Origin of the sequence: Rhodococcus sp. 15-2388-1-1a (assembly GCF_002259145.1) — a bacterium.
Taxonomy (GTDB): Bacteria; Actinomycetota; Actinomycetes; order Mycobacteriales; family Mycobacteriaceae; genus Rhodococcoides.
In genome coordinates this window covers 1-56,130 of sequence record NZ_NPFP01000040.1, presented here as the reverse complement: position 1 = coordinate 56,130, position 56,130 = coordinate 1, and the positions used below count along the sequence as shown (strand labels likewise).

At 64.6% G+C, this 56,130-nt stretch carries 59 protein-coding genes and 1 tRNA gene (1 of these 60 only partly in view); 27 read left to right on the top strand and 33 right to left on the bottom strand.

Translation table 11 applies throughout. The features are described 5' to 3' along the window. The 9 genes from paaE to CH302_RS22650 form a co-directional block, all read right to left on the bottom strand. On the bottom strand, positions 1-658 hold the 5' portion of the coding sequence (gene paaE, locus CH302_RS22690; RefSeq protein ID WP_037187541.1) for a 1,2-phenylacetyl-CoA epoxidase subunit PaaE. It extends 437 nt beyond the left edge of the window; 658 of the gene's 1,095 nt are visible here — the first part of the coding sequence; it begins with the start codon at positions 656-658; its stop codon lies beyond the left edge, outside the window. Next, on the bottom strand, positions 658-1,119 hold the full coding sequence (gene paaD, locus CH302_RS22685; RefSeq protein WP_052047417.1) for a 1,2-phenylacetyl-CoA epoxidase subunit PaaD: 462 nt from the start codon (positions 1,117-1,119) through the stop codon (positions 658-660). Before paaD ends, paaE begins: the two co-directional genes overlap by 1 nt. A gap of 56 nt (positions 1,120-1,175) precedes the next feature. Beyond that, positions 1,176-2,093: a 1,2-phenylacetyl-CoA epoxidase subunit PaaC gene (gene paaC, locus CH302_RS22680; protein ID WP_037187545.1), complete on the bottom strand. Its 918-nt coding sequence runs from the start codon at positions 2,091-2,093 to the stop codon at positions 1,176-1,178. Between the two features lie 28 nt (positions 2,094-2,121). Further along, positions 2,122-2,484, bottom strand: coding sequence for a 1,2-phenylacetyl-CoA epoxidase subunit PaaB (gene paaB, locus CH302_RS22675; protein WP_032404451.1), 363 nt, complete (start codon positions 2,482-2,484; stop codon positions 2,122-2,124). Next, positions 2,481-3,428 (bottom strand): 1,2-phenylacetyl-CoA epoxidase subunit PaaA, encoded by a 948-nt coding sequence (paaA, locus tag CH302_RS22670; protein WP_037187547.1) that lies wholly within the window; start codon positions 3,426-3,428, stop codon positions 2,481-2,483. The genes paaB and paaA overlap by 4 nt, the downstream gene beginning before the upstream one ends. Positions 3,429-3,549: 121 nt before the next feature. Then, positions 3,550-4,320 carry an enoyl-CoA hydratase/isomerase family protein gene (locus CH302_RS22665; protein ID WP_037187549.1) on the bottom strand — a complete coding sequence of 257 codons (771 nt, stop codon included), beginning with the start codon at positions 4,318-4,320 and terminating at the stop codon, positions 3,550-3,552. Further along, complete coding sequence (locus tag CH302_RS22660) at positions 4,317-5,168, bottom strand: 3-hydroxyacyl-CoA dehydrogenase family protein (protein WP_037187552.1); 852 nt, start codon at positions 5,166-5,168, stop codon at positions 4,317-4,319. Before CH302_RS22660 ends, CH302_RS22665 begins: the two co-directional genes overlap by 4 nt. Next, positions 5,165-5,887, bottom strand: coding sequence for an enoyl-CoA hydratase/isomerase family protein (locus CH302_RS22655; RefSeq protein WP_037187554.1), 723 nt, complete (start codon positions 5,885-5,887; stop codon positions 5,165-5,167). Before CH302_RS22655 ends, CH302_RS22660 begins: the two co-directional genes overlap by 4 nt. Next, the gene (locus CH302_RS22650; protein WP_037187558.1) at positions 5,884-7,083 is read right to left on the bottom strand and encodes a thiolase family protein; all 1,200 of its coding nucleotides are present in this window, start codon (positions 7,081-7,083) and stop codon (positions 5,884-5,886) included. The genes CH302_RS22655 and CH302_RS22650 overlap by 4 nt, the downstream gene beginning before the upstream one ends. Before the next feature lie 111 nt (positions 7,084-7,194). On the opposite strand from CH302_RS22650, the gene CH302_RS22645 reads away from it, so the two are divergent. From CH302_RS22645 to CH302_RS22625, 5 genes are all read left to right on the top strand, one after another. Continuing rightward, positions 7,195-7,806 (top strand): TetR/AcrR family transcriptional regulator, encoded by a 612-nt coding sequence (locus tag CH302_RS22645; RefSeq protein ID WP_032380646.1) that lies wholly within the window; start codon positions 7,195-7,197, stop codon positions 7,804-7,806. A gap of 76 nt (positions 7,807-7,882) precedes the next feature. Then, positions 7,883-9,910 carry a phenylacetic acid degradation bifunctional protein PaaZ gene (gene paaZ / locus CH302_RS22640; RefSeq protein ID WP_037187561.1) on the top strand — a complete coding sequence of 676 codons (2,028 nt, stop codon included), beginning with the start codon at positions 7,883-7,885 and terminating at the stop codon, positions 9,908-9,910. Then, positions 9,907-10,224 carry an EthD family reductase gene (locus CH302_RS22635; RefSeq protein ID WP_037187563.1) on the top strand — a complete coding sequence of 106 codons (318 nt, stop codon included), beginning with the start codon at positions 9,907-9,909 and terminating at the stop codon, positions 10,222-10,224. The genes paaZ and CH302_RS22635 overlap by 4 nt, the downstream gene beginning before the upstream one ends. Positions 10,225-10,247: 23 nt before the next feature. Continuing rightward, the gene (gene paaI / locus CH302_RS22630) at positions 10,248-10,616 is read left to right on the top strand and encodes a hydroxyphenylacetyl-CoA thioesterase PaaI (protein ID WP_052047418.1); all 369 of its coding nucleotides are present in this window, start codon (positions 10,248-10,250) and stop codon (positions 10,614-10,616) included. A gap of 30 nt (positions 10,617-10,646) precedes the next feature. Further along, the gene (locus tag CH302_RS22625; RefSeq protein ID WP_037187569.1) at positions 10,647-11,759 is read left to right on the top strand and encodes a helix-turn-helix domain-containing protein; all 1,113 of its coding nucleotides are present in this window, start codon (positions 10,647-10,649) and stop codon (positions 11,757-11,759) included. Here the strand turns inward: CH302_RS22625 and CH302_RS22620 are convergent. Beyond that, entirely contained in the window at positions 11,743-13,152 is a 1,410-nt protein-coding gene (locus tag CH302_RS22620) for an FAD-binding oxidoreductase (protein ID WP_052047419.1), read from the bottom strand. The two genes, CH302_RS22625 and CH302_RS22620, sit on opposite strands and share 17 nt — an antisense overlap. A gap of 295 nt (positions 13,153-13,447) precedes the next feature. On the opposite strand from CH302_RS22620, the gene CH302_RS22615 reads away from it, so the two are divergent. Continuing rightward, a complete protein-coding gene (locus tag CH302_RS22615; protein WP_037187572.1) occupies positions 13,448-14,749 on the top strand; it encodes an MFS transporter in 1,302 nt (433 codons plus the stop codon). Positions 14,750-14,904: 155 nt separating this feature from the next. Here CH302_RS22615 and CH302_RS22610 read toward each other — a convergent pair whose 3' ends face one another. Continuing rightward, a complete protein-coding gene (locus CH302_RS22610; protein WP_141216706.1) occupies positions 14,905-15,759 on the bottom strand; it encodes a LysR family transcriptional regulator in 855 nt (284 codons plus the stop codon). A gap of 125 nt (positions 15,760-15,884) precedes the next feature. Between CH302_RS22610 and CH302_RS22605 the strand changes: the two genes are divergently transcribed. Then, positions 15,885-16,769 (top strand): aspartyl/asparaginyl beta-hydroxylase domain-containing protein, encoded by an 885-nt coding sequence (locus CH302_RS22605; RefSeq protein ID WP_037188826.1) that lies wholly within the window; start codon positions 15,885-15,887, stop codon positions 16,767-16,769. Continuing rightward, positions 16,766-17,683: a DMT family transporter gene (locus tag CH302_RS22600; protein ID WP_052047323.1), complete on the top strand. Its 918-nt coding sequence runs from the start codon at positions 16,766-16,768 to the stop codon at positions 17,681-17,683. Before CH302_RS22605 ends, CH302_RS22600 begins: the two co-directional genes overlap by 4 nt. Positions 17,684-17,864: 181 nt before the next feature. Here CH302_RS22600 and lpdA read toward each other — a convergent pair whose 3' ends face one another. The 4 genes from lpdA to pdhA are packed head-to-tail and all read right to left on the bottom strand — an operon-like array spanning position 17,865 to position 22,655. Then, positions 17,865-19,232 carry a dihydrolipoyl dehydrogenase gene (gene lpdA / locus CH302_RS22595; RefSeq protein ID WP_037187577.1) on the bottom strand — a complete coding sequence of 456 codons (1,368 nt, stop codon included), beginning with the start codon at positions 19,230-19,232 and terminating at the stop codon, positions 17,865-17,867. Beyond that, positions 19,229-20,542, bottom strand: a complete 1,314-nt coding sequence (locus CH302_RS22590; RefSeq protein ID WP_037187579.1) for a dihydrolipoamide acetyltransferase family protein — start codon at positions 20,540-20,542, stop codon at positions 19,229-19,231. The genes lpdA and CH302_RS22590 overlap by 4 nt, the downstream gene beginning before the upstream one ends. Continuing rightward, positions 20,539-21,543, bottom strand: a complete 1,005-nt coding sequence (locus CH302_RS22585; protein WP_037187581.1) for an alpha-ketoacid dehydrogenase subunit beta — start codon at positions 21,541-21,543, stop codon at positions 20,539-20,541. The genes CH302_RS22590 and CH302_RS22585 overlap by 4 nt, the downstream gene beginning before the upstream one ends. Then, positions 21,540-22,655 carry a pyruvate dehydrogenase (acetyl-transferring) E1 component subunit alpha gene (gene pdhA, locus CH302_RS22580; protein WP_037187584.1) on the bottom strand — a complete coding sequence of 372 codons (1,116 nt, stop codon included), beginning with the start codon at positions 22,653-22,655 and terminating at the stop codon, positions 21,540-21,542. The genes CH302_RS22585 and pdhA overlap by 4 nt, the downstream gene beginning before the upstream one ends. A 158-nt stretch (positions 22,656-22,813) precedes the next feature. Here pdhA and CH302_RS22575 point away from each other — a divergent pair, with 158 nt between their 5' ends. After that, positions 22,814-23,299: an Lrp/AsnC family transcriptional regulator gene (locus CH302_RS22575; protein WP_037187587.1), complete on the top strand. Its 486-nt coding sequence runs from the start codon at positions 22,814-22,816 to the stop codon at positions 23,297-23,299. 28 nt (positions 23,300-23,327) lie between these two features. On the opposite strand, the gene hppD is transcribed toward CH302_RS22575, so the two are convergent. Beyond that, entirely contained in the window at positions 23,328-24,533 is a 1,206-nt protein-coding gene (hppD, locus tag CH302_RS22570) for a 4-hydroxyphenylpyruvate dioxygenase (protein ID WP_037187590.1), read from the bottom strand. Positions 24,534-24,693: 160 nt separating this feature from the next. Here hppD and CH302_RS22565 point away from each other — a divergent pair, with 160 nt between their 5' ends. Beyond that, a complete protein-coding gene (locus CH302_RS22565; protein WP_037187592.1) occupies positions 24,694-25,209 on the top strand; it encodes an Lrp/AsnC family transcriptional regulator in 516 nt (171 codons plus the stop codon). 32 nt (positions 25,210-25,241) lie between these two features. On the opposite strand, the gene CH302_RS22560 is transcribed toward CH302_RS22565, so the two are convergent. Beyond that, complete coding sequence (locus CH302_RS22560) at positions 25,242-25,925, bottom strand: ABC transporter ATP-binding protein (RefSeq protein ID WP_037187594.1); 684 nt, start codon at positions 25,923-25,925, stop codon at positions 25,242-25,244. Beyond that, positions 25,922-26,953, bottom strand: coding sequence for an ABC transporter permease (locus tag CH302_RS22555; RefSeq protein ID WP_217903129.1), 1,032 nt, complete (start codon positions 26,951-26,953; stop codon positions 25,922-25,924). The genes CH302_RS22560 and CH302_RS22555 overlap by 4 nt, the downstream gene beginning before the upstream one ends. A gap of 234 nt (positions 26,954-27,187) precedes the next feature. On the opposite strand from CH302_RS22555, the gene CH302_RS22550 reads away from it, so the two are divergent. From CH302_RS22550 to CH302_RS22535, 4 genes are read left to right on the top strand one after another with little or no spacing between them, the layout of a single operon-like run. After that, entirely contained in the window at positions 27,188-28,369 is a 1,182-nt protein-coding gene (locus CH302_RS22550) for a sensor histidine kinase (RefSeq protein ID WP_037187598.1), read from the top strand. After that, entirely contained in the window at positions 28,366-28,998 is a 633-nt protein-coding gene (locus CH302_RS22545) for a response regulator (protein ID WP_037187600.1), read from the top strand. The genes CH302_RS22550 and CH302_RS22545 overlap by 4 nt, the downstream gene beginning before the upstream one ends. Next, a complete protein-coding gene (locus tag CH302_RS22540) occupies positions 28,985-30,202 on the top strand; it encodes a sensor histidine kinase (protein WP_230596144.1) in 1,218 nt (405 codons plus the stop codon). Before CH302_RS22545 ends, CH302_RS22540 begins: the two co-directional genes overlap by 14 nt. Further along, positions 30,199-30,831: a response regulator gene (locus tag CH302_RS22535; RefSeq protein WP_037187602.1), complete on the top strand. Its 633-nt coding sequence runs from the start codon at positions 30,199-30,201 to the stop codon at positions 30,829-30,831. Before CH302_RS22540 ends, CH302_RS22535 begins: the two co-directional genes overlap by 4 nt. 30 nt (positions 30,832-30,861) lie before the next feature. On the opposite strand, the gene CH302_RS22530 is transcribed toward CH302_RS22535, so the two are convergent. The 5 genes from CH302_RS22530 to CH302_RS22510 form a co-directional block, all read right to left on the bottom strand. Beyond that, entirely contained in the window at positions 30,862-32,406 is a 1,545-nt protein-coding gene (locus tag CH302_RS22530; protein WP_037188833.1) for a multicopper oxidase family protein, read from the bottom strand. Between the two features lie 174 nt (positions 32,407-32,580). Next, the gene (gene fahA / locus CH302_RS22525) at positions 32,581-33,747 is read right to left on the bottom strand and encodes a fumarylacetoacetase (protein WP_037187605.1); all 1,167 of its coding nucleotides are present in this window, start codon (positions 33,745-33,747) and stop codon (positions 32,581-32,583) included. Between the two features lie 31 nt (positions 33,748-33,778). Then, complete coding sequence (locus CH302_RS22520; RefSeq protein ID WP_037187607.1) at positions 33,779-34,567, bottom strand: hypothetical protein; 789 nt, start codon at positions 34,565-34,567, stop codon at positions 33,779-33,781. Further along, complete coding sequence (locus CH302_RS22515) at positions 34,564-35,757, bottom strand: homogentisate 1,2-dioxygenase (RefSeq protein WP_037187609.1); 1,194 nt, start codon at positions 35,755-35,757, stop codon at positions 34,564-34,566. Before CH302_RS22515 ends, CH302_RS22520 begins: the two co-directional genes overlap by 4 nt. 72 nt (positions 35,758-35,829) lie before the next feature. Further along, positions 35,830-36,357: a MarR family winged helix-turn-helix transcriptional regulator gene (locus CH302_RS22510; RefSeq protein ID WP_037187611.1), complete on the bottom strand. Its 528-nt coding sequence runs from the start codon at positions 36,355-36,357 to the stop codon at positions 35,830-35,832. Positions 36,358-36,451: 94 nt separating this feature from the next. Between CH302_RS22510 and CH302_RS22505 the strand changes: the two genes are divergently transcribed. Further along, entirely contained in the window at positions 36,452-36,661 is a 210-nt protein-coding gene (locus tag CH302_RS22505; protein WP_037187613.1) for a hypothetical protein, read from the top strand. Here the strand turns inward: CH302_RS22505 and CH302_RS22500 are convergent. Continuing rightward, positions 36,633-37,034 (bottom strand): hypothetical protein, encoded by a 402-nt coding sequence (locus CH302_RS22500; protein WP_037187615.1) that lies wholly within the window; start codon positions 37,032-37,034, stop codon positions 36,633-36,635. The two genes, CH302_RS22505 and CH302_RS22500, sit on opposite strands and share 29 nt — an antisense overlap. Positions 37,035-37,341: 307 nt before the next feature. Between CH302_RS22500 and CH302_RS22495 the strand changes: the two genes are divergently transcribed. From CH302_RS22495 to CH302_RS22480, 4 genes are all read left to right on the top strand, one after another. Further along, positions 37,342-38,223, top strand: coding sequence for a dioxygenase family protein (locus CH302_RS22495; RefSeq protein ID WP_037187617.1), 882 nt, complete (start codon positions 37,342-37,344; stop codon positions 38,221-38,223). A 203-nt stretch (positions 38,224-38,426) separates the two neighbouring features. Beyond that, a complete protein-coding gene (locus tag CH302_RS22490; protein ID WP_441347079.1) occupies positions 38,427-39,839 on the top strand; it encodes a lipase family protein in 1,413 nt (470 codons plus the stop codon). Positions 39,840-39,893: 54 nt separating this feature from the next. Next, on the top strand, positions 39,894-40,535 hold the full coding sequence (locus CH302_RS22485) for a TetR/AcrR family transcriptional regulator (RefSeq protein WP_037187621.1): 642 nt from the start codon (positions 39,894-39,896) through the stop codon (positions 40,533-40,535). A 32-nt stretch (positions 40,536-40,567) separates the two neighbouring features. Next, positions 40,568-41,677 (top strand): CaiB/BaiF CoA transferase family protein, encoded by a 1,110-nt coding sequence (locus CH302_RS22480; protein ID WP_037187623.1) that lies wholly within the window; start codon positions 40,568-40,570, stop codon positions 41,675-41,677. A 113-nt stretch (positions 41,678-41,790) separates the two neighbouring features. On the opposite strand, the gene CH302_RS22475 is transcribed toward CH302_RS22480, so the two are convergent. Beyond that, positions 41,791-42,408: an SIMPL domain-containing protein gene (locus CH302_RS22475; RefSeq protein WP_082323533.1), complete on the bottom strand. Its 618-nt coding sequence runs from the start codon at positions 42,406-42,408 to the stop codon at positions 41,791-41,793. A 152-nt stretch (positions 42,409-42,560) separates the two neighbouring features. Further along, positions 42,561-43,112: a YceI family protein gene (locus tag CH302_RS22470; RefSeq protein WP_037187627.1), complete on the bottom strand. Its 552-nt coding sequence runs from the start codon at positions 43,110-43,112 to the stop codon at positions 42,561-42,563. 65 nt (positions 43,113-43,177) lie between these two features. Between CH302_RS22470 and CH302_RS22465 the strand changes: the two genes are divergently transcribed. Continuing rightward, complete coding sequence (locus tag CH302_RS22465) at positions 43,178-44,836, top strand: dihydroxyacetone kinase family protein (protein ID WP_037187629.1); 1,659 nt, start codon at positions 43,178-43,180, stop codon at positions 44,834-44,836. On the opposite strand, the gene CH302_RS22460 is transcribed toward CH302_RS22465, so the two are convergent. The 5 genes from CH302_RS22460 to CH302_RS22440 form a co-directional block, all read right to left on the bottom strand. Then, a complete protein-coding gene (locus CH302_RS22460) occupies positions 44,820-45,305 on the bottom strand; it encodes a GAF domain-containing protein (RefSeq protein ID WP_037187631.1) in 486 nt (161 codons plus the stop codon). The genes CH302_RS22465 and CH302_RS22460 overlap by 17 nt on opposite strands. Next, positions 45,281-45,970, bottom strand: a complete 690-nt coding sequence (locus CH302_RS22455) for a DUF998 domain-containing protein (protein WP_230596145.1) — start codon at positions 45,968-45,970, stop codon at positions 45,281-45,283. Before CH302_RS22455 ends, CH302_RS22460 begins: the two co-directional genes overlap by 25 nt. Before the next feature lie 9 nt (positions 45,971-45,979). Continuing rightward, positions 45,980-47,023 (bottom strand): hypothetical protein, encoded by a 1,044-nt coding sequence (locus CH302_RS22450; protein WP_141216705.1) that lies wholly within the window; start codon positions 47,021-47,023, stop codon positions 45,980-45,982. 83 nt (positions 47,024-47,106) lie between these two features. Further along, positions 47,107-47,523 (bottom strand): very short patch repair endonuclease, encoded by a 417-nt coding sequence (locus tag CH302_RS22445; protein WP_037187637.1) that lies wholly within the window; start codon positions 47,521-47,523, stop codon positions 47,107-47,109. Further along, positions 47,520-48,668 carry a DNA cytosine methyltransferase gene (locus CH302_RS22440; protein ID WP_037188835.1) on the bottom strand — a complete coding sequence of 383 codons (1,149 nt, stop codon included), beginning with the start codon at positions 48,666-48,668 and terminating at the stop codon, positions 47,520-47,522. The genes CH302_RS22445 and CH302_RS22440 overlap by 4 nt, the downstream gene beginning before the upstream one ends. 178 nt (positions 48,669-48,846) lie before the next feature. Between CH302_RS22440 and CH302_RS22435 the strand changes: the two genes are divergently transcribed. Continuing rightward, on the top strand, positions 48,847-50,640 hold the full coding sequence (locus CH302_RS22435) for an ABC transporter ATP-binding protein (RefSeq protein WP_037187639.1): 1,794 nt from the start codon (positions 48,847-48,849) through the stop codon (positions 50,638-50,640). After that, complete coding sequence (locus tag CH302_RS22430) at positions 50,633-52,456, top strand: ABC transporter ATP-binding protein (RefSeq protein WP_037187641.1); 1,824 nt, start codon at positions 50,633-50,635, stop codon at positions 52,454-52,456. The genes CH302_RS22435 and CH302_RS22430 overlap by 8 nt, the downstream gene beginning before the upstream one ends. Here CH302_RS22430 and CH302_RS22425 read toward each other — a convergent pair. Then, complete coding sequence (locus CH302_RS22425; protein ID WP_037188837.1) at positions 52,453-52,794, bottom strand: hypothetical protein; 342 nt, start codon at positions 52,792-52,794, stop codon at positions 52,453-52,455. The genes CH302_RS22430 and CH302_RS22425 overlap by 4 nt on opposite strands. A gap of 77 nt (positions 52,795-52,871) precedes the next feature. Between CH302_RS22425 and CH302_RS22420 the strand changes: the two genes are divergently transcribed. After that, positions 52,872-53,498, top strand: a complete 627-nt coding sequence (locus tag CH302_RS22420; protein WP_230596146.1) for a putative glycolipid-binding domain-containing protein — start codon at positions 52,872-52,874, stop codon at positions 53,496-53,498. Here CH302_RS22420 and CH302_RS22415 read toward each other — a convergent pair. Next, positions 53,471-54,442 (bottom strand): prephenate dehydrogenase, encoded by a 972-nt coding sequence (locus CH302_RS22415; RefSeq protein ID WP_037187645.1) that lies wholly within the window; start codon positions 54,440-54,442, stop codon positions 53,471-53,473. The genes CH302_RS22420 and CH302_RS22415 overlap by 28 nt on opposite strands. Before the next feature lie 63 nt (positions 54,443-54,505). On the opposite strand from CH302_RS22415, the gene CH302_RS22410 reads away from it, so the two are divergent. The 4 genes from CH302_RS22410 to CH302_RS22395 all read left to right on the top strand — a co-directional run bounded on the left by CH302_RS22410 (position 54,506) and on the right by CH302_RS22395 (position 55,991). After that, positions 54,506-55,045, top strand: coding sequence for a tRNA adenosine deaminase-associated protein (locus CH302_RS22410; protein ID WP_037187647.1), 540 nt, complete (start codon positions 54,506-54,508; stop codon positions 55,043-55,045). Positions 55,046-55,069: 24 nt separating this feature from the next. Beyond that, positions 55,070-55,504, top strand: coding sequence for a nucleoside deaminase (locus CH302_RS22405; RefSeq protein ID WP_037187650.1), 435 nt, complete (start codon positions 55,070-55,072; stop codon positions 55,502-55,504). Positions 55,505-55,611: 107 nt separating this feature from the next. Next, complete coding sequence (locus tag CH302_RS22400; protein ID WP_032395366.1) at positions 55,612-55,809, top strand: CsbD family protein; 198 nt, start codon at positions 55,612-55,614, stop codon at positions 55,807-55,809. Positions 55,810-55,900: 91 nt separating this feature from the next. Continuing rightward, positions 55,901-55,991: transfer RNA gene (locus CH302_RS22395), tRNA-Ser, on the top strand. Positions 55,992-56,130 lie beyond the last annotated feature (139 nt).

Sequence of the window (56,130 nt, the reverse complement as noted above, 5' to 3'; positions counted from 1 at the left end):
CGATATCCGGTGTGGCGACGACGGTGTCGAGTATCTCGCGCAGTCGTTCGGCGTCGAGTCTTCCGCTGAACAGTTCGACCTCGCGCGGCTCCCTGGAAAGGACGTGAATGACGTCGAACCGGCTGCCGTACTGGTCCTTCAGGTCCGCGATCTCCTCGGCGAACATCACCGTTCGCGTCCGCCGATTACCGTACAGCAGAACCACTTCGGCGTCGGGGTTGGTCAGGACCGAGGCTGCAATCGACAGCATCGGGGTGATGCCAGAGCCGGCCGCGATGAGAACGTGCCTGCCGGCCGTAGCCGGATCCGCGTGGAAATTGCCGGTGGGGCCCTGGACGTCGATACGGTCGCCGGCCTTGACCTCGTGGACGAGCCACGAGGAGAACAGGCCGTCGGAGACCTCGCGGACGCCGACGCGGGGACGCGCGCCGGCCGGGGCGCAGATCGAATAAGAGCGACGGTGCTCGATACCGTCGACGGTCCGGCTGAGCATCAGCGACTGACCCGGCTTGAAATCGAACTCCGCACGCAGCTCATCGGGCACATCGAACGTGACGGCGACGGCGTCGTCGCAGAGCGATTCGACGTCGGCGACGGTCAACGTGTGGAAGGGCTTGTTGCGTAGGTTCTTCAGTTCCGGCTCGGCAGTGACGGGCATCAGATTTCCTTCACGTGGTCGAAGGGTTCGAGGCAGTCGTCGCACCGGTACTGGGCTTTGCACAGCGTTGCGCCGAATTCGGATGTGAGGCGGGTGTTTGCGGAACCGCACCGAGGGCAGTCGATTCGGCGCGGCTTCACGGTCAGGGTCAACGGAACCGGGCCGGAGGTACGAGCAGGAGCCGGTCCCGGTGTGGAGTAACCGGTCTCGCGAAGTTTGCGCAGGCCCTCCTCGGAGATCCAGTCGGTGCTCCATGCGGGGGAGAGGCTGGTGACAATCTCGACATCCGCGTAGCCGTGATCCTGGAGCTTGTGGGCGATGTCGTCGCGCATCGTCGCCATCGCGGGGCAGCCGGAGTACGTCGGGGTGATCGTGACGAGCACACTTCCGTTCTCGCGTACTTCGACGTCGCGCAGGACGCCGAGATCGTCGAGAGTGAGCAGTGGCATCTCGGGATCCATGACGGTCGCGGCGATCTCGCGTGCGGTTGTCTTGAGTGTGGTTTTCTCGAGTGTGGTCACCAGACCCCCTCCGGATGCGCTCTCGCCACGACCTGCATCTCGGCGATCAGCGGCCCGAACGCCTCGGTGTGAATGCCGCGACGACCACCGCGGCCACCGATGGTGCCCACGGACTTGCCCTCGGGGGCGTCCAGCTCTGCGGCGTGAAGTACCTGCGCCAGAACGGAATCGAACTCCTCGCGCACGTCACGGGGATCGACGGCGACACCGACCCCAGCCAGCGCGATTTCCTCGTCCGTCGGGACGAACAGTTCGGAGACGTACGGCCAGATTCGCGTCACGGCCTCGCGGACACGTCGCTTCGATTCATCGGTTCCGCAACCCAGGGTGACGACCCAGCGAGCCGCGTAATCACGGTGGTAGGTCAGCTCTTTGACACCCTTGTTCGCAACCGCGGCGAGAACGGGATCCCGGGATTCCTGCAGGCGAGTGAAGACGGCGAGCCGCCACGTCGAGAACACCAGCAGGCGAACCTGGGATTTCGCGAAGTCTCCGTTGTCGAGCTCGGTGAGTCGCACGTTCCGGAAGTCGGCGTCGTCGCGGAAGAACGAGAGTGCATCCTCGGCCGGTGCGGGCGAGGTGTCCGAGATGAACGGCACGACCGTCGGGTCGGCTTTGGCGGCGCGGGCCAGCAGTAGCCGGGCCTGGCCGAGGAGATCGAGGCCGACGTTGGCCAGTGCCACTTCTTCTTCGAGTTCCGGTGCGCGGGTGCTCCACTCGGCGAGGCGTTGGGAGCTGATCAGCGCATCGTCGCCGAGCATGAGGCAGTACGCGGCAAGAGCTTTCAGGTCGACGTCGTCGGGAACGGTGGTGTCGACTCCGGCGAGCGGGTCGTCGAAGCTCGTCCCGAATGCCCACTGCCCGTGCGAGTCCTCGTCGACGAGGCCCTCGTAGGCGCTGTCGTGATCAGTCATGAGTGCTTGTCCTCTTGAAGTGTGGGTCTCACATGTGGGGAACGTTGTCGGGGATCTCGTAGAACGTCGGGTGGCGGTAGACCTTGTCGCCACTCGGTGCGAAGAACGGATCCTTCTCCGACGGCGACGATGCGACGATCGAGTTGGACGGAACGACCCAGATGCTGACGCCTTCGTTGCGTCGGGTGTAGACGTCGCGAGCATGCCGCAGCGCCATGTGGTCGTCGGCGGCGTGCAGCGATCCGACATGCACGTGGTTCAGGCCGCGCTTGCCGCGCAGGAACACCTCGTACAGCGGCCAATCTGCCTTGACGGCTTCCCTTTTCGGCTCGACCGGAACACCCTCGGTGGGCACCGCTCCGTGGCCGCCCTCGGCGGTGAATTCGGTCATGATGCTGCGTTCCTTTCGGCGAATGCGGTTGCGGCCTCACGGACCCAGGCTCCGCCGTCGTGAGCTGCGCGCCGGTTCGCGATGCGCTCGACGTTGGAGGCACCGTTGCCCTTGATCACCTGCATGAACTCGGACCAGTCGGGCTCGCCGAAATCGTGCGACTTGCGCTCCTCGTTCCACTTCAGGTCCGGGTCGGGGAACGTGACTCCGAGAGCCTTCGCCTGCGGGATGGACATGTCGACGAAGCGTTGGCGCAGTTCGTCGTTGGTGTGGCGCTTGATGCCCCACTTCATCGACTGCTCGGTGTTGGGGGACTCGTCGTCCGGCGGGCCGAACATCATCAGAGCCGGCCACCACCAGCGGTTGACCGATTCCTGAACCATGGCGCGCTGTTCGTCGGTGCCGCGCATCATCGTGGCGAGCAGTTCGTAGCCCTGGCGCTGGTGGAAGGATTCTTCCTTGCAGACCCGGATCATCGCGCGTGCGTACGGACCGAAGCTGCTGCGGCACAGGGGAACCTGGTTGCAGATCGCCGCACCGTCGACCAGCCAGCCGATGGTGCCCACGTCCGCGTACGTCAGGGTGGGGTAGTTGAAGATCGAGGAGTACTTCTGCTTGCCCTCGATGAGCTTGACCGTCAGGTCGGCGCGGTCCGCTCCGAGCGTTTCCGCGGCGGAGTAGAGGTAGAGACCGTGACCGGCCTCGTCCTGCACCTTGGCCATCAGGATCGCCTTGCGGCGCAGCGACGGCGCACGGGTGAGCCAGTTGCCCTCCGGCTGCATTCCGATGATCTCGGAGTGCGCGTGCTGAGCGATCTGGCGAATGAGCGACTTGCGGTAGCCGTCGGGCATCCAGTCACGAGGCTCGACGCGCTGCTCGTGGGCGATGGTCTCGTCGAACCCGTCCTGCAGCGTCTCGGCAGACAGGGTGTTTGACGTGGTCATAAGTCCTACTTTCATTACCGAATGATCGGTTGGTAACCAGTATGCCTCGAGTGCAGCTCCGCGCACAAGAGCGGCTGCGCCGAACGTGCGCGGAACCTCGTAGCAGGGGTCGAGTTTGCGTTCACATGCCGAGGAAGGAGGCTCTCGTCTTGTTCAGGAACGCGTCGACGGCGGCCTTGTGGTCCTGCGTCTGTCCCAGAGCCGTTTGTGCCTGTGCCTCGCGGTCCAAGGCGTCGGACAGTCCGGATCGAGCGATCAGAGACTTGACCTGCCGGTAGGCCTGCGTGGGCCCGGCAGCGAGGGAGGTCGCCAGCGTGCGCGCGGTCTCGAGTACGTCCCCGTCCTCGACGACGCGATGCACCAGACCCCAGTCGAGAGCCTGGGCGGCGGTGACTCTGTCGCCGAGCAGCATCAGGCCCGCGGCTCGGCTCGATCCCAGTGCCTCGACCAACGTGTAGCTCAATCCCGAGTCGCTGGCCAAGCCGATGCCGGTGAATGCCGTCGCGAACGACGACTTGGTGCCGGCCACTCGGATGTCACCGGCCAGTGCGATCCCGAGGCCTGCGCCGACGCATGCGCCTGGGATCGCGACGACGATCGGAACCTCGAGCGCAGCGAGCCCTCGGATCACCGGGTTGTAGTGCTCGCCGACGGTGTCCATCGCCGTGGCCGGATCGGCTTCGAGCGCGGTGACGTGCTCGCCGAGATCCTGGCCGACGCAGAAGTTCTTGCCCTCGGCGGTGATGAGCACGGCGCGCACCTCGGGTGCAGCGGCACTCTGAACGGCCTCCGCCAACGCGACCTTCGTCGCGACGTCGAGGGCGTTGTGCGCCTCGGGGCGAGCGAGGGTGATGGTCGCCAAGCCGTCGGCGACGTCGAACCGTACTGTCATGCGTTCGTCCAATCGTGAAAGCCGCGACCGGACTTGCGTCCGATGTCGCCGCGAGCAACCATGTCTCGCAACAACTGCGGGGGAGTGAACCTGTCGCCGAGGGTCGACGCCAGGTGTTCTGCGATCGCGAGCCGAACGTCCAACCCCACGAGGTCGGTCGATCGCAGCGGACCCATCGGGTGCTTGTAGCCGAGTTCCATGGCGCGATCGATGGATTCGGCGTCGGCGACGCCCTCCTCCAACATCCGAATGGCTTCGAGCCCGAGGCACACTCCGAGGCGCGAGGTAGCGAAGCCGGGGGAGTCGTTGACGAGCACCTCGGTCTTGCCCAGGAGCGACACCCACTGCTGTACTCGCTGCACCACGTCGGCGGAGGTGGCAGGCGCGCGCACGATCTCGACGAGAGTCGACGCCGGAACCGGGTTGAAGAAGTGCATCCCGATGAAGCGACTCGGATCACTGAGTGCTGCGGCGAGTTCGGCGATGGAGATCGAGCTCGTGTTCGACGCGATGACCGTCTTTTCGGATGCGACTTTGTCTATCAGAGCCAACACCTCGACCTTGAGCGACGGGATCTCGGGCACCGCTTCGACAATCAGGTCGAGGTCGGCCGGGAGTTCCGCGGGCCCGGCGACGGTGGAGACCCGGGCGAGAATCGCAGCGGGATCCTCGCTGAGTTTGCCGCGCTCGTGCGCCCGGTCGAGTCCGGTCGAGACTCGGCCGAGGGCTGCTTGTTGGTCGGCGGCTTCGGCGATGACGACGGTGGAACCGAGGGCCGCGAACACCTGCGCGATACCTGCACCCATGCGGCCACCACCGACTACACCTACTGCGCGAGGAGCTGTCATTTCTTCTTCTCCAGAAATGCCGTCATTCGGCGTTGTTTGTCTTCGGTCTCGAACAGAACGGCCTGCGCGATGTCGTCGGCCCACGGGTGCGAACCGGGCGCATCGAGAATCTTCTTGGTCAGCTTCAGTGCCAGCGGTGCTTGCTTGGCAATGCGATCCGCGAGGGAATGCGCTGCGGCCAAGGGCTCGTCGACGACGTCCAGCACCAGGCCGGAGCGGAGTGCCACCTCTGCGTCGAGCGTCCGGCCACCGAGGAGTACCTGCTTGGCGACGGACACTCCCACCAGTGTCGGCAACCGGTAGCTGGCCCCGGCGGCAGCCATGATGCCCAGGCCCGGTTCGGGATTGCCGAACACGGCCGTCGGCGACGCGATACGGATGTCGCAGGCGTAGGACAGCTCGGCTCCGCCCCCGAGGGCGTAGCCGCGCACCGCGGCGATGGTCGGCAGGGGCAGTGCGGCGATGCGGTCGAACAGGTTGCGGTTGATGCCGTGCAATGCGTCGTCGCGGGTGCGGGCCCGCAGCTGATTGATGTCGGCACCGCCGGCAAAATGCTCGCCCGCGCCGGTCAGGATGACGATTTTCGGATCCTGCTCCACGAGCCCGCACACCTCGTGCAGCTCGCCGATCATCTCGGAATCGATTGCGTTGCGCTGCTTCTCGCGATTCAGGGTGACGACAACGCGGTCAGTCAGCTCCTCCACGACAAGTGTGTTCACGGTGCCTCGATCAACATCGACACGCCTTGCCCGACGCCGACGCAGAGCGTCGCGAGCCCGCGGGACGCCTTCTCACGTTCCATGCGGCCCAACAGCGTCAACAGGATTCGGGCACCCGACGAGCCGAGGGGGTGGCCGAGTGCGATGGCCCCGCCGTCGGCATTGACGATGTCCTCGTTCAGTTTCAACTGGCGGATGACGCCGAGTGACTGCGCCGCGAAGGCCTCGTTGAGCTCGACGGCACCGAGGTCGTCGGCAGACCACCCGGCGCGAGCGAGTGCCTTCTGTGTGGATGGCACCGGCCCGAGTCCCATGATGTGCGGTGCGATGCCTGCGCTCGCACTGGTGACGATGCGGCCCCGTACCTCGAGGCCGTACTTGTTCACGGCCTCCTCGGAGGCCACCACCAGCGCCGACGCACCGTCGGTGAACGGTGAGGACGTTCCGGCGGTGACGATGCCGTTCTTGCGGAACACGGTCTTCAGCGTGCCGAGCTTCTCGAGTGTGGTTCCGCGTCGCGGTGTCTCGTCCTCGGTGACCTCGCCGTTCTTGGTCGTGACGGGCACGATCTCATCGGCGAAGCGTCCGGCATCCTGGGCGGCGACGGCACGCTGCTGACTGCGGAATGCGAAGGCATCGGACTCCTCACGGGTGATGCCCTCGCTGAGCGCGACCTCCTCGGCGGTTTCGCCCATCGACAGAGTGATCTTGGGATCGGTCCCCGCGTCGTGCGCGGCGAAGGTCGGATTGGTGAAGCGCCAGCCGAGGGAGGTATCGAAGATCTCGCCCGGCTTGGCCCACGCGGTTCCCGGCTTGGCCATGACCCAGGGTGCGCGGGTCATCGACTCGACACCACCGGCGACGATGATGTCGGCCTCGCCGCTACGAATGGTGCTCGCGGCGTTGGCCACTGCCGTCAGTCCGCTCGCGCACAGGCGATTGACGGTGTAACCCGGCACCGTGTTGGGGAGTCCTGCGAGCAGAACCGCCATTCTCGCTACGTCTCGATTGTCCTCGCCTGCCTGGTTCGCGGCGCCCAGAATCACTTCATCGATCCGGTCGACGGGCACACCCGCTCGCCGGACCGCCTCGGCGACGACCAGCCCGGCCAGGTCGTCGGGACGCACCGAGGCAAGGGCTCCGCCATAGCGTCCGTGCGGGGTGCGTGCGCCGGCAACGAGAAATACTTCGCCCACTGGAGATCTCCTTCGTACGGTTGCGTCATTAATAACCGAACATTCGGTCGTTTGGCAAGGTTTGCTGCCCACGGTGCTGTGGAATCGGGCGTCGACTGAGAAGATGTGGCAATGACAACCGCACGCGCGCCGCGCAAGACCGGACAGCCAGGGCGGCCGGGATACGACCTGGACTCGCTCTTGGCCGTGGCGGTCAAGGTCTTCAACGACCGTGGATACGACGGAACCAGCATGGAGGTTCTGGCGAAGCGGCTCGGCATCACCAAGTCCTCGATCTATCACCACGTGTCCGGCAAGTCCGAGTTGCTCGAACTTGCGCTGTCGCGGGCTCTCAATGCCCTGTTCGCCGTCACGACCGAGGATCGGGCCACGACCGGGCGATACATCGACCGCCTCGAATACCTGGTGCGACGCAGCGTGGACATCCTGTGCGCGGAACTGCCCTACGTGACGCTATTGCTCCGCGTGCGAGGCAACACCGACGTCGAGCGCCGGGCCCTCGCGCGTCGACGCGAATTCGACTCGTTCGTCACCGGGCTCGTGGTGGCCGCGGCCGAAGAAGGCGACCTGCGTCCCGGTGTCGACCCGGCGCTGGCGTCGAAGCTGGTGTTCGGCACGGTCAACTCGCTCATCGAGTGGTACCGCCCGCGCACCGGCGGATCCGTGGAGGAATTGGCCGACGCGGTGGTGGCGCTGACCTTCGACGGGTTGCGTCGCACGTAGCAGAACGAGTCTTGACATCTCGGCGTTCGACGGCGATGGTAATTACCGACCGAACGTACGGTGAGATGGAGGCGTTGTGAGCAGACTTCTGGAAAGCTATGCCCAGGGCACGTGGTATTCCGCAACCGATGAGGGAGCACCGCTGCTGAGCGCCGTCGACGGCAGCGAGATCGCCCGGGTGTCGTCCAGCGGTCTGGATGTCGCAGGCATGGTGGACTACGCCCGCACCGTCGGAGGGCCCGCGCTCGCGGCACTGACGTTCCACGAACGCGCTGCGCTGCTCAAGCAGTTGGGCCTGACACTGCTGGCCGGCAAGGAGGAGTTCTACCAACTCTCCCGGCACACCGGAGCCACCACCCGCGATTCCGGCGTCGACATCGACGGCGGTTTCGGAACCGTGCTGAGCTACGCGAGCAAGGCCCGACGCGAACTCCCCAACGAGACGGTCTATCTCGACGGTGCGATCGAGCAACTCGGTAAGAAGGGCACCTTCCTCGGTCAGCACATCTACACCTCCCGGCGCGGTGTCGCCGTGCAGATCAATGCGTTCAACTTCCCCGTCTGGGGCTTCCTCGAGAAGCTGGCCCCCGCGTTCATCGCGGGAGTGCCGTCGATCGTCAAGCCCGCCAGCCAAACTGCATATCTCACCGAGCTGGTGTTCAGACGGATCATCGAGTCGGGGTTGCTGCCCGAGGGTTCGGTGCAGCTGCTGTGTGGCAGCGCCCGAGGAGTGCTCGACCACCTCGGCGGCCAGGACTCGGTGGCCTTCACCGGATCCGCCGATACCGCTGCGACCCTGCGCTCACACCCCAACGTCGTCGGCGAGGGACTGCACTTCACGGCCGAGGCGGATTCTCTCAATGCGTCCATCTTGGGTTCGGATGTGGCACAGAGCGATCCAGAGTTCGATCTCTTCGTCAAGGGTGTCTTCACCGAGATGACGTCGAAGGCCGGTCAGAAGTGCACGGCGATCCGGCGTGTGCTGGTTCCGCAGGACTCGGTCGAGCCCGTCATCGAGGCGCTGAAGGCGAAGCTGGAGAAGGTCGTTGTCGGTGATCCGGCCGACGAGGGCGTCACCATGGGTGCGCTCGCCAGCATCGATCAGCGCGACGAGGTGCTCAAATCCATTCGTGGACTGACCAAGTCGGCAACGGTCGTCTTCGGTGATCCGGACGCCGTGGATTCGCGGCCCGGCGCGTTCATGGCACCGGTGCTGCTGAAGGCCGGCGACAAGACCGCATCCGAACCGCACGAGATCGAGGCGTTCGGTCCCGTCTCGACCGTCATCGGTTACGAGAGCACCGCAGACCTGCTTGATCTGGTCGCCCGCGGAAAGGGTTCTCTGGTCGCATCTCTGGTGACCAAGGACTCGGCCATCGCGCGCGAGATCGTGCTGGGCAGCGCGCCGTACCACGGACGCATCCTGGTCCTGAACTCCGAGGACGCCAAGGAATCGACCGGCCACGGCTCGCCGTTGCCGGTACTGGTGCACGGCGGACCCGGACGGGCCGGCGGCGGTGAAGAACTCGGCGGTATCCGCGGCGTGCTGCACCACATGCAGCGCACCGCAATTCAGGGAACACCGGACGTTCTGACTGCGGTGGGCAACAAGTGGGTGGCCGGTTCTGCGCGCATCACCGGCGATGTGCATCCGTTCCGCAAGAATCTGGGCGAGCTGAAGCTCGGTGACACCATCGTCGGTGGACCACGACAGGTCACGCGTGCGGACATCGATCATTTCGCCGAGTTCACCGGCGATACCTTCTATGCGCACACCGATCCCGAAGCGGCAGCGGCCAATCCGCTGTTCGGCGGCATCGTGGCGCACGGCTACCTGGTGGTCTCGCTTGCCGCAGGGCTGTTCGTCGACCCCGCACCGGGCCCCGTCCTGGCGAACTTCGGCGTCGACAGTCTGCGTTTCCTGACGCCCGTCAAGGCCGAGGATTCGTTGACGGTCACGTTGACGGCCAAGCTCATCACCCCGCGTCAGAGCGCCGACTACGGCGAGGTGCGATGGGACGCAGTGGTCGTCAACCAGGACGGTGACCCCGTCGCGACGTACGACGTACTCACTCTCGTCGCGAAGCCCGAGGCCGCGTCATGAGCGTGCGAGTAGCCGTCTGTTACGGAATGCCCGAGGATCCTGCCGCATTCGATCGTCACTACGCCGAGGTGCACGTGCCCCTTGCTCGGGCTGTCCCCGGTCTGATCGACTTCACCTGGGGCACGCTGGATTCGCTCGACGATGCGCCACCGCCGTACTACGCGATCGCCAGCCTGTACTTCGTGGACGAGGCATCGCTGAAGGCAGGATTGGCCTCGCCCGAGATGAAGGCCGCAGGCAAGGATCTGCGCAACTTCGCGACCGGAGGCGTCACGATGTTCACCCAGAACGAGCAGTCGGTGTTGCAGCCGTGACAGATTCGCCTATCGCCCGCGAGATGTTCGAGGTCGACGCCGCGTCGCGCAAGCTCGGCATCGAATTGATCGAGCTGTCACCCGGCCACGCGCGAATGTCCATGGTCGTGACCGAGGACATGGTCAACGGCTATGCCATCACCCACGGCGGCTACGTGTTCCTGTTGGCGGACACCACGTTCGCGATGGCCTGCAACTCGCACGAGGACTCGGCCGTCGCGGCCCGCTGTGACATCCGCTATCTCCGTCCGACGAAGACCGGCGACGTCCTGGTCGCAGACGCCGTCGAACGAGCGAGGTTCGGCCGCAACGGTCTGTACGACGTGTCGGTGACGTGCCGAGGTGAGCTGATCGCCGAATTCCGAGGTGACAGTCGCACCATAGCGCGCTGAGGGTGCAGCACATGAAAGTACTGTGAATCGGTGACCACTGCAGACCTCTCGGCACTGGCAGACGCAACTGCCACGGCAGTGGGCGGTGCAGTGTCGGTGATGGATCCGCAGGGCTACGTCGTTGCGTATTCATCCGTTCCAGGGCAGCCGATCGACGACGTGCGGCGCGACGGGATTCTGGGCAAGCAGGTCCCGGCCCGCTACATGGTGCACCACATCGATCCGCTCTTTCGGGGAAGTTCGACGGTCCATGTGGTCGACGTTCCTGGCGCGCTACCGCGACTGGCGGTGGCCGTCTCGGTGGACGGTGAGTACCTCGGCTCGATCTGGTGCATCGTCTCCACGGCTCCGTCCGGCCCACCCGATCGCGGCGCGGTCACCGCGTTGACTCGCGCAGCCGCTGCTGCGGTGCCACTGCTCCTCGCTCGACGTCGTCCGGCCGAGCCTGGTAACCCCAGGGCACGTGCGTTGTTGACCGATCCCACCGTCGTCACCTCGCCCGGTAGCCGCTTCGCGGTAGTGGCAGCGAAGGTGGACTCTGCGCAACCGGAGACCCTGCTCGTGCAGCTCGGGGGTCTGTTGGAACTCACGTTCGGCGGTGATACGGATTCCGGGTTCGTCGTCGACGATCACGTCGTGTTCTTCGTCGTGGCGAGGGACGACGACGGTGGTGTCGCCGAGGAAGCCGAGGGCGTCCGACGGCGGGCGGAGGTGGCATTCGGTGTGCCGGTGACATTCGCCGTCGGCGGGCCGCATGCTCGGCCTGCGGTGGCGCGTAGCCACGCGCACTGGGTCCTGGATGCGATCGAGAAGGGTTCGCACACCACGACATTCGAGCATAGCCGGATACCTGTCACCCTGAACAGGGCAACCGACGCGCTCACGGACGTGTCGCTCGCGATTCCTGCCGTCGAACGGATGCTCTCCTACGACGCTACCGAAGGTACCGACTACGGCGCAACGGTACTGGCGCTACTCGCACACGAATCCAATGTCGCCGCAGCGTCGGCATCGCTGTATCTGCACGCCAACACCTTTCGCTACCGTCTGCGGCGGACGAAGGAACTCTTCGATCTCGATCTCGATGATCCCGATACCCGATTGCTTGTGTGGATGTCGCTCCGGCTCAGGGCCGGGCGGTGAGGACCTTACCGGGGTTGAGTAGGTAGTGCGGGTCGAGCAATTCCTTGATGCCACGCTGCAGTTCGGCTGCGACAGGATCGAGTTCGGTCTCGAGTAGATCGCGCTTGAGCAGACCGACGCCGTGCTCACCGGTGATGGTTCCGCCGAGCGAGAGTGCGAAGGCCGCGATCTCGTCGAACGCGCGGTGTGCCTTGGCCAACGACGCTGGATCGATGGGGTCGACGATGACCGTCGGATGAATGTTGCCGTCACCGGCGTGGCCGACGACGCCGATGACGAGGCCGATGCGGTCGGCGACTCTTCCGACCTCATCGATCATTGCGGCCAGATGCGAAATAGGAACGGACACATCGTCGACCAACGGTGAACCGAGACGCTCGAGCGCCGGGTACGCCAGCCGACGTGCTTGAACCAGTTGCTCCGACTCGACCTCGTCCTCGGCGACGGCTACGTCCACCGCGCCGGATGCGGTGCACAGCGCGGCTATGGCCTCGAGCTCCTGCACTGCGCCGTCGCCGATGTCGGACTGCGCGATCAGCACCGCCGCGGCGTCGGTGCCGAAGTCCATCCGGGCGTAGGCGTCGATCGCGGCGATGGTGGTGCGGTCCAACAGCTCGAACAGGCTCGGGGTGATGCCCGCTGCACGAATCCGCGACACTGCCTCTCCTGCAGCGACAGTGGACGGGAAGGTCGCAGCCATCGTGAGTGGTGTAGCGCTGGGGAAGTCGAGGCCGACGGTGGCCTCGGTGATGATGCCGAGGGTTCCTTCCGATCCGACGAACAGATCCGCCAGAGCGAGCCCGGCCACGCCCTTGACGGTGCGTCGACCGACGAAGGTCGCCCTGCCGTCGGCGAGTACGACGCGCAGCCCACGGACGAATCGTGCTGTGACGCCGTACTTCACGCAGCACAGGCCGCCGGCATTGGTGGCGATGTTGCCGCCGATCGTCGACGCCTCCCAGCTGGACGGGTCGGGGAGGTACGTGAGTCCCTGCTGCAAGGCAGCATCTTTCAACTCTTTGTTGCTCACACCGGGTTGCACGACGGCCGTGCGGTTGACGACGTCCAACTCGACGATCTTGTTCATGCGTCGGGTGTTGAGGGCGATGGCTCCGACGCTGGCGTTCGCGGCTCCCGCCAGGCCGGTCAATGCTCCCTGCGGCACAACGGGAATACGGTGTGCCGACGCGATTTCCATGACGGCCTGCACGTCCGATTCCGTGGTCGGCAGTACCGCCACCAGCGGCAGGGTGGATTCGCACAGAGCTGCGGCGTCGTGCCGGTAACTGGCGAGAATGTCGGGGTCGGTCACCACGGCGTCGACACCGAGGGCGCGCGTCAGTTCGTCGATGACCGGAGAGTGCTGAGCGAGAGTCGACGTGGATGCAGCCATGAGTTCGAGTATGACCGGCGTCACTACCGATGTCTGCGTCGTTTCGGACGAAGCGCGAGGCTTCGATCGGTAGTTTCCGACGAAGTGCGTCCATCGCCTTGTTATGTACGCGAGCACCTTGACAAACTACGGTGGCGCCGGTCACAGTAATTACCGACCGAATGGACGGTGAGTTTTATCCGGTTCTGCGCTTGCGCATAGTTGCCGTCCTTCACCCATCGCAACCCCGCCCCACACCACTCCGAACTGCCGCTCGATGCCCGAGCGTCGGAGCCCGAACGAAACGAGATCGTCGATGACAACACAGGTCGAGACGCCCACCGGGGTGTCGCGTGAGCATCGCCGCGCCGCGATGGCCAGCATGGTCGGAACCACCGTCGAGTGGTACGACTTCTTCATCTACGCGCAGGCCGCGTCGCTGATCTTCGCTCAGCTGTTCTTCGCGCCCATGGGCTCGTCCGGACAGCTGGTCGCCTACGTGACCATCGGTATCAGCTTCGTCTTCCGTCCTCTCGGGGCCATCGTCGCCGGCTACTTCGGTGACAAGATCGGCCGAAAGAAGGTCCTCATCGCCACGCTCACCCTGATGGGTGCGGCCACCGTCGGTATGGGTCTGCTCCCCACCTACGCCACCATCGGTATCTGGGCTCCGATCATTCTGATCGTGCTGCGCATCCTGCAGGGATTCTCCACCGGCGGCGAGTGGGGCGGCGCTGCGCTGATGGCCGTCGAGCACGCTCCGAAGGGTAAGCGCGGAATCTACGGCGCAGCAACCCAGATGGGTGTTCCGCTCGGCATGCTCATCGCGGTCGGAACACTGGCACTGTGCACCGGTTTGCTCAGCGAAGAGCAGTTCGAGGCCTGGGGCTGGCGCATTCCGTTCCTCATCAGCTTCGTGCTCATTCTCGTCGGTTTCTACATCCGCCGCCGGGTCGAGGAGACTCCGGTGTTCAAGGAGCTCGCAGAACGCAAGGAGCGCAACCACACTCCGGTTCGTGCACTGTGGCGTACCAACAAGAAGCAGGTCATGCTGGCCGCGCTGTCGTTCATCGGCACCAACGGCAACGGCTACATCATCGTGGGCGGATTCATCGTTGCGTACTCGACGAGGGAACACGGACTCGCTCGCGTGGACGTGTTGGTGGCCAGCCTGTTCGCGGCCATCGTGTGGGGAATCTTCACCCTCCTCGGCGCGCATCTGTCCGATCGCTACGCCCGCACCACCATCATGAACCTCGGAAACGCGGCAATGGTGTTGTGCGCCATCCCGTTTTTCCTGCTCGTCGACACCGGTGAGTTGCACTGGATCTACGTGGCCCTCGGTCTCTTCGCCGTCGGACTCGGGTTGTCCTACGGACCGCAGCCGGCCCTGTACGCCGAGATGTTCCCGGCTGCAGTCCGATTCAGTGGTGCGTCCATCGGCTACGCAATCGGCACGGTGCTCGGTGGGGCCTTCGTCCCGACGATCTCCGAGGCACTGTTCAAGGGAACCGGCACCTCGATGTCCATCTCGATCTATCTGATGATCTTGGCCGCGATCTCCTTCGTTGCGACCTCACGAATCAAGAACCGTAGGGACGAGGATCTGAACGTCTGAGTTGTCTGTGACGAAAGCCCCGAAACCATAGTGGTTCCTGGGCTTTCGTCGTATGTGAACAAGACCGATAGCGACGGGTTCGGTGTGTTGGACGACATCGATCACAGCATGGATGGTCCAAGGCCGCATACTCCCCGACGAGGTCATGGGCGAAATCAGTTGCGGCCGGTCTGGTTGAGGGCGTGTTCGGCGAACGCGGCAACAGAGGCTGTGCGGTCGTCGAGCCAGATCAACGATGATGTCACGGGCGGTGCGCCGCGCAGCGTGAGGTAGGTCAGAGCGGGGTGTCGGTAGAAGTCGGCCGTCGACGATGGCGTTAGGCCGAATACTCCGGGTGTTGTGGCAATTGTGGTGACCCAGTCTTCGACGTCGGTCGTCGTTCTGTCACGGCGCCGGTTGCGGGAATGGCCCCACAGGTCATCCGGAGTGGTGCCGCTGTTGGTGTTCAGGACCAGACCGTATTCAGCGAGATCGGTGAAGGCGATAGCCGTCTCCGCGGCGAGCGGATCATCACTCGACACCGCGGCCACTCGGGGCTCCTCGTCGATGACAATGTGTCGATAGCCGGGCTGAGCCGTCCATTCACGAATGAGTGCGAGGTCTGCAGCCGAGGTGCTCAACGCGGACAACGGCGAACCGAAACGCACCAATTCCACACTGTGGCTGCGCGATTTGCCGTTCCAGGTGCGCAGAATACGTTCGACCGCAGGCGTGAGGGCGGCCCACGAGTACGCGATGCGGAGGGTCGGCGACTGGAACGGGGTGCTCATTGCGCTGTCGAAGTCGGCAACGATCCGACGTGCGGTTGTCGTGAACTGTCGACCGGCGGCGGTCGGGGTAGCTCGTCTGCCTGCCCGGTCGAGCAGTTCGGTGCCGAGCTGCTGTTCCAGTTCGCTCATCGCGCGCGTCACCGACGGTTGAGTAACACCTAGTTTTTCGGCGGCGCGGCTCATGCTTCCCGCGTCGACGACTGCGAGCAGGATGCGCAAATGTCGAATCTCAACGGGCACGCCTCGACTATACGTTCTGCGTATACCGCATGCGTAGAAGCCTGTTTCGCAAATCCTCCGCGGAGTGCACGCTGAAGGACGAACCACACGTTCTGTTGTTACGTTTCTGGGGAGGCCTCAACCGCATGCGCTCGCACATCATCGCCCGTATAGATCTCGATCAGCATCGACTCGGACCGGATCTGGATTACTTGGCGTCTGTTCCCCGGGTCGAGGAAGAATACGACGAATTCTCGTCGGGCTATTGGAAGAATCTGTCCCTGGCCAACGCCACCGGAGCCCGGGATGACACCGGATACCGCGACATCAACGGGTCGGCTCTGGTGACCGAGCACGGACAACGTGTGCCGTACCTCACCGAACTCGTCGATACCGTCTTCGACCGCGACAAGGTGAAGATGGTCCGCGCCCGAAACCTCGTCGACGCCATGGTCGTTCCGCACAGGGACTTCGTCGAGCTCGACCGCGACAACGACAGCTACTTTCGGACCTTCATGGTCCTCGAGGACAATCCGCAGGCACTGCACTCCGACGATGACACCGTCATCCGCATGCGGCCGGGTGAGCTCTGGTACCTCGACGCTGCGGCGGTCCACGCTGCGGTCAACTTCTCCACCGAATCACGCCAATCTCTTTGCGTGGACTTCGTTTTCGACGGCCCACGCGACGAAGCATCGATCTTCGCCGATCGATCGACCTACCGCGCCGACATCGAACCGGAAATACGCGATCGCGCGCCCTTCACCGAAGAACACCAGCAGCAGCTGCTGGCATTGTCCTCCATCGTCGATCGACGCAACTTCAAGGACATCTTGTTCCTGCTGTCCAAGGTCCACTACGAGTACGACGTCCCGGCCGAACGCACCTATACGTGGTTGTCGACGATCTGCCGAGACTCCGGCGACGAACTCCTGGCGGCTAAAGCCGACTTGGTGGCCGGATACATGATCGACGCCCGCGCCTTGTCAGAACGGTTCTCGATCAACGACTGGGCTACATCAGACCAGTGAGCACCAACACCGAGAAGCCGGCGGTCGCCGCCCGAAAGCGCGACACTCGGCACCGGACAGCACCGGCGACAATGATGCCGGTGCTGTTCGTGCTCGCGTGGTCCTCGGGTGCCATCGCGACTCCGTTCGGGCTCGCCGAAGTCTCACCCCAAGCCTTCCTGGCAGTGCGGGCGGCGGGATGCGCACTGATCGCCTGGACGATCTGGGGCGTCGTACGCGACGCACTCCCCACATCCAGGCGAGCCTGGGCGCGCATGGCCGGCGTCGGCCTACTGATGCAGGTGGCCTATCAGGGTGCCTTCTTCATCGCGCTCGACCGCGGAATCAGCCCTGGACTTCTCGCACTGATTGTCTCGGCCCAGCCACTGCTGACAGCAGCAGCAGTCGGCGCACGCAGTATTCGTACATGGGTGGCACTTGCCCTCGGCGTGGCAGGTGTCGCCCTGGCCGTCGGTGCCGACCTGCATGCTGGGTTCAACACCGCCGGAGGTGTCATCGCAGCGGTAGGTGCACTCGCAGCGATCACTGCAGGAACCATGGCGCAGTCACGGAGTAGCTCCTCCGCGGGACTATGGGCTGCACTGGCCATTCAATCCACACTCAGCGCAATCGTTTTCGCCCTGCTGTTGTCAATTTTCGGAGTGGGCCGCTGGGAGCCCGGTGCAGCCTTCGTCGGGTCGGCCGCCTGGATGATTGTCGTCGTCAGCATCGGTGCCACAGCACTGCTGTACCTCATGGTCCGGTCACGGAGCGAAATCGCGGTCACCAGCTTGTTCTTCACCGTTCCGGGCATCACAGCAATCTTCGACTACCTGATCAACGGAACCGCGATGACTGTGCCCGCTCTCATCGGCTTCGCGCTGACAATCAGCGCCCTGGTGATCATTACCCGTGCACCTCAGCGGGGCACGTAGGCGGCGCACCACCCGAGCCTCGCCTCGGCCACTGCCGGTTCGACTCCGGCTGCCCCGACAAGCCGAATGCACAGCATGAACATCGTCAATCACTACGACGCCTTCGCCGACCAACCCTGTGAAGGGAACCCTGCTGCAATCGTCGAATATGGACACCCTGTCTGCGGCGACGTCATCGTGATCAGCTGTGCGCGTGCAGCGGCTGCCCCGACAGCGCCATCATCGCTTCACCGAGTGCCTCGTTCTGCGTGGGGTGGGCATGCACGAAGCTACCGACCTCCGATGGCAGTGCTTCCCATGCCACCGCGAGTTGTGCCTCGCCGATCAGCTCGCCTACGCGGTCACCGACGAGGTGGACACCGACGACAGGACCGTCGTCGCGTGCACGAATCACCTTGACTCCACCTGCGGTGGCAAGGATTCGGCTCTTGCCGTTGCCGCCGAGGTCGTAGACCACCGAGGTCACGGTGCCGTACTTCTGCTCCGCGGCCTTCTCAGTGAGACCGACCGACGCGACTTCGGGATGTGAATAGGTCACGCGCGGAACGAGATCACCGTCGATGCGTGCCGGCGCGAGTCCGGCAATGTGCTCGGCGACGTACATGCCGTGCTGAAAACCGCGATGAGCCAACTGATACCCCGCCACGATGTCGCCGACGGCGTAGACACCGTCCGTGGTGGTGAGGAGGTTGTCGTCGACGGTGACGAAGCCACGTTCGGTGGCGATGCCCTGCTCGGCCAGGCCGAGACCGTCGGTGCGAGGTCCACGGCCGACGGACACCAGGACAAGATCGGCGGTGAGGGTGTCACCGGATGACAATGCCACCACGACGTCGTCGGGAGATTCGGTGACGGTCTCGACCTTGGTGCCGGTACGAATCTCGATGCCGCGCTTGCGTAATGCCTTGGTCAACTGCTTCGACGACCATTCGTCTTCGCCCGGAACGATACGATCGAGGGCCTCGACGACGGTGACCTGAGCACCGAAAGAGGCCCAGATGCTGGCGAATTCGATACCGATGACTCCGCCGCCCAGTACGACGACAGACTCGGGGATACGGTCGAGCGCCAATGCGTCGTCGCTGGTGAGAACGCGAGGTCCCAGTTCGATACCGGGGATGGTGCGCGAATACGATCCGGTCGCGAGAACCAGTGAGGCCCCGGTGATGCGTCGACCCTCCACCTCGACTGTGCGAGGACCGGCCACTTGTCCACGGCCGGACACGATCTCGATACCCGGTCGCTTCAACAGACCTTGCAGCCCGCTGTACAGGCCGGCGACCACGCTGCGCTGATAGTCCAGTGCCGCAGGCATGTCCACACCAGTGAACGATGCGGTGACGCCGACATGAGCAGCCCCGCGCACCGCATCGGCAACCTCGGCCGTGTGCAGCAGAGCCTTGGTGGGGATACATCCGCGGTGCAGGCAGGTGCCGCCGAGCTTGTCCTCCTCGATCAATGCCACGGACAGGCCGAGCTGTTCGGCCCGCAGGGCGCAGGAGTACCCGCCTGATCCACCACCGAGGATGAGAACGTCCACGTCACTCATCGGACGGATCCCAATGCTACGACGGGGTTCTCGACGAAATCGGCCACAGTGCGCAGGAACCCGCCTGCCACTCCGCCGTCGCACACACGGTGATCGAACGCCAACGACAACTGCGCGATCTTGCGGACGGCCAATTGGCCGTCGACCACCCACGGGCGGTCGATGATGCGTCCGATGCCCAAGATCGCGGCCTCGGGATGGTTGATGATCGCAGCCGAGCCGTCGACCCCGAACACGCCGTAGTTGTTGAGGGTGAACGTTCCGCCGCTCAGCCGGGCTGCGGGCAGGGAGCCGGTTCGCGCCAGCTCCGTCAGCTCGGCCAACCGCTCGGAGAGTTCCTTCAGATCGGCCTTGTCGGCCTGCGGCACAACAGGAACCATCAGTCCACGACCCGTCTGTGCGGCGATGCCGAGTCCGACGTTCTCGTACCGCAGGATCTCGCCGGCGGCGGTGTCGACCGTGCTGTTGAGCTCGGGGAACTTGGATAGCGCGATCATCGTCAGTTTGGCGAGGACCGCCAACAGCGTCACCTTCACGCCGTCGATGGAGGCGTCGAGGTCGCATCGGGCTTGCAGCAGAGCCGTCGCGTCGACGTCGACCCAGACGGTCGCCTCGGGTATTTCCGCACGACTGCGAGAGAGTTTGTCGGCGATGGTCTTACGAATCCCGGTGATCGGGATTCGCGTGACGCCCTCCGGCGAGGACGCAACGGTCGCACCGGCCAAGGCTCGCTCGACGTCCGCGCGGGTGATCACTCCGTGGCCGCCGGCGGTATCGATACTCGCCAGATCGAGTCCGCCCTGCAGCGCCATGCTCCGAACGATGGGGGAGAGCACCTTCGGTGCATGTGAGTGGCTCTGTTCGCTGGTCGCTCCGTAGGCTCCGCTCCTATGCGTAGCCTGGGTCGCGTTTCCGCTCATTTGCGGCGAAGCCGCACTCTGCCGCTGCGAAGCACGTTTGCGACGGCCGGTGGGACCGTGCCCCGTGCCGTAGCCGATCAGCACATTTCCCGAGCCGGCTTTCTCCTCTTCGCGGTAACGCTCATGGGCAGCGGACACATCGGCGACGGCACCGCCGTTGATGCTGATCAGCGGAGCGCCGACGGCGAGTGAGGTGCCCTCGGCCGCGTGCAGTTCACCGACAACGCCCTCGAAGGGGCAGGGCACCTCCACGGACGCCTTCGCTGTCTCCACTTCGACGACGACCTGATCGATGGTGACGGTGTCGCCGGGCTTGACCTTCCACTCGACAATCTCGGCCTCGGTCAGTCCTTCGCCGAGGTCGGGGAGCAGGAATACCTGCATGCTCATACCGTGACCGCCTTGCTGAGGTCGGGAGCATCGTTCCACTGCAGACGGTCCATGGCGTCGAGAACACGGTCGGCGGACGGGAGGTGGAAGTGCTCCAGTTTCGGTGCGGGGTAAGGGATGTCGAGACCGGTGACCCGCAGAACCGGAGCGTGCAGGTGATGGAAGCAACGCTCGGATACCCGCGACGCGATCTCCGCCGCGACGCCGGAGAAGCCCTGTGCTTCCTGAATCACGATGCACCGTCCGGTCTTACGTACCGAGACCGCGACGGTCTCGTCGTCGAACGGATTGAGCGAACGCAGATCGATGACCTCGACGCTTCGGCCGTCCTCCGCCGCAAAGTCCGCGGCCTGCATGGCCACGGACACAGTGGGTCCGTAGGCGAGAAGCGTGACGTCGGTACCGGCACGGCGCACGACGGCGGTGCCGATCGGCTCGGTCTTGGTCAGCTCGATGTCGTCCTTGGAGAAGTACAGCCGCTTCGGCTCGAGGAAGATCACCGGGTCCGGGTCCGCGATGGCGTCGCGCATCAGGGAGTAGGCGTCGGCGACGGTGGACGGGGAGACCACCTTCAGGCCCGGGGTGTGGGCGTAGTAGGCCTCGGACGAGTCGCAGTGATGCTCGACGCCGCCGATACCTCCCGCGAACGGGATGCGAATGACCATCGGCGCGGTGAGTGATCCGCGAGTTCTGTTGCGCAGCTTCGCAACATGCGACACGATCTGCTCGAAAGCCGGGTAGGCAAAGGCGTCGAACTGCATCTCGACGACGGGCTTGTAGCCCGACATCGCCATCCCGATCGCGAATCCGACAATGCCAGACTCCGCGAGCGGGGTGTCGAAGCAGCGATCGTCACCGAAGTCTCGGGTCAGTCCGTCGGTGACGCGAAAGACGCCGCCGAGCGTGCCGACGTCCTCGCCGAAGACGACGACCTTCTCGTCCTCGGTCAACGCGTCGCGCAGTGCGGCGTTGAGTGCTCCGGCCATGGTCATCGTGGTCATGACAGTTCTCCTGCTGCGATTTCGGCGGCGACCTGATTGCGTTGTTCGGTCAGGCCGGGGGTGGGGGAGGAGTAGACGAATCGGAACAGGTCCTCGGGGTCGACGTCCTGGTCGACGTTCATGCCTGCTCGAAGTGCCGCGGCGTCGGCGTCGGCCGATACCGTCATCTGCTCGCGCAGCTCGTCGGTGAGCAGACCCTGGGCTTCGAGGTAGGAATCGAGGCGCGAGAGTGGATCTCGGGCCAACCATCCCTCGACCTCGTCTGCCTTGCGGTAACGAGTGGCGTCGTCGGCGTTCGTGTGGGCATCCATGCGGTAGGTGTGCGCTTCGACGACCACCGGTCCCTTGCCTGCTCTGACGTACTTCACGGCCTCATCCATCACGGCCATCATGGCGATCGGGTCGTTGCCGTCCACCTGCTCGCTACCGATGCCGTAGCCGACTCCCTTGTGCGACAGCGACGGAGCCGCAGTCTGGCGAGCCAGGGGAACGCTTATCGCGAAGCCATTGTTCTGCACCAGAAAGATGACCGGGGCCCGGAACACCGCGGCGAAGTTGAGGGCCTCGTGGAAATCGCCCTCACTGGTGGCTCCGTCGCCGCAGAACGCGAGGGCGATGGTGTCTCGACCCTGCTTGGCCTCGGCGTATGCGAAGCCGGTCGCGTGCAGCAATTGTGTTGCCAGAGGAGTGCATTGGGGAGCGACCTTGTAGGCGGTCGGGTCGTAGCCGCAGTGCCAGTAGCCGGCGAGCATGCCGAGCAACTCCACCTGGTCGACGCCTCGCGCCGCGAGAGCCATCGAGTCACGGTACGTCGGGAACATCCAGTCCTGCTCACCCAGGCACAAGGCGGCGGCGATCTGACACGCCTCCTGTCCGCGCGAGGACGGATAGACTGCGAGCCGTCCCTGCTTGGTCAATGCCGTTGCCTGCTGGTCGAATCGGCGACCGTGGACCATCGAGCGGTACATCTCGAGCAGGCGCTCGTTCGACGGGTGTGCGTAGCGGGCGGCACTGTCCACGCCCGTCCCATCGGGTGCGAGATATTGCACGGGACGGTCGGCAGGCATGAACTGTTGGTAGGACGTTGCCGGAACCTTCTCGACGGTCGTCATGTCGCACTCTCCTGAAATCGGCTTGTGCGGCGATTCTGGCCGGTTCGGTGAGGAAGAAGTCTGATCGTCGTAGAATTGCAGACATATGGCTGCCGATTTCGGCTCAGACATGAAATGTGTCCGATCGGCTCAATGAACCACCAGGTAGGAGCGGACGAATGGACGACGTCTCGAGACGTGTGGAATTGGACGACACGGATCGTCGCATCCTCGCCGAGCTGACCTCGGATGGACGGGTCTCGATGCGGGTGCTGGCCGATCGGTTGAATCTCTCTCGTGCACATACCTATACGCGCGTCGACCGACTGAAGGATTCCGGTGTCATCGAGCGATTCACCGTTCAGGTCGATCACGGGGCGTCCGGGCTAGGGACCTCCGCGTTCATCGCGTTGTCCATCCGTCAGGATTCGTGGCGCAGTGTGTCCGAGGGTTTGCGGTCGATGGAGTTCGTAGACCACTTCAGTTTGCTCGGTGGCGATTTCGACGTGCTGGTACTCATCAGGACTCCCGACAACGAGAGTTTGCGGCAAGTGGTGCTGGAGGGCCTGCAGTCGCTCGACGGCGTCCGGGCGACGCGCACGTGGTTGATCTTCGACGAGGACCGAGGTGGTCTGGGACGAACTGCGCCGCCCACCGAACGCTGACAGTGGGCGGCGTCGAACAGATCTCGAGTCAGAAGTTGCCGCGAGCGTCCTGCTCACGTTCGATGGCCTCGAACAGTGCCTTGAAGTTGCCGATGCCGAAGCCGAGCGAGCCGTGGCGTTCGATGAGCTCGAAGAACACCGTCGGGCGATCGACCAGCGGCTTGGTGAAGATCTGCAGCAGGTAGCCGTCCTCGTCTCGGTCGACCAGAATCCCGCGCTTCTGCAACTCTTCGATCGGCACTCGGACGTTACCGATACGGGCTCGCAGTGCGGGATCCTCGTAGTACGAATCAGGAGTGGCGAGAAATTCGACGCCCGCCGCGCGGAGCGCATCGACCGAAGACAGAATGTCGTTGGTCGCCAGCGCCAGATGCTGTGCGCCCGGGCCGCGGTAGAAATCCAGGTACTCGTCGATCTGTGAGCGCTTCTTGGCGATGGCCGGCTCGTTCAGCGGGAACTTCACTCGGTGGTTGCCGTTGGAGACGACCTTGCTCATCAAGGCGGAGTAATCGGTGGCGATATCGGCCCCGACGAACTCGGCCATGTTCGTGAAACCCATGACGCGGTGGTAGAAGTCGACCCACTCGTCCATCTTGCCGAGCTCGACATTGCCGACCACGTGATCGAGAGCCTGGAAGATGCGCTTGGGAGCGCCTTCCGGTCGCTGCAACGTCGACGTCCGCGTTACGTAGCCGGGGAGGTAGGTGCCGGTGTAGCGGGAGCGGTCGACCAACGTGTGCCGGGTGTCGCCGTAGGTCGCGATGGCCGCGGTGCGGACTGTGCCGTGCTCGTCGGAGATGTCGGTCGGCTCTTGCAGTACTCGCGCGCCCTGGGCCCGCGCATGTTCGATGCATCGATCCACATCCGGTACGGCCAGCGAGATGTCGATGACGCCGTCGCCGTGGCGCGTATGGTGTGCCACCAGTTCGCTGTCGGGGTCGACGGCTCCCTTGATGACGAAGCGCACTGCGCCCGACTTGAGTACGTACGCGTGGTGGTCACGTTGGCCCGTTGTCGGGCCCGAGTAGGCAACGAGCTCCATGCCGAACGCGGACTGGAAGAAGTGCGCGGTCTGCGTCGCATTGCCGACGACCCACACGATGGCGTCCCAGCCACTGACCGGGAAGGGATCTCGCTTGTCGTCGTATTCCACGAGTCCGACGAGCTGTCGAAGCTGATCGGCGTCGAGATCGGCCAATCTTTCGTCGTCGTTGAGAATGCTGTCGAGGCTCATGAAGTCTCCCGTTGGATCCGAGTGAGGGCGAACTGTTCCGATCAGCCCAACATTGAGGTGTGGGGGTGTCAATCGACAGTCTTCCGCCTGTATGTGATGTACAGATAGAGCAGTTAAAGGGGGGAGTTGCTATACGATTCGTATAGCAAACGGGAGGTGCATGGTGGAATACGCTTTGGACGAGTTGGACCGAGCGATGCTCGCTGCGCTGTATGACAATTCGAGAATCGGCGTGCTCGAGCTGTCGCGAACGCTCGGTGTTGCACGTGCGACGGTGTCGGCCCGTCTGCAGCGCCTGGAGGACAGCGGCGTCATCACCGGTTATCAGCCGAGGATCGGTTTGGCCGCAGCAGGTTACGGGGTGCAGGCGTTCGTCACGTTGGAGATCGCCCAAGGCGCACTCGGCGACGTCATCGCAGTTCTGGAGCAGATACCCGGCGTGCTGGAGGCCTTCGCGACCACCGGTGCCGGTGATGTACTGTGCCGGGTCGCGGCTGCCTCACATGACGATCTGCAGCGAACTCTGATCGTACTCAACCAATCTCGCACGATTGCGCGGTCGACCAGTGTGGTCGTGCTGTCGGAACTGGTCGAGTTCCGAGCGATGCCGTTGCTGAACACGGCAGAACCCGATCGAACGCCGAAGGCCCCTGCCTACCGGCCCACTCGTGAGTGAGGTTGGCGGGCAGGGTCCTTCGGCTCGCCACTTCAATTGGACGGAGCGTCGGCGAGCAGCCGCCCATCCACGATTTCGACTACTTCGTCCATGTCGGACAGATGTGCGCGGTCATGGGTGACCACAACGGTCGCGGTGCCGTTGGTACGGGTCAAGGTGGCGATCAAATCGAGAATCGCTGCTCCTCGCTCGTGATCGAGTGCGCTTGTGGGCTCGTCGACCAGTAGTACTGCAGGGTTGCTCATCAAGGCTCGGGCGATATTGACCCGCTGTCGTTGCCCACCGGAGAGTTGATGCGGCCTCTTGTGCGCGTGCTCGCCGAGGCCGACAGCGTCGAGGAGCGTGAGTGCGGATATTTCGGCACCGCGGGGGGAGTGACCACCGAGGTGGGCGATGACCTGGAGTTGCTCCACGGCGGTCAACGACGGCAAGAGATTAGGCTGTTGAAATACAGTCCCGATCTTGTTGCGCCGCAAAGTCGTCAACTCTTTACGGGTCATGTCGGCAGTGGGTGTTCCGTCGATCACGACGCGACCGCTGTCAGGGGTGATCAGTGTGGCCGCCACAGCGAGCAAGCTGGACTTGCCGGAGCCGGACGGGCCGATGACGGCGGTCATCGTGCCTTTCTCGACGTGCAGATCGACGCCGTCCAACGCAGTGAGCCGGGCGTCGCCGTCGGGGTAGGTGAGAGTGATACCGGTCAGATGCAGGCTCATCGTGCGCTCCCGAGTGCAGTGAGGGGGTCAACGGAGGTAATTCGATTGATGGACAGAGCCGCGCCGACTGCGCCGAGGGCGACGATGATCAGCGCGGGTAGCACCACGGTGCCGGGGTCCAGGACGAACGGCACAGTGCCGCCGACGAGTGCGCCCACTCCTGCGGCCAGACCCGTCCCGACGACGGTGCCGGCGGTCAGCAGCACGACGGCCTGACCGAGGGCATCTCGGAGCAGGTATGCGGTAGATGCTCCGAGAGCCTTGAGAACTGCGATGTCCCCACTGCGTTGGATGGTCCACACGGTGAAGAACGCCCCGATGACAAGTGCGGAGATCGCGAACAGGAACGCGCGCATCAGTTGCAGCGAACCGTTTTCCGAGCTGTAGGAGCCGACGGCGGACTTGGCGTCCGCGGTGGGCACCGTGTGTGTTCCGATCCGTTCGTCGGCCGCAGCGAGGTCGACATCGGTGTCGGTACTCAATCCGACCACGGTCGCGCGCAGTGGGCCTGCGGGGGCTCCACCGGACAATGTCTGCCAGGCCCCCAAATCCATGAAGATCACCGGGGTGTGGCTGTAGGAGGCGTCGCCGTCGAGAGCAGCGACCGTCAGCCGCTGTCCACCGAGCACGAAGTCCTCGCCGATTCCGACGTCCAGTTCCTCTGCGGCCGACGTGGACAGCACTGCGCTGCCGGTGCGGATCAGGTCCGATTTCGGTGCCAGAGTCGAGCCCGGCTGCACGCCGAACGCAGAGATCGAGGCGCTGCGTGAGCCGGCCTCGGCTTTGGTGGTCGTGATGCCGAGCGGTTCCGCTCGCTGCACCCCATCCACTGCTGCCCACTGCTGCCAGGTGGATTCGGTGACGGTGCTGTCGGTGAACGACACCGAGTTGCGTTCCGTCGGTGCCGAGAACGTCAGATGGTCAGCCGGCAGATCGGTGACCGCCGATGTGCTTTCTCTGCCCAAGCCCGCAGTGAGTCCGGACAACAGACCGACCAACATCGTGATCAGGACGATGACGGTTCCCATCAGGGCGAACCGCCCCGTGGCGAATCGTAGGTCTCTCCAGGCGACGAACACGTTTTCTGCCTTTCTCTGCGGACGACCGAATCAGGTATCCGGCAACTGTGTTCAACTCTCGCCCCAGCCTGGGCTCGCTTGCATCGACCGGGAGAGTGCAGTTCGCGAGTCGGAAGGATCACCGTCCGCTACACCTTTTGGCCGATGTCGGTCGGGTGCGAACCGCATAACCTGGACGTCGTTATGGATCCGTCGTCGCTCACCCCTGTCATGCGCATCCTCCGCGGGTGCTTACATCTGATGCTGGCGGCACTGCTCACGCTGTCGGTAGTACGTGCGGTCCAGGAGCGCGTACCGCACCTGACTGCGGTCATCGTGCTCGCGATCGCCCTGGGCGTGGTGTACGCGGTGGGGGCTACCTGGCCGAGAGTGCGTCACTCCGGTGCAACTGCCGCGGGATGGCTACTGGCGGTCGGGATGGTGTGGACGGCATTGCTCGTGGTGAGCCCCGAAGCCGTCTACCTCGCGTTCCCGTTGTTCTTTCTTCAGCTCCATCTCCTGCCGACGACGTGGGGCCTGACGGCGGTTGTGTGGACCACCCTCACGGCGATCGCTGGATTCTGCTGGCATCGAGGAGGTTTCGAGGTCGGGGCAGTAGTCGGGCCCTCGCTCGGTGCCGCAGTCGCGATCGCGGTCGTTCTCGGCTACGAAGCGCTCTACCGCGAGAGCGAACAGCGGCGCACGCTCATCGAGGAGCTGACCGCCGCGCGCGGAGAGCTGGCAGCAGCGGAGCACGAAGCCGGGGTTCTCGCCGAACGTGAACGGCTGGCCCGTGAAATCCACGACACCCTGGCTCAGGGGCTGTCGAGTATCCACTTGCTGCTCCGCGCGGCCGAACGTCTACTCCCCGAACGGCCGGACGAGGCGAACAGGCATGTTGTACACGCCCGAGAAACGGCGTCGAGCAACCTCGAGGAGGCTCGACGCTTCGTTCGTGCGCTGACCCCGCCGGATCTCGAGAACGGCTCGCTGCCTTCGGCGTTGGAACGATTGTGTGCTGGCACCTCTGCAGCTGCAGGGCTACCGGTCGACTGGCAGTTGTCGGGTGTTCCGGTATCCCTCCACACAGCACATGAGGTCGCGCTGCTGCGCATCGCTCAGTCTGCTCTGGCGAACGCCACGCAGCACGCCGACGCGACCCGGGTGACAGTAACTCTGAGCTTCATGGACACCGAGGTGGCGCTCGATGTCGTCGACGACGGTGTCGGCTTCGATCCCGACACCATCAGCGCTGGGGATCGCGGATTCGGACTATCGGGGATGAGGTCACGTGCTCGCTCGCTGCAGGGCACCCTGGTGGTGGAGTCGAGACCGGGCCAGGGCACTGCCGTCGCCGTCACTGTGCCGTTGGAGGTGCGAACATGATCCGTCTACTGATGGCCGACGACCATCCGATAGTGCGCGCAGGGTTGCGTGCGGTGCTCGAGACCGAGTCGGACTTCGTGATCATCGCCGAGGCGACGACGGCCGAGCAGGCGATCGAACTCTCCGCCGAACTCGAGATCGACGTGGTTCTGATGGACCTGCAGTTCGGGCCCGGTATGCACGGCGTCGACGCTATTGCCGCCATTGCCGCCTCTCCCGGCGCACCGCACGTACTGGTACTGACGACTTACGACACCGACGCCGACATCCTCGCCGCTATCGAAGCCGGCGCGGTGGGCTACTTGCTCAAAGACGCACCGCCTGATGATCTTTGTGCAGCTGTGCGCACTGCAGCAGCGGGAGGGTCGGCGCTCGCGCCCGCGGTCGCATCTCGACTGATGGACCGGATGCGGACACCCGGCAGCACATTGACATTGCGTGAGATCGAAGTACTGCAATTGGTGGCAGACGGCCACTCGAACGTGCAGGTCAGTCAAAGGCTGTTCCTGAGCCAGGCGACCGTCAAGTCCCATCTGGCCCATATCTACACGAAGCTGGGCGTGGATTCACGAACCTCTGCCGTGGCAGCTGCAGCGTCCAAGGGGTTGATCCGGCATGGGCAACATTGAGTTCGGCTCGTCCTCGCCGACCGAAGGGGTGATCGAGATGTCCCCGCGCCGCAACTTGCTGCCGTTCGTGCGCTGGGTGCCGTTGGCGTTGGTGCCGTTGCTGCTGCTGGCCAGCAACTTTCCTGACCAGTACCAGGTGCCGCTCTGGTACTGGTCAGCGGCGCTGGCCGCTGCGGTCGTCTTTCTGTTGGGCGGCCGGTGGCCGCTACCGGTCTCGCTCGCGCTGTCAGCGCTGGCGGTGCCGATGTTTCTCGCTCACGCGTGGGGATTGTCGGAGCTGGTTCCCTATCTCGGCGCGGCCGGTCTGGCCGAGGTGGCGATGCGTTCGACACGATCCGCGCCGGTGGTCGTGGCCAGCGTGTGGTGGACGGTCGCGGTTCTGTCGGGGATTGCCGCAGGTGAGTCCTCGACCTTCTGGCGTCCTGCCACTGCGGTCGAAACTCTTGCCGTTGTCGGCTTGCCGTTGTTGTTCGGGCTGTATTTGCGGGCTCAGCGCCGCTTGGCCGCCACGTATCGGGCGCGAGCCGCCGACGCCGACATGCGAAGGCTGGAGGATTCGGCGCGGGCCCGCCTGGCCGAGCGCGCCGCGTTGGCCCGGGAGTTGCACGATCTGGTGGCCCATCACATGGCATCGATCGTGTTGCGGATCGGTGTCGCACAGCATGTTGTGGCCGAGGCCGACCCGCGCGTTCGAAGTGTGCTCGACGACGTCCACGCCACCGCGTCGGGTGCGCTGGACGACATCCGCAGACTTCTCGTAGCGCTTCGGGATCCCTCGCCCGGAGAGGTCGCGTCGGTGGAGGCCGATGCTGTATCCACCGAGATCGCTGCAGCAATCGAGCGCACCCGCGCCACGGGGATCACCGTCGACGCCGAGGTGGATACAGACCTCGGCGAGCTGGACACGATCGGAAGGCTCACCCTGCTCCGGGTCGTCCAGGAGTCGTTGACCAATGTCATGAAGCACGCGGATCCTGATCAACCCGTGACTGTCTCGGTCGTCCGCGAGCACGATGGCGTGATCGCGTCCGTAGTCAGCCGTCTCGACGACCCTGCCGGGGCCGTCGACCCTGCCGGGCACGGATTGACCGGCATGGCCGAGCGTGTCGCGCTCGCCGGGGGCACGCTCGCGGTCGGTGCCGAGGACGGGAGCTGGTCCGTCCGTGCCACGCTCACCTTCTCCGATGCGGAGCGTGGACGATGATCCGCCTACTCATCGTCGACGACCAGCGCCTGGTCCGGGCCGGGCTGCGGATGCTCTGTGAGTCGACCGAGGACATCGATGTCGTCGGCGAAGGTGCCAACGGTGCGGAGGCGATTCGTCTGACCGCCGAAATGTCACCGGATGTCATCCTGATGGATCTGAGGATGCCGGGCCTCGACGGAATCGAGGCCACCAGACATATCCTGGGTTCCGGCTCGGCACCGAAGGTGCTGGTGCTCACCACTTTCGACGACGACGACCACCTCTACCCGGCTCTTGCGGCCGGAGCAGCAGGATTTCTCGTCAAGGACACCGAACCGGCCGAACTGTTGGACGCCATCCGTCGCGTCGCCGACGGCGAACTCCCGTTCTCCCCATATCTGTTGCGAAGGCTCGTGAACCGGGCAGTCGAGGAGGGGCGTGCTGTCGAGCGCACCGAGAACGTCGAGCTCAGCCCGCGGGAGATCGAGGTTCTCAGGCTTCTCAGTGAGGGCTTGGGAAATCAGGAGATCGCGGACTGCTTGCATCTGGGAGTCTCGACGGTCAAGACACACGTGGCGAATCTGATGGCAAAGACCGAGTGCAACAACAGAGTACGACTGGCAGTGTGGGCCTATCGGCGCGGTTGACATCGACAGTGCACGATCGGTCGACGGCGCTCAATGGCCGCCGTGCTGCATGGGTGTGTCTGCAGGCATCTGCATCGGGGTTGCAGTCTGGTTCGGTCCGAGGACCAGGAATTGGCCCATCATGCCCTGATCCTCGTGCCTCATCAGATGGCAGTGGAACATGTAAGAAAACGTCGGGTCCGTGTACTCGGTGAACCGCAGTATCAACCGGATCGTGGTGCCGGGAGGAACGTAGACAGTGTCCTTCCACCCCGCCAGCGCAGGCAGAGGCTTCGCACCGTTGATGTCGAGGAGCTGAAACTGGACATCGTGCACGTGGAAGTTGTGCGGCCAGTTGTCCGCGTTGTGGATCGTCCACACCTCGGTGGTGTCGACGGCCGAGGTGAAATCGACGCGATTCATGTCCATCTGCTCGCCGTTGATCATGAACCACTGCAGTTCGAATCTACGCTCGGCGACTGCGGTGGCCGGTTCGAGGCGGGGGATGTCGGCGAGCACAGCCGGCAACGCCCGGGATCGTTCGGGGTTGGGGACCGGTCGGAGCTCGAGCACGTCGAAGGAATCGGTCAGTCCGTAGTCGGATGCGATGTCGCGGTCGATTTCTGGCTGATCGTCGAACGGGAACGCGCGCAGCATCATCGGAGAACTACCGCCCGCCGCCACCACGATCTCGACTCGTTCTCCGGGGCTGAGGGTGATGCGGCTCAGCGGGAGCGGCTCGCTGAGCAGTCCACCGTCGCTGGCCACCATCGTGAAATCGCGGTCGTCGGCGAATCCGAGGTTGTACATTCGCCCTCCGGAACCGTTGAGGATTCGCAGTCGCACCAGTTCGGTGCTCACCTGCAAGTGCGCGCCGGCGATTCCATTCGTGATGATCGTGTCGCCGAGGAGGCCTGCATCGGTCGGGTCGGACTCGTCGAGAGCACCGTCTGCAGTGAACCGGCGATCCTGGATGATCAATGGGAAGTCATCCACACCATAGGTTTTCGGCAGATCGAGAGAGTCGGCGTCCTCGTCGTCGACCAGGAAGATACCGGCCAGTCCCCGGTACGCATGTTTCTCGGTGGCACCGTGCGGGTGGGGGTGGTACCACAGCGTCGCCGCCGGCTGGTTCACAGTCCACGTCGGCTCCCAGCGTCCACCCGGTGTGATCGTCTGGTGGGGTCCGCCGTCGTATCGCGCCGGGACGTGCACACCGTGCCAGTGCACGGTGGTGTCCTCCGGCAGGGCGTTGTCGATGCTGAACGCGACGGTTTCGCCGCGCCGGGTCCGGATGGTCGGCCCCAGGATCGAACCGTCGAAACCCCATGTCGGGGTCTGCACACCCGGCAACATCTCGGTGCTGCCGGCCTGTGCGGTGAGCGTGAAGTGGCGGACACCGGCGGCGTCGACGGTGGAGTCCAGCAGGGGCGGCACCGGTAGTGGCCGGCGGCCGCCATCGGACGTCGCGGCCTCGACACCGGACGGGGCGGACCCCGGAGTAGACCTACTCGCAGCGCATCCCGCCGACAGGGCAATCGGCGCAGACGCCAACCCCACCAACAAGGTTCGTCGGCTCAACGTATTTCGGACCATGACGTTCACTGCACTCCCGGGTTTCTTGCGGTGTTCGATTACCTCGCGACACAAGCAAGTTTCCGGGGTTCGGCAGACGCAGGCATCCACCCGAGGGCCACGGCTGGCGGAGAAAAAATCCACCGCGGGGGCCTACCGCTACTTCAGAATCTGTGGTACTTCCCTCGACTCCTGTCAGGCCGACACGATCCGACCTCGAACGTCACCGAATCCGATTCGGGCACCGTTCTCCCCTGGAGCACTCGCAGCGATGACGACCTCGTCGCCGTCCTCGAGGAAGGTGCGAGTCTCCGCGCCGAGTGACACCGGTTCTTTTCCGCCCCAGGTCAGTTCGATGAAAGCGCCGCGCTGATTCTTCTCCGGTCCCGAGATGGTGCCCGACGCGAACAGATCGCCGGTTCGCGATGTCGCACCGTTGACGGTCTCGTGCGCGAGCATCTGAGCCGGCGACCAGTACATCGCACTGTACGGCGGACGGGATACGACCTGACCGTTCCACGAGACCGTCAGGTCGATATCGAGAGCCCAGGAACGGGATTCGCGGAGGTACTCGAGCGGCTCGGGGTCTTGCACCGGCGTCGAGGTTCGCGCGTGCTCCAATGCGAGCAAGGGCACCACCCAGGGCGAGATGGACGTCGCGAAACTCTTACCGAGGTTGGGCCCGAGTGGCACGTACTCCCAGGCCTGAATGTCGCGAGCCGACCAGTCGTTGACGATGACTGCACCGAACACGTGCTCGGAGAACCGATCCGGCGAGATGGGACCGTCGGACGGTACGCCGACGACGAAGCCCATCTCGGCTTCGATGTCCAGTCGCCGACTCGGCCCGAAGGTGGGCGACGCCTCGTCGGGTGCCTTGCGTTGTCCGGAAGGCCTCTTGATGTCGGTGCCGGAGACGACAACCGTGCCGGTCCGACCGTGATACGCGACGGGTAGGTGCTTCCAATTCGGTAGCAGCGGTTCGGCATCGGGCCGGAAGAGCCGGCCGAGATTGGACGCGTGATGCTCGGAGGCGTAGAAGTCGACGTAGTCGGCCACCTCGAACGGCAGGTGCATCGTCACATCGGCAACGGACACGATTGCTTCCGCGGGGGTCGTACCGCTGACGATCATGTCGGTGACGGCTTTGCGGACCTCGACCCACCGATTGCGTCCGCGAGCCATGAACTCATTGAGGCTCGGCAAAGAGAATTCTGGATCACCCAGCGCTGCAGACAGATCGATGACGTTGTCGCCGTATCGGACTCCGACATGAGCGTCCGTGCCCGGAGTGCTGACAATGCCGTACGGAAGGTTGTCGATTCCGAACTCGGAATCGGCGGGGATGTCGATGTGCGTCATGAGCGGCGCTCCTGATGTACGGGTATGGGGTTCACTGAGGTGGGACGAGTCCGAGGCGGACGAGATCGTCCAGGGGTTCACGAATGCTGCAGGTGCCGAAGGAGGCAAAGGCGCGCTGTCCCTCGATCCCGGCGACGAGCCCGGCGAGGACGTCTGCATCTCGAATCGCCAGTATCTTCTCGAGCTCACCTACGCGAGCGCCGCTGTGTGCGGCCTGCGCGGCGAGGATCACGTTGAGGAAACCGTGTTGCTCGAATCCGTTGTGGGGATCGGTGTTACGGGCGGCACGGTGCAGACCCGCGGTGGCTTTGAAGTGGACCTCGCGCTGGGCCGCCCGGTGGATGGACGCGGCCAGCTCGTGTTCGTCCGGATATTGGTCGGCCGTGACGCCGCCGGTCCTGAATTTGGCGCGGTACCCGAACTCGTCGACGGCGTCGAAGATGTCGTCTTTTCGGAAGTCTCGGGGAATTTCGACATAGATGTCGATGTCTTGAGTGATGCCGCGCAGCACATCGATGTCGGTGCCGTGGGGCATGGCCACTTCGATGGACACGACCGTCACGCCGGCCGTGCGGTCGGCGGCCCGCAGGCCTGCCTCCACGCTGCCCGGCCCGGCGGGTGCGGTCAACGCCACCTCCATTCGAGCGCCCAGGTCGAGCTCGTTCACCCGGTCCATCGGAACGACCAACGGGCCGACGAGGTCTGCGAACGCACTGGCCCGGTATTCGAGGTGTTGTGCCACAGCAACATCGAGAGGCGCGTTCCCGGGAGGGAAGGCGGCGGCGTCGTCGCACAGGCGATGGAAGAACTTCGGGATCATCGGTTCGGTCCCCGGCCGGCCCAGGTCCAGGCGTACCCGGTGTCCTCGCACGCGAGCGCACCCTCGCCGAGTTCGAGGGGGCGGAACGTATCGACCATGACGGCCAGTTCGTCGAAGAACTCGGCACCGATACTGCGTTCGTAGGCACCGGGTTGCGGTCCGTGAGCGTGACCGCCAGGATGTACCGAGATCGAGCCTTGCCCGATGCCGGAGCCCTTGCGGGCCTCGTAGTCGCCGCCGACGTAGAACATGATCTCGTCGGAGTCGACGTTGGAGTGGTAGTACGGCACCGGGATGGCCAGTGGGTGGTAGTCGACCTTGCGCGGCACGAAATTGCAGATCACGAAATTGGCCCCCTCGAATGCCTGATGCGCAGGCGGTGGTTGATGCACCCGGCCGGTGATCGGCTCGTAGTCGGAGATGTTGAACGTGTACGGATACAGGCAACCGTCCCACCCCACCACGTCGAACGGGTGGTTGGGGTAGACGTATCGGGTTCCGACGATGCCCGTCGAACCACGATGTTTCACAAGCACTTCCACGTCGGTGCCTTCGCCGAGGAGGGGCTCGGTCGGGCCGTGCAGATCGCGTTCGCAGTAGGGAGCGTTCTCGAGCAGCTGGCCGTACTTCGACAGGAACCGCTTCGGTGGCGCAATATGACTGTTGGCTTCGATGGCATATGCGCGAAGTGGACCGTCGGGAATCCAACGGTGCGTCGTCGCGCGCGGAATGAGCACGTAGTCGCCCTGTTGCGCCTGGAGAGCGCCGAACACCGTTTCGACGGTGGCAGAACCGGATTCGATGTAGACCATCTCGTCACCGATCGAATTGCGATACAGCGGTGATGTTTTCGATGCGACGACGTAGGACAGCCTGACGTCGGCGTTGCCGAGGACGAGTCGCCGGCCGTTGACGGCGTCGGTGTCCGCCACGGCGGATTCTGGAAACAGCTCGTGCAACTTCAGGTGCCGCGGCACGAGTGGGTGGTTGGGCGTCGTCGATTGATCGGGGAGCTCCCAGACCGTGGCATCGACGATGGCCGACGGTATGTGGCGGTGGTACAGCAGAGACGAGTCCGACGAGAAGCCCTCTTCGCCCATCAGCTCCTCGTAGTAGAGGTTGCCGTCGGGAGTTCGGTGCTGGGTGTGCCGCTTCGGCGGTACCGATCCGAGCTGCCGGTAATAGGCCACGTCATCGCTCCTGTGTTGTCTTCACCGCTTGTAGTAAACACATTAACTATTTTTACGTGATCTACGCAACCCTCAGTTGCGTCCCCGGACGTCGAATTGGCTGCGGTGGGTGATGAGTTTGGTCAACAGCATCACCAGGATCCGCTGCTCGGGTTCGGTGAGCGCGCTGGCCCACGCGTTCTCTCGTTCGTTCTGTTCGGCAAACGCCTCGACCATCTCGTCGTGCCCCTGGGCGGTGAGGGCGAGGCGCACCGAACGCCCGTCCTTCTCGTCGGGAGTGCTGGCGAGCAGTCCGCCGGCGATGAGGGTCTTGGACAGGTTGGATACGGCCGCGCGGCTCATACCCGTCAGCTCGGCCGCCCGCTTGGGCTCGATCGGGCCCGACAACCACGTGACGAACATCAGCCGGAACGACGACCACGACCAGCCTCGCGGGCGATGGACCGTCGCTTCGAGGTCGTAGGTGACGATGTTCGACGCCCGGTTGAGGGTCAGTAGTACCTCGGTCGCCAGCTGATGCTCGAACCCGTAGTCCCGGGCCAGCGTGGTGTTGGCGGTCTCGATGAACGACCAGAAATCGGGCTCGGGTGAATCGGTCACAGATTCACTGTAGCCATGAACTCATCTGATCAACACCTTTATTATTTCCGCACGCGCGATTCGTGTCTCATCCCGCAGGGGCCATGATGGACCCATGAGCTCGAAGAACCTGTTCGGTGGCCCACGGACTCTGCTGATCGTGGCAGCAGTGGTCATCGTGATCGCACTCGTCGCTGCCGCCGCAACGCTGATCGTCCGTGCCGTCCTCGGACCGCCCGAGGGCGAGAACAAGTTCGAGATTCAGGGCTACTCCGTCGTGCAGTTAGATCCCCAGGTCAACGACCTCGCGCTCGCCACACGCTAGCCGACTCCGCACCGACCCGCGGGTCGTGGGTCTGCTGAAAATTGCGGCCACCGCGCGCGAAGGTCTGCAGTGTCGCCGCGGGAACCTCGCGCTCGGGAACGGGTTCGCTCGTCCACTCGCAGTCCCGCACGAAGATCATGTTCGACGCCACCGCGTCGGCGCTGTGATCTTCCCGCATAGGGCCGGAGATGCGGCCGAGAAAGTACTCCCCACGCTCGGTTCGCGTCCAGATCCACGATCCGTCGGGTACCTGCTCGAAGCGGTCGACGCGTCGTAGTGAGCGTTCGTCGTCGGCCGTCATTCCGCAGAGACCATAGGTGAGGGCACGCTCGACGCCGCCCGGCATGGGTGCGCGATAGACGGCGTCCGGCATGCAGCCGAGCCTAGGCCCCGAGGGGTTTACATACCATTTGGTCTGTTGCCCGATGATCTCGGGACGCTGGGTGTAGCGGTAGCAACCTCGCAGACGTGGTGGACCGAATCATCGATACGGCGCGTCGACGCCTCACGGCACTGACGTGAGTGTCCACAATTTGCTCCCACAAACGGGAAAAGGTTTCCAGGCACGAATAGTGGACGCTGAGGTCACCGGTGATCGAGGTCTACCCGCGAGGTGGCGTTGTCATGAATCGACTCGAGTGGTAACTTGAAGCTTCAAGTAAACACTCGAAGGACCCGCCATGACATCTGTGATCAACCCGCCCGTCGCGGGAGCAGCGTTCGACGCATTTCTCGCCGATACCGCACCCGCGAGCCGGTCACAGCAGATGTGGACCCCGAGCGACGGGCCGATGCCCGCCCTGTACATCAGCCACGGCGCACCGCCGGTCTTCGACGACGCCCTCTGGATGAACGAACTCTTCACGTGGTCGCAGTCGATGCCCAAGCCGAAGGCGATCCTCATCGTCAGCGCGCACTGGGAGGAGGCCCCGCTGAGCCTGTCCGCGTCGGCGGCTGCGACCCCGCTGGTCTACGACTTCGGCGGATTCGCCCAGCGCTACTTCTCGATGGAATACCGGACGCCCGCCGCAGAGGTGCTGGCCGCACGGGTGGCCGCGGCAATCCCGGCGACGGAGAATCTGCACCGACACACCTCTCGGGGACTCGATCACGGTGCCTGGGTTCCGCTCAAGGTGATGTACCCGTATGCCGACGTCCCCGTTCTGCAGTTGAGCCTGCCGACGCATGCTCCCGACCGGCTGATGGCGATAGGCGCTGCGCTGAAAGAACTTCGAGCCGAGGGAGTGCTGGTCATCGGTTCGGGTTTCATGACGCACGGACTGCCGTTCCTCTCGCGCGAGAACTTCGTCACCAACACGGTGCCGACGTGGTCGGAGGACTTCGATCTCTGGGCGGCCGACGCGTTGGCGCGTGGTGACGTCAACACACTTGCGGACTTCCGGAGCGCTGCACCGGGAATGCCGTATGCGCACCCGACCGTCGAACACTTCACGCCGCTGTTCGTCACGCTCGGTGCCGCGGAGAACCCGGAAGCGCCGGTGACCACAGCCATCACCGGCTTCCAGTTCGGCTTGGCGAAGCGGTCGTTCGCGGTCGCCTGACCAGGGGAGGCGATCGGTTGAAGCTGGAATCGGCTCACTTCTGAATCTTTTTCGATTCGGGGATTGTTATCCACGCCACTTCGCTCTACAGTTCTGAACACCATCTCGGACATCGGTGTCCAAGATGCGTTGGATGCGCTGTACGAACCGTCGCCGGGCGCGCCTCCTGTGAATCCCGTCCTCCGGCGCGAAGGAGTACACCCGTGTCTTCTGCCCGATCTTGGACGCTGCGTACAGCGATCAGCGTGATGACCGCCGCAGCGGCTTTCGCCGCCATGGCGACGCCCGCTGCTGCTGCACCCGATTCGCCTGATGTGGAAATCCAGCCGTCTCTGGCACCGTTCACGTGGCCGAAGATCCCGGAATTCGACACCGACTTCTACCTTCCGCCCGCCGACGTGGTGGCCGCGACCGCGCCGGGCCAGATCATCGCGGCACGGCCGGTCGAACTGGCCACTCTCAACGTCATCCCCACGCAGGTCGACGCGTGGCAGTTGTCTTTCCGGTCCAACAACGGTCGCGACGAGCCGATCGCAGCGGTGACCACGGTCATCAAGCCACGTGGCGTCCCCGCGGCATCGCGGCCATTGATCTCCATTCAGTTGGCCGAGGATTCTCTCGCCGCCTACTGCGCGCCCTCGTATGCGATGCGTGCGGGTGCGATTCCCTGGCCGGTCACAGGCGCGGTGACGTCGGGTGCTCAATTCCTCGAGGTGCAAGCAGCGTTGGCGCAGGGCTGGGCGGTATCGGTACCCGATCATCAAGGTCCGAACAACTCGTTCGCCGCAGGGCCGGTCGCCGGGCGGATCACCCTCGACGGAATCCGAGCCGCCGAGAACTTCGCGCCCATGCAGTTGGCCGGGGAGGCCACCAAGGTGGGGATGAGCGGCTACTCCGGTGGCGCGATAGCGACCGGACACGCAGCCGAACTGGCCCAACGCTACGCCCCTGAGCTCGACATCGTCGGAGTCACCGAGGGCGGAACCCCCGCTGAACTCGGGGCTTTGGTGGACAACGCCAACAACACACTCGGCTCGGGAATCGTCGCTGCCGGAATCATCGGTGCCAGTCGTGAAGATCCCGAGTTGGCCGATTTCATCGACGAACACATCGATCCGCTCGGCCGGGCGTTGTTCGCGGCCAAGGACAATCTCTGCGTCGGTTACAGCTCGGCGCTGCTGCCGTTCGTCAATCTGAAGGGCTTTCTGCACACCGAGGGCGACCCGATCCAACAACCAGTGGTGAAGAAGGCGCTGTCCGCGATGCGGCTCGGCGACACCACTCCGAACATGCCGCTCTACGTCTACCACTCCAACCCGGACTGGCTGGTGCCGGTCGGGCCGGTCAACGCGATGGTCGATTCGTATTGCAGCCGTCCGGGCGCCGATATCACGTACACCCGCGACCATTTCAGTGAGCACATCACCCTGGAATTGATCGCCTTTCCGAGCGCGGTGTTGTGGATGCGCGATCGCTTTGCCGGTGTTCCGGTGGAACCCGGTTGCCGAACGAACGACGTCGGTTCGATGGCGCTCGACACGAGTGCACACCCGCTCTTCGTCGACGCTGTAGGCGAGATAATCGCCGGACTGTTCGGTAAGCCGATCGGGGCGTGAGGGAACCGATCGGCGCACGGAAGGCGACGGCGTCACCGGCGGTAGACTCCGCCGGTGACTGTCGCCGACGATCAGGGCCGCATGTACGCCGGACAATCGTCTGCCGCGCGAAGAGCCGATCGCCGCGCACGGTTCTTGCACGCCGGGATCGAGGTCATCGGGGTACGCGGCTACGCAGCCACCTCGGTAGCGGATATCTGCGCGGCAGCCGGTCTGGCGCGCAGTCAGTTCTACGCCGAGTTCGCCAACCGTGAGGCGCTGCTCGTGGATGTGTACGACCTGATCCAAGACGACGCGCTGGCTGCGGTCGTCGCCGCACTCGACGGTCACGTCGACCGAGATCGCCGCGCGCTCGTCGCCGCTGCGATGACGGCCTTGGTGGGATCGATCGGGGGTGATCCGCGCCGCGCGCGGATCTCGTATCTGGAAATGCTGGGTGTCAGCGATGCCGTCGAACAGCACCGGACGCGCCGTCGTGCACAGTGGGTGGAGTTCTTCGAGGCCACCCTGCGCGCCGAAATCGGGTCCGACTTCGTTCCGCCCGGCGGATACCGTTTGGCCGCAACAGCATTCCTCGGTGCCCTCACCGAGATCGTCTCCGACTGGTCCCGCACCGTTCCGCCCCGCCCACCCATCGAACTCATCGTGGAGACGATGGTCGCCGTCCTCGGAGCGTTCGTTCCCGACCTGAACTGAACTGCAGCCTGTCGCGCAAATACAGTGGACCGATGACGCATGCCACCGGTCCACTCGCAGGCCTCGTCGTCGCGGACTTCTCTCGTGTGCTCGCCGGCCCGTACGCGACGATGATGCTCGGCGACATGGGCGCCGAGGTCGTCAAGATCGAAAGGCCCCAAACCGGTGACGACACCCGATCGTGGGGGCCACCGTACGATTCCGCAGGCACCGCAACATATTTCAACTCGGTCAATCGCAACAAGACGTCTCGGTTCATCGACCTGCAGTCCGAGAGCGGCGTAGCCGAGGCGCTCGAGATCGTCTCGGGTGCAGACATTCTGATCGAGAACTTCCGAGCCGGCGCGATGGACCGCCTCGGCCTGGGGTACTCGACGCTCTCGCAGAGCAATCCCGGTCTGATCTACTGTTCCATCACCGGATTCGGCACCGGTGGCGGAGCCGCGCTCCCCGGTTACGATCTGGTGGTCCAAGCCGTCGGCGGGCTGATGAGCGTCACCGGGGCCGACGCCCAGACGCCCACCAAGGTGGGAGTGGCGATGGTCGACATCGTCACCGGACTGCACGCGCTCAGCGGAATCCTTGCGGCACTGCATCATCGGTCGAACACCGGTGCAGGCCAACAGGTACACACCTCACTGATGGCATCGGTGCTGTCCGCGTTGAGCAATCAGTCGTCGGCCTATCTCGGGGCTGGCGTCGTGCCGGTCCCGATGGGCAACAAGCATCCCTCATTGGTGCCGTACGAGGTGTTCGAGACTGCCGATCGTCCGTTGGCATTGGCCGTGGGCAACGACCGGCAATTCTCCGCGCTGACCGACGTGCTGGGAATTCCGAAGTTGGCTTTGGACGAGCGGTTCTCGTCCAACTCTCTGCGCGTCGAACATCGAGATCAGTTGGTCGACATCCTGAACTCGGCTTTGCGATCACGTACGGCCGACGAATGGTATCGAGATCTGATGGCCCGCAACGTCCCCGCGGGGCCGGTCAATTCCATCGAGGAGGCGTTCGCGTTCGCGGAATCACTCGGTCTCGAACCGCGAGTTCAGGTTCCGGGTTCAGTGGCCGACGGCGTCCGTAATCCTGTGGACTTCTCGGTGACGCCCGTTGATTACCGGCTTCCGCCCCCGCAGGCGGGCTGAGCCCCTGCGTGGTGGTCTTGCAACTTTTGCTCCACTCCGGGACGTGAGTCGGCGAATCCCCGTCTGCAACCTCTTCAGTGGAGCAACCGTTGCAGCGGCAGCAACTCACTCCGCTAGTTCAACGCCCACTTCACCGACACGGACACGCTGACGGTCTGTTGTCCCGGCTCGATGGGCACTGCCGTGTCGAACGAACTGGCGGAATCGGCGAACGACCTCGGCTGCTCCTGGCCGGTGATCGACTCCGTGATCGACAGAACGTCGCCGAGTTCTCCCCCTGCGAGCGTCGCGTACTGCTCGGCGCGATCGCGGGCGTCGGCGAACGCCCTGGACCGGGCATCGGAGATCAGCTCGGAATCGTCGTCGATCTTGAAGGAGACCCCGGAGATGCGGGTCGCGTTTCCGCCGGCCGTTGTGGCGTCGCCCAACACTGCGGAGGCCTTCGACAGGTCCCGAACCGTGACCTGCAGGGTGTTGGTGGCCTGGTATCCGGAGATGTCGGAGGTGCCGCCCGGCAGTGCGCCCGAGTACTGCGGATCGATCGACACCTGTTGGGTCTGGATGTCCTCGCGAGCGACGCCGGCTGCGATCACGGCGTCCGTGACCTCGCTGACGGCCGCGTTCGCCTGTTCGATGGCGGCGGTGACGTCCTCGGCCGTGGCCTGAACCCCGATCTGGGTCGTCAACGTATCCGGTGCGCCCTGGACCTCTCCCACGCCGTTGACGTTCACTCCGGGAGGTCCATCGGGAGACGTCGAGGCTGGACTGCTACAGCCCGCAGTCAGGCCTACGGTCAGCAGCAGGGCCGGTACACACGATCCGATCATCCATCGATTTCGACTCACCGCCGTAGTGTCCACCATTGCAGGTGAATTGGAAAGGCTCAGGGCTTGCGATACTCGGCGTCGAACGTCACGGTGACCTCGTCGACCACCTTCATTGCTCCGAACATCTGCGAATACGGAGTGATCTTGTAATCCGATTGACGCACAGCAGCTTCGGAAGCGATGTGCCATCGATCGCCGAGGTCCGTGACGTCCACATCCACGGTGATCTCCCTCGAAACGCCGTGGATCTCCGCCGTGCCGGACAGCCGAAATCCGGCGTCGACGGCGGTGATCTCCGCCGAACGGAACTGAATCGACGGATATCGGTCGGCGTCGAAGCTCTTGAGCGCGTTGGCTTTCGCCACGATCTTCTCCGGTCCGATCAAGGGCGTCAGTCCGCCCTCGCCGTGGACCACCTCGATCGATTTCACCTCGGCGGTCAGGGAAACCGCGGCGGGAGCGCCCCCGGACCACTCGACGGTCGCAGACCAGGAGTTCACCGCGATCGTGAGGCGATGCCCCATCTTGGATGCTTTTCCTGTGACATCCGTCCGGACAGCCAACTGCCCGCCGTGCGATGCGTCGAGCGTCCAGGTCTCGGTAGTCATGCCCCGACTGTATCCGTCTCGCAGAACCGACGAAGGGACGCGGCGCAGGTGGTTAGGGTGGAGTTATGTTCTCCAATTCCCCTCGAACATTCGTCGCCGACGCCCTCCGCGGTTTCGTCGCCGCCACCGACGACGTCACCTGGCACGCCGATCCCGGCTATCTCACCCGCCGCTACCGCATCTCCGACGGCCAAGTCGCCCTGCTGTCCGGTGGGGGATCGGGGCACGAGCCGCTGCATGCCGGCTTCATCGGTCGCGGCCTGCTCACCGGCGCGTGCCCGGGGCTGGTCTTCACCTCACCCAACGCTCTCCAGGTACACGAGGCATCCAAGGCCGTGGACTCCGGCGGCGGAGTGCTGCACATCGTGAAGAACTACACCGGCGACGTGATGAACTTCAAGATCGCCCGGGAGTTGTTGCAGGAGGATGGCATTGCCGCCGATGTCGTTCTCGTCGACGACGACGTGGCCAGCGAGAGCGAGGACGGCCCGGGTCGTCGCGGCACCGCGGCGACCATCGTCGTCGAAAAGGTCTGCGGCGCAGCGGCAGAACGCGGCGACAGTCTGCAGGCGGTCGTCGCACTGGGGCGTCGAACCGCGGAGAACGCACGCAGCATGGCGGTGGCGCTGAACCCGCCCACACTGCCGGGATCGGACGAACCGTCCTTCGAGTTGCCCAGGGAAGAGATCGAACTCGGCATCGGCATCCACGGAGAACGCGGCACCGACCGCGTGCCCCGGCTGCCTGCCCAGGAGATCGTCGCGAAGCTGACCGATCCCATCGTGGACTCGCTCGGATTGAACTCGGGCGAATCGGTGATCGCCGTGGTCAACGGGCTCGGGGCAACACACCCACTGGAGCTGCACCTGCTGTTCGGTGAACTCTCGGAGTATCTGCACGGCAAAGGGATCGAGATATCCCGCTCGCTCGTCGGCAGCTTCGTCACCGCGCTCAACATGGGCGGAGCCTCGATCACCCTCGTGCGCGCCGACGACGAGATGCTCGAACTCTGGGACGCGCCGACCGACGCGCCCGGTTGGCCCAACGCCCAGAGCCGTGGTGCGAAGCCGGTGGGCGAACGCGGAGGCTTCGGGCCCTCCTTCGAGCCCTCGGACTCCGGAGAGGTTTCGGCGTTCGTCTCGACATGGATCGGGACGTGGGCGCAGCGGGTACTCGACGAGGAACCGGCCCTGACCGAGCTGGACCGTAAGGCAGGCGACGGCGATTTCGGGACCAACATGGTGGCGGCCCTCGAACAGCTCGATCTGGACGCCGTCAAGGAAAACTACTCGGCAGCAACCGTATTCGAGGCAGTGAGCGAGGCCTACCTCGGCCACGCGGGCGGTACGTCCGGCGCGCTGTTCGGCATCTGGTTCCGCCAGTTCTACCGGACGATGCTCGAATCCGAGCCGGATCTCGCGGCTATCGGGCAGGCCGCCCGTGCCGGGCTGGACAGCATCACCGAACTCGGTGGCGCACGGGTGGGCGACAAGACGATGGTCGACGCCATCGCCCCGGCCGTCGACGCGCTCGAGAAGGACGGCGGCACCTTGCAGGACGCTGCCGACGCGGCGAAGACCGGAGCCGAATTGACGAAGGACATCACCGCAAACCGCGGCCGCGCCAGCTACGTCGGTGAGGCCGCGCGCGGCGTCGTCGACCCCGGTGCGCTGGTCATGGCCTGGTTCTTCGAGGCGGCAGCTGGTTCTACCCCAGAGAGTTGAGAAAAACCGCCGCGATCGCTTCGAGGCCGGCCTGATCGTCGGCGTCGAAGCGGTCGGGGACAGGGCTGTCCAGATCGAACACACCGATCAGCGTTTCACCCTGGTACAGCGGTACGACGACCTCGGAGCGAGTGTTGGCATCGCACGCGATGTGGCCCGGGAAGGCATGGACGTCAGCGACGCGTTGCGTCTCGCGGGTGGTCGCGGCGGCTCCGCAGACACCCTTGCTCAGGGCGATGCGCACGCAGGCCGGCTGACCCTGAAACGGCCCGACCACCAGTTCGGTGCCGTCGTACAGGTAGAAGCCGACCCAATTGACCTCGGGCAGAGCGTGATAGACCAACGCAGAGAGATTGGCGGCGTTCGCAATCAGATTCGACTCTTCGTATACCAGGCCGCGGGCCTGCTCGGTGAGCTGCTGGTACTGCTCTACCTTGGATCCGTTCAGTTCGGTCGCGGTGAAGGACATACGCCGAGTCTAAGCGCACATCCCAGCACCACCAGATACGCCGACATCCCGCCCACTTGAATCCGTTGCGCGATGCCGAGACCGTACTGACCAGGCAGATTGTCGGCGATCAACAGCCACGCGGTGGCCAGCGTCGTGAGGATCAGGACGGCAAGGCCCAGCGTGCGAAGCAGCGGGTACAGCCGGTAGCGGAACGCGGCCAGCGTGAACGCAACCATGACGGTGAAGATCGCGAACACCGCGATGGTGCTGGTCAGAGCGTGAAGATGATGGAGTTGCGGGAAGAGCCCGCTGGGTTCGATCGGGCAACTCGGATCGTCGGCCGCGACACACTCGAGGGGGAGTTTTGCGTCGGCGATGGTGGCGATACCGAAGATGCCCGACGCGACCCAGCCGGTGACGACGAGCCGTCGACGCGGGGTTGCGAGGAAGCCGAGAACCGCGGCGAAGACCATCAGTGAACCCGTGACGACGTCTGCGGTGGAGAAGAACTCGCGGTACGGCTGATCGCGGGCGTCGAGTTCGCTGAGGAACGAGGTGGTCGCGTCCAGGCCGGTATCGAGAAAGAACTCGGCCACCCACGCGGAGTACAGCAGTCCGGCGAGGATCAAGCAGATCGCCACTACGACCCGGCGGATATCCACGCCTTCAGTTCTCGAACGCACCGACCAAGGCTAGCCAGTCAGTACATCGGCAGTTGCCACCGCCAGTGCGACCGCGGAGTCGCAGTGGTCGGTCAGGACGGTCAGTGTGGGAACCGTGCGGGCATAGCGAGCGGCGGTGTCGTCTTTCTCGGGCATGCCGAGCACGGGGTTGCCCAACACGATGTCCGCGAAGCACGACGAATCGGAATCGCGTGTTTCGACGGTGTAGCCGCCCTGCTGGACGGGCTCGCGGTCCGTCGAACGCATGTCGCCGTCGACGTAGCCGAGCGAGACGTCGAGCATCGCCAGGCTGTCCGCGAATGTTGCCGAGGACGCCGTGAAATGACAACGGTACGGATCGGACGCAGGGTTCCAGCGCTCCACCGTCCAGGTTGCGGGCAAGTGCTCCAGGACGGCGCACAGGTCTTTCATGGCGAGTGGAAGGTTGTACCTGGACTCGGCGCGCAGTGGTGGATCGTCCAACAGACCGAGTGCGGTCTCGGTAACGGATGTCGCTGCGGTGCACGCGTCTCCCACACTGCGGGAGACCTCGATCGCGGCGAAACTGCGACCGGATTCGGTGAGGTAACCGTCCATGGCCCCCGCGGTGACACCGTCGAACTCCCCGCGAAGCGGGAAGCTGATGCGGCACGACCCGTGCGCCGAGTTGTCGAGATAGACCTGTTCGCCACCGATTGTGACCTGCTGGGTCCCCGGGTCGTCGGACGTCGGCCGATACGCGTTCAGATCGATGGAGACGGCGTCGGTGGCGCTCGATGTCGCAGGTCTCAGGGTGGCCGAGCACGTGCTCAATTCGCCATCGGGGCGGAGCTGCACCACTGTGCCTAGGGCGGCGAGATCGTCCTCGGTGAGAAAACCGCAGGGGTCGAGACTCCGGACGAATTCCGCCGAGTCGGCGAGATATCGGTCTGCCTCCGACATCTCGAATCCGTACTTGTTCTGCGGCGACGAACTGCCTACAGGAAGAGCATTGCCGAGCAACACCACCGCGCATCCACTCGTCGATACCGACATCGCCAGCGCCACTGCCGCGAGCAACCAATTTCTACGCACCGTTTCCCCCGAACTCGAATCAACCGATCATGGGGTTGGACGCGCGGGGGCTCGAGATGGTTTCAAGCGGGAGCGGAGCCGAACTATTCTGCGGCAAGTTCGTCGACCACGCGGTCGGCGGCCTCGGCGGGGTCCTCGTGTTCCCAGATTCGTACGATGCGCCAGCCCTCCGCGAGCAGCTTCTCGTCGGTGTCGCGATCGCGCGTGACGTTGGCCGCCAATTTGTCGGCCCACCATTGCGCGTTGTTGCGGGGCTTGGTGGCGTGAATCGGACAGCTGTGCCAGAAGCAGCCGTCGACGTAGACCGCGACCTTGCGCCTGGGGAACACCAGATCTGCTCGACGCCGCATGCCCTTCAGCGGAGCGCGATCGACGAAATACCGCAGGCCTCGACGGTGCAGCGCTCGCCGCAGCGCCACCTCGGGCTTGGTGTCACGGCGTTTCTGCTTGCTCAGCCGGGCACTGGTCTTGGCGTCGGTGGCGGGTCGGTCTGCGCTCACACCGGAACTCGATCGACGTATCCGCCCATGCGCTCGAGGTGTGCGTCGAGGTCGTCGAGAAAGCCGTCGACGAAACGGAGATTGCCTGCTCGTGCCCGCTTGAGGAATCCGGCGGTCGCTCGCGCGGAGAGCAGCTTCGAGTCGTCGAGAAAATCGATCAGGTCCTCGTAGGGCTCGTGTACCGGCATGGTCGTCACGTCGACCCGGTAGCTGGTGCGATCGCGTCCCCACGCTGCGGTCGGCCAGGCCTGACCAGGCAGCAGAGCTTGATCGTTCGACGCGTCGTACGGCTTCGGATCGTCGAGTGCGCTCGCCGCCCACGACGCCATGCGCACACTGACGGCATTGCCGACGAGCTTCCAGCGATGTCCGCTGCGGACACCGGGCTGCTGGACGGCGGGCAGCGTCCACTCCGGATCGAAGCCCTGCAGGCGTTCGGCCCCGACGATGCCGGGAGTGACGATCTCTCCGGACGGCAGGCGAACCGCCGGGGGACTGGCGATACCGAGCGAAGATCCGCCCTTGAGCGTCGGGACGGCGTTGACCGCCCAGCCCAGGCCGCGAATGCCCTCGGTCCAGTAGAAGCCGCACGGCTGTGTGGTGGGGTCGCCGTCGGGCAGCGGTCCTGCGTCCTGCGAGAACAGCACCTCCCGTGGATCGTCGGTGCGCGAGGCCAGCATCACCACCCGCTGCCGACGCTGCGGCAAACCGAACGCTCTGGCGTCGACGACGCGGTAGGCCCACATGTACCCGAGGTCCTCGAGCGCGTCGGTGATGTGGCGCATGGCTGCCCCGCGGCCGAGCTGCAGCATGAACGGCACGTTCTCCATCAGCAGCCATCGCGGACCGCGTCGACGGGAGACCAGCCGAAACACCTCGTCCACCAAACCGGAACGGGCACCGGTGATGCCCGCGGTGCGTCCGGCCTGGGAGAGGTCCTGACACGGGAAACCGGCTGCGACCAGTTCGGTGTCGGCGGGCAGGCTTCGAAGACTGGTCACGTCCGTGTGCAGAGGTGTCTCGGGCATGCGCGCTCGAAGGACGGCCCCGGCTCCGGGATCGATCTCGCACAGCAACTGCGTCGTCCACCCCGCGTCGGCCAACCCCAGCTCGAGCCCGCCGATCCCCGCGAACAACCCGACCATCGACCGTGCGCTCACGTGTGCCCTTCCCTCGCCCGACGGTCCTACGTTACTCGAGAGTCGGTTCACTTGACCTCGACCTTGCTCGAGGTTTCACACTGGAATGCGAGGGCCGAAAAATCGGTTGGAAACTGAGCCTGTGCAATGAAATCATTCGAGCACAGCAATAAGGAGAAGAACTGTGTCTACGGGTGTGCTCGATCCCGAAACCCGAACCCTGGATCAGCCGTACCCGGACACCGCGAAGCCACCCAGCTCACTGCGTCGTTTCGCGCCGTTTCTGCTGCCGTACAAGTGGTTCTACATCGCCTCGATCGTGGTCTCGCTGATCGCCACCATGACCGGTCTGGTGATTCCGCTGGTGATGCAACGCGTCATCGACGGCCCCATCACCGATCGCAATTTCTCGGCAGTCTGGTGGCCCGCGGCGTTCGTCCTGTTGCTCGGCACCATCGACGCACTCGGTATCTGGGTTCGCCGCTACCTGGTCTCTCGCCCGTCGAGCCAATTCGAGATCTCTGCGCGGGCAACGGTATTCGACAAGTTGCAGCGGTTGTCGGTCTCGGCTCACGAAAGCTGGGAATCGGGTCAGCTGCTCTCGCGCGCCATCGCGGACCTCGGTTCGCTGCGGCGGTTCATGGCCTTCATCGGCCCGTTCATCATCATCAACGCCGTCACACTCGTCGTCGGTATCGGCGTATTGCTGGTCCAGTCCTGGCAGTTGGGGCTGATCATGCTGGTGACGTCGGTACCGCTGGTGATCGCCTGCACCAAGTTCGAGACGCTGTATCGCGTCGTGGCCCGTGACGCTCAGGATCAGGCAGGCGACGTCACGACGACGGTCGAAGAGTCCATCCAGGGTATTCGCGTCCTCAAGGCATTCGGTCGAAGTGCCCACTTGGGCAAGCAGTTTCTTCGTCAGGCGCGCACGTTGCGTGGCACCGAACTGAAGAAGGTGCGCTACCTGGCGATCATCTGGGCGGTGATCGTCGGACTGCAGCCGATCACCATCGGCGCGATCCTGGCGGTGGGCACGTACTCGATCGTGCAGGGCACCATGACGGTCGGCACGCTCGTCGCGGCCATCGCCATCGTCACCTTCCTGCTGTGGCCGATCGAATCGTTCGGGTATCTGCTGGCCGAGCTGAACAACGCGCGCACGGCAGCGGATCGGTACTGGGAGATCATGGACACTCCCGAAACCGTCACCGATCCGGACAATCCCGTCGAACTGCCCGAAAGAATCCGTGGCCGAGTGCAATTCGATCGCGTCGGATTCACCTTTCCCGACGCGTCCTCGCCGCTTCTCACCGACGTCAGCTTCGTCGTCGAGCCGGGGGAGACCGTCGCGCTGGTCGGTAACACCGGTAGCGGAAAGACTGCACTGACGAACCTCGTGCCTCGACTGTTCGACGCCACCGAGGGGTCCATCACCATCGACGGTATCGACGTGGCCTCGATGCGGTTGGCCGATCTGCGCTCGATCGTCACGGTGGCGTTCGAGGATCCGGTGTTGTTCTCGGCCAGTGCGCGCGAGAACATCGCGCTCGGTTCGCCCGGTGCGTCCGATGCCGAGATTGCCGAGGCGTTGGAGATCGCGCACGCAACGGATTTCGTCGAGCAGTTGCCGTGGGGTCTGGACACTCGCATCGGTGAGCAGGGCATGAGTCTGTCCGGTGGGCAGCGGCAGCGGCTCGCACTGGCGCGGGCGGTGCTGGGCAAGCCGCGGGTGCTGGTGCTCGACGACCCACTGTCCGCGCTCGACGTGGACACCGAAGCGAAAGTCCAGAAGGAATTGCGGCGTGTGTTGGCGCATTCGACGACAGTGCTGGTGGCGCACCGGCCGTCGACCGCTGCGTTGGCCGACCGCGTGCTGTATCTCGAGAACGGAAGAATTGTGGAGCAGGGAACACACGAGGGACTGTTGGCGTCGTCGCCGCGGTACCGCGAGGTGATGGGGTCGGTTCATGGCTGAGCAAACTGCAGCTGCGGATTGGCGCGGCGTCGGCGGTGAGGAATCCGAGGTCGACGCAACCGGAAACCTGGTGTTGGCCGGGCGTTCTCGCCGGTTGCTCGTCTCGTTGGTGCGCCCGTACAAGAAGCAGGCCCTGCTGTCCTTCCTGATCATTCTGGTCGACAACATCACCTACGTTGCCGGTCCGCTGTTCATCGCCTATGCGCTGGACAACGGCGTCGGCGCTGCAGGACAGGGTGATTGGGGTCCGCTGCTGTGGGCGGTCGGCGGGTACACCGGCTTCGGTCTGCTCGGGATGCTCACCACATACGCGTTTCTCACCGTCTCCGGTCGGCTGAGCCAGAACATCCTGTACGACCTGCGCGGACGGGTGTTCGACCATGCCCAGAAGCTGAGCCTGTCGTTCCACGAGAAGTACACCTCGGGACGGCTGATCTCGCGACTGACCAGCGATGTCGAATCTCTGCAGACACTGCTCGAGAGCGCGCTCAACGATGCCTTGACGGCCATCCTGTCGATGGTGTCGATCGCGATCATCCTGGTGTACCTCGACGTTCCGATGGCGATGATCGTGCTGGCCGGCTTCGTTCCGCTGGTTCTCGTCACCCGGTGGTCACAGCGGCGGCAACGCCAGGGATACCGTCGAACACGGGTAGCGATCGCGCGCGTCGTTGTCCATTTCGTGGAGTCGATGGGCGGCATCCGCGCGGTGCAGGTGTTCCGACGCGAGGGCCGCAACGACGCCATTCTCAGCACCGAGGATTCGGAGTATCGCGACGCCACCACCGCGGCGCTGCGCGGTATGGCGAGCTACACCGGCATCGTGCGCTGGATCGGCAACGTCACGCTCGCGATCATCCTGGTGTTCGGCAGCTGGCGAGTGATCAACGGCCACATGGACATCGGTGTGCTCGCGGCCTACGTGCTGTATCTGCGCCGGTTCTACGGGCCGCTGGACGAGCTGGCGATGGTGTTCAACGCCTACCAGTCCGCCGCCGCTGCCCTGGAGAAGATCTCCGGTGTACTCGAAGAGGAGCCGTCGGTGACGGCACCGAAGAACCCGGTGGAGATCGGAACCGCCAAGGGCGACATCACGTTCGACGACGTGCACTTCGCCTACGGCCCCGAACGCGTCGTGCTGCCGCAGTTCTCGCTGCACGTACCCGCCGGACAGGTGGTCGCGATGGTCGGAGCCACCGGAGCAGGCAAGTCGACACTGGCAAAGCTGTTGGCGCGCTTCTACGATCCGACTGCTGGAGCCGTGCGGCTCGACGGCATCGACATGCGGGAGATCGGCGACGAGGACCTGCGTCGCAACGTCGTGATGGTGACACAGGAATCGTTCCTGTTCTCCGGTTCGGTGGCAGACAACATCCGGCTCGGACGCCCCACCGCGACCGATGCGGAGGTGCGGGCAGCGGCGGACGCCGTCGGGCTGACGGAGTTCATCGCGTCGCTACCGGAGGGAATCGACACCGACGTGCGCAAGCGCGGAGGTCGATTGTCCTCGGGCCAAAGGCAATTGGTGGCCTTCGCGCGGGTGTTCCTGGCCGCGCCGTCGGTGATCGTGCTGGACGAGGCAACATCGAGCCTGGACATCCCGAGTGAGCGACTTGTGCAGCGCGCACTCGAGACGATCCTGCAGGGGCGAACTGCGCTGATCATCGCGCACCGCCTGTCGACGGTAGCGATCGCCGATCGGGTACTCGTCATGGCCGACGGAAACATCGTCGAGGACGGAACCCCCGAGGACCTCATCGCGGGAGAGGGACGCTTCGCGCACCTGCACGAGGCGTGGGAGGACTCGCTGGTCTAAGTCCAGGGAGTGATCGGCGGCTTGACCCACATGATCTTCTCGTCCGAGTGCTGGGGCGTCGCGCCGTCGTGGCCCGGGTGTTCGGCCGCCCATGCGGATTTACGGTCGAGCAACTCGGCCACGATGGTCCACGTCTCCATCGTGCTCGGTGGGTGCAGGTCGGCGGCGCGGGCAAGCTTTCGGCGGACGGCGTCGGTGAGGTCGAGGAGTTCGGCACCGGTGATGCCGCGATCCCACACGTAACGCGCCAGAGCGGTCGCCTTGTCCTGTCGACTCTTCGCGGCCTGTTCGGAGTGCGCGAAATCGAACTGCCCGCCGCCGGTGTTCTCTGTCGTCACGGGCACAACCTTAATGAACTGCGAGAAAAGGCACGTCCGCTTGATCTTCTGGGGGCCTCGTCGCCTACCGTAGGTGCGTGATCACTCAAGCATCGGGTGCAGAGCATGTCTCCATCCCCGCGACCGGCTCCGCAGACGCGAAAACCTGGCCCTCGATCCTCACGTGGCGAGCGCACGACGTTCCCCGTATGGAATCGGTGCGGGTCCAGCTCTCGGGCAACCGCATCAAGGCTGCCGGACGCATCATCGGTGCCGCGTGCAGCGATCACCCCGCCTTCAGCGCGTCCTACGACCTGGTGACCGACGAATACGGCGTCACCAAGCGGCTCTCGGTGCGCACCTCGCTCGCGTCCGGTGACCGGCAGGCGTCCGTCAGCCGCGACGACGAGGGCTACTGGATGGTCGAGAACAGCACCAGCCATCAGCGCTCCACCTACAGCGGCGCACTCGACGTCGATATGGTGCTCAGCCCCTTCTTCAACACTCTGCCGATCCGTCGATTCGGTCTGCACACCCAGGTCCAGGACCTCGAGGTGCCGACGGTCTACGTGAACGTGCTCGACCTCAGCATTCAGGAGGCGACGCTGACGTACAGCAGCGGTTCCGAGGGCATCCACGTCATCTCACCGGTGTCGACGTCGTCCGTCACGGTCGATGCCGACGGCTTCGTTGTCGACTACCCGGGACTGGCCGAGCGGATCTGACGCACGACGCCACCGCGTCGACCCGCGTTCTGTAGGTCTTCCCGCCAGCCCGGTTCGCCCGGGGTGATGTCGGTGATCTCGAAGCGTCGATGCTGCTCGTACTGCAGGCGCGCGGTGTTGCCGGCGTCGACCAGCGTTTTCGTCGAGCCCTCGTCCAGTTCCTCGCGCGCTGCGGTGAGTGCATCCAGCGCCTCGTCGAGCGCGGTGCGCAGGGCCGCCGCGTTGCCCTCGGTCATCGCGCGGACGAGATTCGGCGACGACGACGCCACCCGCGTCCCGTCGCGAAACGAGCCCGCAGCCAGGCCCAACGCCAGCGGTCCGCCGGCCGCCCCCACCATTGCCAGCGCCTCGGCCAGCAGGTGCGGTAGGTGCGAGATTCTGGCGACCGCGCGATCGTGCTCGACGCTCTCGGCCGGTACCACCACCGAACCGCAGTCGAGGGCGAGCCGGGCCACCCGCACCCACACGTCGGCGTCGACGCCCGGGTCCGTGGCCACCACCCACACCGCGTCGGTGAAGAGCGTCGGATCGGTGGCCGACCACCCCGACTGGTTGGTGCCGGCCATCGGATGCCCACCGACGTAGCGCGCCTGCAGTCCGCGAGTGGCCACGGCAGCGGCGACCTCGGCTTTGACGCTGACGACATCGGTGATCGGAGCAGCGGGCGCGTGCTCGGCGATTGCCGCCAGAACCGAGTCCACGGCAGGCATCGGAACGGCGATGACGATCAACGCGTCCTGCGCTGCGGCCCTGCTCAGCGCGGCTTCCAGGTCGGTACCGACGTCGTAACCGTCGGCGACAGCACCGGCGATCGCGTCGGCCGATCGGTTCCATCCCCACACCTGACGCCCCGCGTCGTGTGCAGCCCGCAGGATCGACCCGCCGATCAGTCCGAGACCCAGAACGCACACCGAGGAAGAAGTCACCCGATCAGATTGGCACAGGTGGGTGACGTCGACAGGAGGTGGACTTCGAATACCGGCCCCTACCGGACTACCGTTGCGCGCATGGCCGCACAGCGCGCGAACAACAACCGCGCATCCGCACCGGAGTACGACGACCTCGAGGGATTCGGCGTTGCAGTTGTCCGAGAGGAAGGCAAGTGGACCGTCACGCCGCTGTCCGACGACGCACTGACCAGTCTGTCGGCGGCAGAGACCGAACTGCGTGAACTTCGCAGCTCGGGAGCTGTGTTCGGACTGCTCGATGTGGACGAGGAATTCTTCGTCATCCTGCGTCCCGCACCGAACGGCACCCGACTGCTGCTGTCCGACGCGGTCGCCGCCGTGGACTACGAAATCGCCGCGGACGTTCTCGATGCGCTGAACATCGAGATTCCCGACGTCGACCCCGATGAACTCGACGACATCGAGCCCTACGAGGAAGGCGACCTCGCCCTGCTGGCGGACCTCGGACTACCCGAAGCCGTCCTCGGCATCATCGTCGCCGAGACCGACGACTACCCCGACGAACAGCTGCAGTCCATCGCCGAACGCCTGGGCTTCGAGGACGAGTTCACCGCAGCGGTGAACAAGCTGCGGCGGTAGTCCGTGTCGGTATCCGACGCGGACATGATCCGCGCAGCGCTGGCGGCTGCCGCCGAGGCGTCGGATGCCGACGTCCCCGTCGGAGCCGTCGTGTTCGACCCCTCCGGACGTGAGATCGCCCGAGCCTGCAATGCGCGGGAGGCGTCGGGCGACCCCACCGGACACGCGGAAGTGATCGCCCTGCGTCGAGCAGCGGCCGTGCACGGGGACGGTTGGCGACTCGAAGGCTGCACCCTGGCCGTCACCTTGGAACCATGCACGATGTGCGCCGGGGCGCTGGTGCTCGCTCGCGTCGGAGCAGTGGTGTTCGGAGCGTGGGAACCCAAGACCGGGGCCGTCGGGTCGCTGTGGGACGTTGTGCGAGACCGTCGACTCACCCATAGGCCGCAGGTGCGCGGCGGGGTGTTGGAAGCCGAATGCGCCGAAGTGTTGACCAGGTTCTTCGCTCGCCAGAGATAACGATCCCGTCTCGAGGTGAGGGGCGAGGTGGCCGGGTCCGTCGGTTTTCAGGAGTGTGGAGAGCAGGGGTGCGACGACGCGCTCCAACCTCTGCGAAGGAGAGCACTATGGGAATCGGCGACAAGATCTCGAACAAGACCGAAGACCTCGGCGGCAAGGCAAAGGAAGCCGCTGGTTCGGCCACCGGAGACAAGGACCTCGAAGCAGAGGGCAAGGGCGACCAGACCTCGGCAGCAGTCAAAGACGGCGTCGAGAAGGTCAAGGACGCAGCCTCGAACATCAAGGACAAGCTCACCGGCAACTAGTCGCCGGAGTGGAGCCTGCGGAATGACCGATGGATTCGCGTGCTGAGCAGGCGATTTAGCCTCAGGCCGTCATTCCGGTACAGTCTTCTGCGGTGGCGTGTCCGAGCGGCCTAAGGAGCACGCCTCGAAAGCGTGTGACGGGTAATCCCCGTCCGAGGGTTCAAATCCCTCCGCCACCGCCAAAACTCCCCACCCGATCCGTCGGGTGGGGAGTTTTTTGTGTGCGCGGTCTGGGGTGGGGCCGGCAGGGTTGGGTGCCGCCGCAAACGCGCGCGCATTCGTCATACGCGCGCGGATTTGCTACCGGTTCGGGGTCTATTT

What these genes read in the sequence shown, in the direction of transcription:
- CH302_RS22400 (WP_032395366.1), top strand. Translation starts at nt 55,612, where the DNA reads ATGGGAATCGGCGACAAGATCTCGAACAAGACCGAAGACCTCGGCGGC.
- hppD (WP_037187590.1), bottom strand. Translation starts at nt 24,533, where the DNA reads ATGAGCCTCGACAGCATTCTCAACGACGACGAAAGATTGGCCGATCTC.
- CH302_RS22545 (WP_037187600.1), top strand. Translation starts at nt 28,366, where the DNA reads ATGATCCGTCTACTGATGGCCGACGACCATCCGATAGTGCGCGCAGGG.
- paaI (WP_052047418.1), top strand. Translation starts at nt 10,248, where the DNA reads ATGTTCGAGGTCGACGCCGCGTCGCGCAAGCTCGGCATCGAATTGATC.
- CH302_RS22590 (WP_037187579.1), bottom strand. Translation starts at nt 20,542, where the DNA reads ATGAGCATGCAGGTATTCCTGCTCCCCGACCTCGGCGAAGGACTGACC.
- paaD (WP_052047417.1), bottom strand. Translation starts at nt 1,119, where the DNA reads ATGGATCCCGAGATGCCACTGCTCACTCTCGACGATCTCGGCGTCCTG.
- CH302_RS22585 (WP_037187581.1), bottom strand. Translation starts at nt 21,543, where the DNA reads ATGACCACGATGACCATGGCCGGAGCACTCAACGCCGCACTGCGCGAC.
- CH302_RS22500 (WP_037187615.1), bottom strand. Translation starts at nt 37,034, where the DNA reads ATGCCGGACGCCGTCTATCGCGCACCCATGCCGGGCGGCGTCGAGCGT.
- CH302_RS22405 (WP_037187650.1), top strand. Translation starts at nt 55,070, where the DNA reads ATGATCCGCGCAGCGCTGGCGGCTGCCGCCGAGGCGTCGGATGCCGAC.
- CH302_RS22460 (WP_037187631.1), bottom strand. Translation starts at nt 45,305, where the DNA reads ATGTCCTTCACCGCGACCGAACTGAACGGATCCAAGGTAGAGCAGTAC.
- CH302_RS22665 (WP_037187549.1), bottom strand. Translation starts at nt 4,320, where the DNA reads ATGACAGTACGGTTCGACGTCGCCGACGGCTTGGCGACCATCACCCTC.
- pdhA (WP_037187584.1), bottom strand. Translation starts at nt 22,655, where the DNA reads ATGACGACCGTCGAGAAGGTTCCGGCAACGTCCTACCAACAGTTCATG.
- CH302_RS22620 (WP_052047419.1), bottom strand. Translation starts at nt 13,152, where the DNA reads ATGGCTGCATCCACGTCGACTCTCGCTCAGCACTCTCCGGTCATCGAC.
- CH302_RS22470 (WP_037187627.1), bottom strand. Translation starts at nt 43,112, where the DNA reads ATGACTACCGAGACCTGGACGCTCGACGCATCGCACGGCGGGCAGTTG.
- CH302_RS22440 (WP_037188835.1), bottom strand. Translation starts at nt 48,668, where the DNA reads ATGGTCGGGTTGTTCGCGGGGATCGGCGGGCTCGAGCTGGGGTTGGCC.
- paaC (WP_037187545.1), bottom strand. Translation starts at nt 2,093, where the DNA reads ATGACTGATCACGACAGCGCCTACGAGGGCCTCGTCGACGAGGACTCG.
- paaB (WP_032404451.1), bottom strand. Translation starts at nt 2,484, where the DNA reads ATGACCGAATTCACCGCCGAGGGCGGCCACGGAGCGGTGCCCACCGAG.
- CH302_RS22560 (WP_037187594.1), bottom strand. Translation starts at nt 25,925, where the DNA reads ATGAGCCTGCATCTGACCGGTATCACTCTCACCTACCCCGACGGCGAC.
- CH302_RS22535 (WP_037187602.1), top strand. Translation starts at nt 30,199, where the DNA reads ATGATCCGCCTACTCATCGTCGACGACCAGCGCCTGGTCCGGGCCGGG.
- CH302_RS22660 (WP_037187552.1), bottom strand. Translation starts at nt 5,168, where the DNA reads ATGACAGCTCCTCGCGCAGTAGGTGTAGTCGGTGGTGGCCGCATGGGT.
- CH302_RS22635 (WP_037187563.1), top strand. Translation starts at nt 9,907, where the DNA reads ATGAGCGTGCGAGTAGCCGTCTGTTACGGAATGCCCGAGGATCCTGCC.
- CH302_RS22530 (WP_037188833.1), bottom strand. Translation starts at nt 32,406, where the DNA reads ATGGTCCGAAATACGTTGAGCCGACGAACCTTGTTGGTGGGGTTGGCG.
- fahA (WP_037187605.1), bottom strand. Translation starts at nt 33,747, where the DNA reads ATGACGCACATCGACATCCCCGCCGATTCCGAGTTCGGAATCGACAAC.
- CH302_RS22575 (WP_037187587.1), top strand. Translation starts at nt 22,814, where the DNA reads ATGGACGACGTCTCGAGACGTGTGGAATTGGACGACACGGATCGTCGC.
- CH302_RS22480 (WP_037187623.1), top strand. Translation starts at nt 40,568, where the DNA reads ATGACGCATGCCACCGGTCCACTCGCAGGCCTCGTCGTCGCGGACTTC.
- CH302_RS22645 (WP_032380646.1), top strand. Translation starts at nt 7,195, where the DNA reads ATGACAACCGCACGCGCGCCGCGCAAGACCGGACAGCCAGGGCGGCCG.
- CH302_RS22615 (WP_037187572.1), top strand. Translation starts at nt 13,448, where the DNA reads ATGACAACACAGGTCGAGACGCCCACCGGGGTGTCGCGTGAGCATCGC.
- paaA (WP_037187547.1), bottom strand. Translation starts at nt 3,428, where the DNA reads ATGACCACGTCAAACACCCTGTCTGCCGAGACGCTGCAGGACGGGTTC.
- CH302_RS22520 (WP_037187607.1), bottom strand. Translation starts at nt 34,567, where the DNA reads ATGATCCCGAAGTTCTTCCATCGCCTGTGCGACGACGCCGCCGCCTTC.
- CH302_RS22430 (WP_037187641.1), top strand. Translation starts at nt 50,633, where the DNA reads ATGGCTGAGCAAACTGCAGCTGCGGATTGGCGCGGCGTCGGCGGTGAG.
- CH302_RS22410 (WP_037187647.1), top strand. Translation starts at nt 54,506, where the DNA reads ATGGCCGCACAGCGCGCGAACAACAACCGCGCATCCGCACCGGAGTAC.
- CH302_RS22605 (WP_037188826.1), top strand. Translation starts at nt 15,885, where the DNA reads ATGCGCTCGCACATCATCGCCCGTATAGATCTCGATCAGCATCGACTC.
- lpdA (WP_037187577.1), bottom strand. Translation starts at nt 19,232, where the DNA reads ATGAGTGACGTGGACGTTCTCATCCTCGGTGGTGGATCAGGCGGGTAC.
- CH302_RS22550 (WP_037187598.1), top strand. Translation starts at nt 27,188, where the DNA reads ATGGATCCGTCGTCGCTCACCCCTGTCATGCGCATCCTCCGCGGGTGC.
- CH302_RS22495 (WP_037187617.1), top strand. Translation starts at nt 37,342, where the DNA reads ATGACATCTGTGATCAACCCGCCCGTCGCGGGAGCAGCGTTCGACGCA.
- CH302_RS22565 (WP_037187592.1), top strand. Translation starts at nt 24,694, where the DNA reads ATGGTGGAATACGCTTTGGACGAGTTGGACCGAGCGATGCTCGCTGCG.
- CH302_RS22465 (WP_037187629.1), top strand. Translation starts at nt 43,178, where the DNA reads ATGTTCTCCAATTCCCCTCGAACATTCGTCGCCGACGCCCTCCGCGGT.
- CH302_RS22540 (WP_230596144.1), top strand. Translation starts at nt 28,985, where the DNA reads ATGGGCAACATTGAGTTCGGCTCGTCCTCGCCGACCGAAGGGGTGATC.
- CH302_RS22505 (WP_037187613.1), top strand. Translation starts at nt 36,452, where the DNA reads ATGAGCTCGAAGAACCTGTTCGGTGGCCCACGGACTCTGCTGATCGTG.
- CH302_RS22555 (WP_217903129.1), bottom strand. Translation starts at nt 26,953, where the DNA reads ATGGGAACCGTCATCGTCCTGATCACGATGTTGGTCGGTCTGTTGTCC.